Source organism: Paenibacillus sp. DCT19 (assembly GCF_003268635.1).
Lineage (GTDB): Bacteria > Bacillota > Bacilli > Paenibacillales > Paenibacillaceae > Paenibacillus.
Genome location: NZ_CP029639.1, coordinates 1105856 through 1163526 on the forward strand (window position 1 = coordinate 1105856; position 57671 = coordinate 1163526).

Consider the following 57671-nt stretch of genomic DNA (forward strand, 5'->3'; position numbering starts at 1 on the left):
ATTTGCCTATAACATTCGAGGTGTGATACAAGCAGATTCTTTGGATGCAGGGATCGTCTTAACCGATGAAGAGTTGTTCAGAGACTATGCTTATTTAATAGGTACATACGTTGAGATGAAAGTAGATCGCATTAGCGTTGAATTTCTAACGGAGCGGGAAGGAGGGTAGGTTCCAGGTGCTGTTATATTTTGGTTTTAATTAGGTTAATGTGGACTATAAAAATACTTCGGTAGTCGCTACCTATTCTTGGGGTGCCTCATTATAATGAAAGTTCATTATACAAGGTTTAACGTACTCTTATGCTAATGAAATTGCGATGAGATGTTCGTATAACAACGAAAACCTATTTGATATTGAAGTATGCTCGAGTATATATAAGTGACATGCCATTCAGAGAAAATTATTCAAGAACTCTTTGCTTTAGCGTTTATGATGAACCTTATGAATACCAAGTTGTTAGTTTTGAATGGGACGAAGTAGGTAACGAATATTTTAAAGCAATAGTGTCTGATGACTTTTATGATAATGAAGATCTATTATTACAATTATCCCGTGCTATGTTGAAAATATATCAAAATTCCAAAATATGGATTTAAGAAGAATGGTTTTATACTTCAGATAATATAGAGAATATTAGTGATATGTCTCGCAATGACTGGTGCTACAAAAATCCAGAAATGGAGAATTGAAATTAAATTTAAGATTATTAAATATTTTAATGTTAGTACTAAGGCTTTTTTAATCTAACAGGTCGATTATGGTCAGATTACACCGTGATTACCTGTTTTATTATTTTGTCTTCTTCATTTTGGTGTGTTTCCTTAATTTCACTTGATTCGAGAAAGAGAACAACTAAGATATGCCCCTATGATTGAAAGAAAAATAACAAAGGGGAGATTTACTATGGCTTCAATAGCTGAATTAGCAGAAGAGATTAAAACTGATAAGATAAAAAACGAAGATTTAATAGTATGTTTAGAAGCAAGAAATTTAAGGGTTGTTGCTATGGCAATGTTCAAGTTAATTGAAAGAAATTACTGTAATATTAGCATTGTAGATAGACTATCTGAACTTGGAGAACTTTTAACAGATAATAAATTTATTGGACCATGGCAATTCGGACATGTTGCTATAGCTACGCTATCTCTTCTAGAAAATGAGGATGCAAAAATTAAGTTTAACGAACTTTTTGAGAGACTGAGTGATAATGATAAATATTTAGTAGATAATTTTATCAAATCAGAATCTTATAAAATATAGAGCTAGGGCTTACCAGTAAATAAAAAAAATGAAGGAACACTACTTATATAAAATGCACCCCATAAAGTAGACATTGGCTAAACCTAGGGTTTTTCCAATGAAATTTTAGGAGGCATTTTGTTTTTTTTATTGCGATTAAAGGACAAAAGTTTAGGAACAATTTGGGAAATTAAAAAGAGGCTATGTGTCTGCCTATCCACAGACCCCATTGTTTCTTTGACAAGATCAAGGGTTTCGAATGAACCATAGAAAGGTGCTCCGCCCGATTCAAATACTCTGTACCCATTCTCGAATTTGTCCTAAAGGATCTGTTTAATAACAAAATAGCTTCCAGGTTGAGGTGAAGGTAATGTACTTGAGAGAAGCGGTATCTCGAAGCAATAATATTGATTGGAGTTTAGTAGGGACGGTAGTCTCACCAGAGAATGAGAGATTGGCATATGAGTTTTTTAGGAGAATGGCTTCATTTTTTCAAAAAGAAAATCTAGTACCTGTTTCACCTAAATTTGCTGATATTGCTCGTTTATTAGGTGGTGAAAAAGAGCTAGTAGATATTACAACGATTTATAGTCAAGAAACCATAGAATACATTAATAAGTTTTCTGGTATAGAATTGTTTTGTAATTTTTATCTGAAATTAGCAAGCTATATAGATGATCATCCGGAATACTCTGAGTATATTCATGTATATGAACCGTTGTTAAGAATACTAGAACGGAAAGGGGCATTTGTATTTAGAGTGAATGAACTAGAGATAGTTGGTGTTTGTCACTTCCCTCTAGGAGGATGGTATGAAAGATTTTTGAATAAGCCATCGTACGATATAGAAAACTTATAAATTTAAAAATAGTTTTCGCTGAATGGTGCGTGACTTACATAAACTCGAACGTATTTACGTGATTAAAAAGTATGGTTCATGGAGTGATTTATATGAATAATGAAAATGAACTCGATGATAAAGTTCGCCATATTAGGGAAAATGAATTATCCATACGAGAATTAATTGAATTTCTGGATTCAAAACAAATATATATCATCAGTAATACGATGATTAGAGTCGTAGAACTAAAAATAAAAAATATATTAGTGATTGAAAAGCTTCAATATTTAACTCAATATATGGGCGCACGCTATACATTTGCAGAGGGGATTGGAGTTGGACATTTTGCAATGGCAACATTATCAATCTTGAATACCTCTGATTCTTTTAAAGCATATCATGTAACCCTAGAGAATCTAAAAGAAGTAGATATACAAAGGATAGAAAAGGCAATTGTAATATTAAATGACTTGATAAGAGGTTAAAAATTTTAAAAGGAAAATGACCCATCCACATCCGTATGAGGAATTCATTATTTAATCGTACTGTAACTAACTAATAAAGCTGAACTAATACTTTGAACAGGTCGATTATTGTCAGAAAGAGCCGTAATTACCTGTTTTTTTATTGTTCTCAAATTCAATCGAAATTAGCAGACTTCTCAGAGAAAATATAAGAATGGTCTAGCGTGATGTGCTGGTTCTGAAATGAAGTAGCTTTTGATCTCAGTAAAAGAAAAAAACGAAAAACGCTACTGACATACTGTTGGCAATAGGGGGCTTATATAATCATGCATATAACACAACCACCCATATACTAAGGAGGACATAACATTATGTCAGTAATCGGACCCGACTTCATTTCACTTCAAGTAAGCAATCTGGAAAGCTCTGCAGAATTCTATCAAAACTATTTAGGATTGGTTCGCTCACAGGCAGGTCCACCTCATGCTGTGGTCTTTGATACGAAGCCTATTGCATTTGCTCTTCGTGACTTACTCCCGGGAGTAGAGCTCAGCTCGGCTAGTCAGCCTGGACTTGGTGTTGCTCTGTGGCTTCAAGCCCCTGATGCGCAAGAAATCCACGACAAACTTGTTGCTGCAGGCGTAACGATCACATCTTCACCAATCGATGGACCATTTGGGCGAACCTTTACATTTGCTGATCCAGACGGTTACTTAGTTACCCTTCACAGTAAAGCTTAAACCGTAATTAGATTCAGTTTAATGAAGGTTGTTTAATTCACTCTTTCTGAGCAGATTATGTGGTTGGACTACCAGAGCAATTGAAAACACTGGTATACTCCCCTATACTACACAGGTGAAATTATAAAGATCCTGTTACTATGAGGGGAGTTTTTAATACCAACATCAATCTGTGGTGATATTCTAGTTGATTTAAGGAGGCAACTATCGATGAAATTAGAACAGATGAAACAGATTTCCCTTAGAGGTAGAGTTGCATATGGGATCTGTTGTTTTGAGAATGTGCTGATTACCTTAGAATGTGATCTGAATGATTGGAGAAACGTTCTGAACTACTTATGGCAATTTACAAGTACTCAATATTTAGATGATTGGAATGAAATTATCGTTGAACTGATACCGGAAAATCTAATGGAGTTCGATACATATGAAGAGCAGGAGTTTGAAAGACTGAGCCGTGACGAATTTGTTTCTCTATCTCAACTATATCAATCAACGGAGGAATCTATTGGTATCTTACTTCGAGAAATTTATGAATTGGGCATCAGTCATGCGTATTCTGTCATTGAAGGATATGGAGAAAGTAGCTTAATACTGGTGCAAAGAATAGCTGATTACATGCTGGAACATAGCTTTCCACTGCCGAATGTGGATCCCTTCTTGAAATATGCAATAGAAGAAAATAGAGGTTGGGGCAACAGGTTTGATGGTACAGCCTTATCTAAAGTTATACATAAATAGCATTCAAGTTTACCTACAATAATACATAGTATTTCTAAAACTACGTTGTGAGCGGGCTGTTCGCTTCCCAATGAAAGGCTTATTCCCACTGATAAGCCTTTTTTTCTGTGTAATTATTGAAGAAAATAGCCATATTTATGTCAATCCAATATTTTCTTGCGAAAATCGACATATTCGTATACTATTTTCACATTACATAGTGCTTCAAGCATGTTGAAATTGGGTATGGGCTAGTCGAAAAGGCTTACACGGATGTGGGAGGAAGAGGAGCGAATGATCGGAGTGTTCAGAAAACGTTTAGTTGTCCGCATAGTTGCCATCGTTACATTTGTCATGCTGGTACTGTCTGCAGGAAGTATGTTGCTTCAGCTAGCTAATACAAAATTGGCTGCTCAGAAGGCAATCTCAAGTTATAACATTCAGATAGCTCAAAGTTATGTAAGTCAGTTAGATAAGGAGCCCTATGTAGAATTTGTGCAAGATCCACAAGAAAATAGTACATTTCTGAAGATACGAGATGAACTAGATGATTTTCGTGTAAGGATCGGCGCAATGTATGTGTACTATGCAAAAATAGATGACAAGGATACACCACTCATGATGGTGGACGGGATCAAGGACCCAGACAAAGCATCCGCAATCAATGAAGTAACGGACATTCCTCCAGATGCTGTGGCCGAATTGCGGCAGGGGAACACAGCGAGTTCATCGATTATTAACAACGAAGAATATGGCGAATACATATCCTCCTATGCTCCAATCATGGATAACAACGGTGGTCTAGTAGGTGTAATCGGCATTGATACGGCTGTATCGGTCATCGGAACGATCGAGTCGGATATTATGACATCAAGTATTCCGTTCTATGCAGTGCTGCTGTTCATTACACTCGCAGGAATTGCCATTGTACTATGGTTTATCGTAAGAGGTCTGAGACCGTTGCAACCACTAAAAGCAAGTGTAGAACGAATGGCGCAAGGTGAGCTGGCAGAAGCAAACCGGATTTTGACAGCATACCCACTTCGCAGCCAAGATGAGATTGGTAGTACGTTTACAGCAATGACCCAGATGTCTGGGAATCTGAATAAAATCGTGAGTGACATGGTCGCGGGTGTGTCTGTGACTACAGAACTTCTTGCCGAATCGACTGAGGAATTCAATCGGAACGCAGAAGAGATGCTGGTGATGAATAAAACAGTGGATCATGCAGTTCAGCAGATTAGACAGGGCGCGCACACGCAGAAGCAAGGCGCAAGTGATAGTGCTCACGCAATGGAAGAGATCGCGAAAGGCATCACGGACATATCCGAGTCTTCTACAGCGGTGTCGGACGCTTCGACTACGACGCTTGCTACAGCACAATTGGGTAAGCAGAGCATGACAGACATGAAGAAGCAGATGGAGAATATATCCGCCGTTGCGGGAGAAGTGGTAGCGCTCGTTCAAGTGCTGAGCAACTACTCACAGGAGATTGGTGGCGCTCTGCATACGCTGCGGGATTTTGCCTCCCAGACGAAGCTACTCGCACTCAATGCTTCAATTGAAGCTGCTCATGCTGGAGAGCATGGGAGAGGCTTTTCAGTCGTAGCAGATGAGGTGAGAAAGCTGGCAGAAGCTTCGAGTTCATCTGTACAGACCATATCGGATTTGCTAACGGGCATTCAGCAAGAGTCTGAACAGATTGGGACACAGATGAATGTAACGGCACAGGAGATAGGTCAGGGGGTAACTCTGACTGCAGATGCGGAGGTTGCCTTTACACAGGTGGTCGACGCATTGCGACTCGTTACTCAGCGAATCCAGGAAGTCTCTGCTGCAGCAGAAGAAATATCCGCAGGATCTGAGGAAGCCGCCGCATCTGTGAACACCATCTCCGAGATTTCATCCGGTGTTTCGGATCATTCGGACGATATCTATCGTTTGACCCGTGAACAATCTGCGATGTTCCAAAAGGTGCTCGAGGCATCCAATGTACTGCAGCAACAGACGCATGAAATGAGTGAAGCCGTGAAGAAAGTCAAAGTATAGAATGAAATAAACGCAATATATGTAATGTTATTGAAACACCCTACTCTTTAGTCGAGCTGTGCCCACAGACATCGACTGAAAAGTAGGGTGTTTTTTAGTTTTTATTATAAATGTCCCAGCTCAATAGCCTGTCTGAACTTTAACGTAAATCGCTCTGCTGCCAGAGCAATTTCCTTCGACTCTGCCTGCACGAATCCAATCTGCATCTTGGGTTGATCAATGCCTGTAATTTCAATAAGTTTGAGTACACCCTCTTTCCACAAGGGATGTTGGTAGAAGGAGAAGTCATGCCCGATAGTAGCTGCCATATTGCTCCCAAGAACCGTTGTAATAGCTTCGGAATTATTCGTGCGGAACAAAATGGAGAGTGAGCCGTGATCATAGGAGAAATCTTGGATGAAATCATCGATAAATCCATCGCGGTACAATGCCAGCTTATGAAGCTTGAGTTGTTCAGGCGTGACCCGGTTCAGCTTGGCCAGCTCAGAGTGGTGATGGGTGCAGACGACAAGCTTGCCTGAGTACATGGGGATGAAGTGTAGTCCGTCGAACTCACGAAGCTGTTTCGTATAGATTGCGATGAATCCCAGATGAGTCTTGTTGCTGCGAATATCCTTGATAATCTCCATGGAACCTTTCTCTTCAATCGAGATATCCAATTGGGGATGTTCAATTTTCATCTCGGCTGTAGCCTGAACCAAGTAGGGCATGACACTGGGAAAAGTAGCTACATGAAGCTCACCTGTCAAGGCGGAAGCTTCGATATTCATCGTTTTCAGATCATCCACACGTTGAAGAATATCCATTGCTTTGGCGATAAAACGTTTACCTTCTACCGTAGGGAATGTGCCGCTGCGTGAGCGTTCGAAAAGCGTCAGATCCAGCTCATTTTCAAGTCGATGAATCGATTGGCTAATCGCGGACTGGGTGATGTGCAGATTCGCAGAAGCAGCAGAGAATGATTTCGTTTTGGCAATTTCAACAACGTATTCAAGCTGTTCAAGGTTCATATATTCATCTCCGTATTTGTATTACTATAACTAATATTAACATTAGTATCTATAAATATGAATAATGTTTGAACAGGGCTATACTAAGAGTAGAAGTTTTACTCATCTCATAAACGATAAAAAGGGGATGCATTCAATGAAAGCAGCAGTATGGTATGGAAAAAAAGATGTCCGCGTAGAAGAGCGTGAGGTAAAGGCAGCGCAAGCGGGACAAGTGAAAATTAAAGTACAGTATGCAGGAATCTGTGGCAGTGACTTGCACGCGTATCATCATGGTGTTGGTATACAAGAAGGGGATAAACATCCGCTATCCGGTCAGAATGCGCCGCTCACACTTGGTCACGAGTTTGCCGGAGTGGTTAGTGAACTGGGGATAATGTAAGCGGAATCAATATTGGAGACCGTGTCGTTGTAGAGCCGTTGTATCATTGCGGAAAATGCGAGTATTGTATTCAAGGACGTTACAATCAATGTACACAATTCGGCTTTGTTGGCTTGAATGGAGACGGCGGTTTTGCAGAATATGTTGTTGTCGAATCCTACATGGTACATGCTCTGCCAGATAACGTATCCTTTGAAGAAGGAGCGCTTGTTGAGCCTACAGCCGTTGCCCTTCATGCTATTCGTCATAGCAAACTGAAAGTGGGACAGAAGGTTGCCGTTTACGGTGCTGGTCCAATTGGACTGTTGACGATCTTGTCAGCAAAAGCGGCTGGAGCATCCGAAATCTATGCGGTGGATGTATTTGATGAGCGTCTGAACCTGGCAGAGAAGCTGGGCGCTATTACGGTAAATAGTGCTCAAGTGAACGCAACGGAGACTATTCTACAGCAGTCTGGCGGGATTGACGTTGCTTATGAAGCTGCAGGTGTGCAGCCAACGATGGACAGCGCCATTGCCGTGATTAAGAAAGGCGGAGAGGTTGTCGTCATTGCGGCTATTCCAACGCCACTTCAAGTGAACTTCTTCGAGCTGTTGGTGAAGGAAGCGAACCTGACTTCTACGCTGGCGTATCGTCACATTTTCCCAGAAGTGGTTTCTTTGATCGCAGAAGGAGCATTGGATGTGAAGCAGGTTATTACGAAGAAAATCAAACTCGACAATATCGTGGAAGAAGGGCTTGAGCTGCTCATGTCTGATAAGAGCCACGCCAAAATCCTCATCGAAATTAACGGGTAATGAGTAGGTAAATGTAAGTAACAGACAAGTCCAGTTATCTTGAACACATTTCACAAAAGCTGACCTCTCAATATCATATGTCACACCAGAAGCCACCACCTATGAACGGTTCTCCCAAATGTTAGACTGCATTCTAGCCAGGGGGACAGCGAAATAGGAGGTGGTTTTTTGTCATGCGTACAAAGACCATATTCTCCATACTTGCCCTACTTGCGATTCAATTGCGTGAGGTAGAGATGGTTGCGATATTCCGAAGGGGTAAGCCCCTCATATTGCTTAAACATTCGTAGAAATAGTTTGTAGTCTGAGAATCCGCACGCGCCAGCGATTTCCTTCACACTTGCATTGGTATTTAGCAGCATCTGTTTGGCTCGATTGATGCGTTGAGTCAGAATATACGTCTTGAGACCTACACCTTTTTCGCGCTTTACCATTTTGGAGATATAGTCCTTGTTGAAGTTAAACGTCTCAGCTACCTTCGCTACCGTAACATCCGTATGGATATGAAGATCTATCCATTTGCAGATGTGATCCACAATGGCATTGTGTGCACGATAGTCGGAATTCGTATTACGCGCTAGCTCTTTCAATAACAGCAATAACGCCGCGTCGGATTCCTCCGATGAGAACGAAGAGACATGCAGTAACTGCTTGAATAACTGATTCGCCGTTGACGGTACCTGGATTGTAGAATAGGTGGGATACGTCAGAAACTCCTGCTGCTGCGTATCATAATGAACCCAGTAAAAGCTTACCGGTGCATCACTGGTCTGATACCCATAGTGGGTGAGCCCGGATCGAAGAAACAGCATATCGTTAGGGCGCATCACAAACTTCTGATCTTCCTGCGCAATATACATCTCTCCCTCTAACATCAAAATGATCTCTTGAAAGGGCATGCTACGCTTCATGTGTGTCCAGTTACCCTCCGAAATAAATTTCCCGCAGAGGTAATGTTCTAATAGCTTTGGCATAGGACGGATTTATCCACCTTTTCTTGGATTCTGAGTCTGATTCATTTGTATTTTATTTGATAACATGAGGAAGTACAAGGTTTACCAGAGATAACTGGCTAATCGATACGAGAGATAGAACGACGGATTTTATCCTTTTTACTCAGATTGAAAATATATAATCACAGTTCGCTATATAAATTGAACTAAACATATACACGAGAACGGAGAGGACAGAAATAACATGGAGAAGCGGAGCGTTCGCCTGAAAGCTTTCTACAAGAAAGCTACATCGGAAGCATAAGCTATCCCCGGATTTTACCTTTGGAAAAGGAAATAAAAAAATCTGGGGATAACAGCGATCGGAAGGTTATTCTGTCATCGAAGTGGCAAGTGTAACTATTCTTTATTTCAATTTATATGGATAGTTCATGAGGAGGAAATCAATTGATTACACAAACGAACAGAGGATTTTTGAGTCCTGCACAGGTTGATCTATCGGATGGTGTGTTCCATACGTCACAGCAGGTGGGAGAACAGTATCTCTTATCACTGGAAATGGATCGATTCCTTGCCCCATGTTATGAGGCGCATGGATTAAATGCACGCAAGGAACGTTACGCTGGTTGGGAGGCTCGTTCCATTAGTGGGCATTCCTTAGGACATTACATGTCAGCGCTTGCTGTGACCTATCAGGCGACGGGCAACGAGGAGTTGAAGCGTAGATTAGACTATGCAGTCAGTGAATTGGCTGGTATTCAGCAGGCGACAGGTAGTGGTTTTATTGGCGGCTTGCCTGAGGAAGCATTTATCATCGGATTCCAAGCTGAACACATTGGCGGTTTTAACATCGGGGAGTATTGGGTTCCTTGGTACAGTGTGCATAAAATCTATCGTGGACTTATCGATGCGTATAGGCTGACAGCGAATGAAGAGGCACTTCAGGTAGTCACTCGTTTTGCAGATTGGGCAGTGGCAGGACTAGAGGGCATGACGGATGAGCAGGTACAGAAGATGCTTCAGTGCGAGCATGGGGCATGAATGAGGTATTTGCACAGTTGTATGGCATGACGGGCAAAGCGGTCTATCTGGAGACAGCGAAACGCTTTACTCATGAGACCATTTTGGCACCTCTAGAGCAGCAGAAGGATGAGCTTCAGGGGATGCACGCCAATACTCAAATTCCGAAAGTGATTGGAGCAGCAGAGATTTATAATCAAGATCACTCCCACGAGAGCTACCGCACAGCGGCTGAATTTTTCTGGGATACGACCATACATCACCGTTCTTATGTCTTTGGTGCAACGAGCATTTCGGAGCATTACGAGGCCAAGGGCATGGAGAGCCTAGGGATTAAGACAGGAGAGAGCTGCTGTACCCACAACATGATGCAGTTAACGAAACAACTCTTCACTTGGAACCCAGATCATGCATACATTGATTATTATGAGAACGCTATCTACAATCACATTTTAGGCACACAAGATCCGGATACAGGGAACAAAACGTACTTTGCTTCCACGCTCCAAGGACATTACAAAATCTACGGAACTCATGATACCGCATGGTGGTGCTGCACAGGATCAGGCATGGAGAATCCGGGCAAGTATGCCGAAGCAATCTATTTCGAGGAAGACGATAACTTGTATGTGAACCTGTACATTGCCTCTACGCTAGACTGGACTTCACAAGGATTGTCATTGAAGCTGCACACCGATTTCCCTTATTCGGAAAAAGGAACCCTGACGATTACCGGAGGCAACGCCTCGGCGAATCTGAAGCTGCGCGTACCATCCTGGCTCCAAGAGCCGATGACGGTCATGGTGAATGGGGACACGCAGCAGATCGTGTCCCAGAGCGAGCCGGGATATATCACACTTTCCCGTCACTGGAACGAGGGCGATGTGGTTACCTTTACCCTTCCAATGGCGCTCAGTCGGTATACATCCCGAGATGATGAACACAAGGTAGCATTCCTGTACGGGCCTATTGTACTTGCCGGTGCACTTGGTAGCGAAGGGCTTCCTGTGGATACGATCGTAGACGAGACTGCGTTGAATCCTAAGACTGCACCTGTACCTGTTATCTGGACAGAGGAAGAGGATGTACGGAAATGGATTCAAGTTCTCGATCAGAGTAGGTTAACATTCGAGCTGAGCGGAGAGGTAACTTCCACGGGAGAGGCTGTGAAGCTCATTCCGTTCTATGATGTGCATCATCAGTTCTATACGGTGTATTGGCCGCTCAACGATGAAGGAGATGCGCTGGAGAAAGTATTGAACGATATCACCATTGATAGAGTTCAGCCGGACGGTCAGCAGGATGAGATCGGACACCAGCTGGACGGCAACTGCCGTGAGGCGCAGTATAACGGCTCTTCTACGGACGGCCGCAACAAGCTGCACATGTGGCGAGAAGCGTACGGTACTCGTGATGCTCACTTCAGTTATCGACTAGCTATAGAGCCGTCTGCTACTAATTATCTGTGCGTAGCCTATTGGGGCGGAGATCATTCTCCTTTTGAACGTGAGGGCATTCGGTATGATCGGCACTTCAATATTATCGTCGATGGAGCCGTTATTGGAGAGCAGCGGATTCATATGAACAAGATTGGCGAGACGTTCTATGTTGCCTATGATATTCCGCAGGAAATCACGTCAGGTAAAGACAGTGTTAAGGTGACGTTCCAGGCGCTGGGTGACAATGGCTGTGCCGGTAAAGTCACAGAGGTTCGCACCACACGAAGCAAACCGGAATTTCTGATTATTTGAGCATGGAAGCGGTGATGATTTTCATAGAGGCAATGTTATAATACAAGCATAGTACGGATGATAAAAGAGTAGGAACCATTCCTGTAATGAAACAGAAACAACGTATTACAACAATTACGGAAAGACGCTGGTCGTTGGGGCAGACATTTCCAAGAAATTCATGTGGCAAGAGCTGCCGATTTCCATGGGAGGAGCCAACAGGGCACCACTGGTTCCCTCTGGTAGCTTTTCTAAAAGCGAATGATATCCAAGTCGTCATCGTCAATCCACATCACGTCAACAAAAGCAAAGAGAGTAATGAAAGGAAGTGAACGTTGTGAGAGTCGGGAAATCATCGGATACTTCAACATTAACGTGGGTGGGAGCACTATCTGATGAACTTCTTCCTGTGTTTGAAAAAATGGAGCAGCAGTATGCTGTTTGTGAAATAGAATTGTTCTTTGTGTTTCGTTGTCTTCCGGATACATATGAACGGAACTCAAGAGTTCGGTACGCTAAAGCAGAGAATGTGCTCTATTTCGATATCGTAACAAGTGAAGATGAATATAAAACGTTGACTAAAAATCGTCAGCGGTATGAATTAAGTCATGCTTTCTATGCTTTCTTTAGGGAAAAACTGAAAAAATACAAAGTCCAGGGGCTTGATTATAATCAGTTCATGAGTGATATAAAACATTGGTTGCAGGAGATTGGTTGGTTGCAAACAGAGCTTGAGTCATACATGACCGATACATAAAGCAAGTAGACGGAATTGAAGATGAAGTGTGGAATATTTTCATTATTAACTAAAACGTCTCTACAAAGATAGAAATCGTAGAGGCGTTTTTGTAGTGGTGCAAATTCGCTATTATCGCCAGCTTTAGTAAACAAGGTTCCTTCACATGCGGAGATCGTTGGAATGACTCGGATCAAAGCCGCTACCAAACGGTGTAGAGCAAGTTACAAAGAGCTAGTTGAATACGCATTTATATAAAAAATGACACGCGTACCAATTTTCCGCGTATTACCGATTAACATCTAATCATCCACAATCTGCTATTTGCAGGCAACATACCGCTACAGTTAGACCACAAGTTACCCAATTCGTTTCAATGTTGTCCCTTAAAGATGAAATGGGATAAGCCCAAGCCACGTATAGTTATAGTATCGGAATATCCAATCATATCCACCTGAGAGCGTTAACATCATGTACAATGATAATGAGATAAACAGGAAAAAAACGACATCAAGACCTGGGTCGTGTCTGAAAACTCGCTGAAGTGCATCTTTTACCGCCTTTTCGCCCCCTACTGCGTCACTTTCCCTTGACGTGCCCCGGCACGCCTGCGGAAAACTTCCTGGCTTGAAACAAAAATTCGGCAAAATCTGCGTCCTTCGGAGTTTTCAGGCACTCCCTAATATCTAACATGAAAGGAGGTCGAATGATTGAACATGACCAAATACATAAAGTTTCTCGGACTGATCCTCGGCATTGTGGCGGTGAATGTTCTCGCATTCTCACCGGGCTTTATTGGACTGGAATTTGGGGAGAGTGCATTCACGACAGCACTTTCGGTGACGCTGCTGTTTGGTAGCGCACTCGCTCTGTTCTATGGCAGCTATACCTTGTTGTTCAAGCAACCGGTTGTTCTGCCTGTGAGGCATATCGAAACACATGAGGATTATGTGGAGGCTTTATCTTTTTATAGACGCATCAAAGTGCTCGAAGAAGATATTACGCTGGGCTTATCCCAACTTAGTCGGATGAAAAAAAAGAAAGAGACGCTCCTGAACGTATTGCATCAACGATTTGATCCCGGAGAACTGAGCTTCAAGAAATTTGCTTCTGTCACGCTAGAAGTAGAGAAGCTGTTGTACCTGAACATTCGCAGCGTGTTAAATCGATTGAATGTATTTGATGAAGCGGATTATGCCAATATGATGAAATCCAAATCCGCGAGCCTGCCGCAGAAGCTTTTTCAGGAAAAAACGAAAGTGTACAACGACTATCTAACCTACGTAAAAGATTCACTCCACACCAATGAGGAAATTCTGCTCAAGCTGGATCAGTTACTACTAGAAATTTCACGCCTAGACAGTTACGAAGCCGGAGATATTGAACAGATGCCTTGTATGCAGGAGATTGATCAATTAATTAAGCACACCAAATTATATAGACAGTGAGGGGTTGCTCGTATGGCGAAGAAGGGGAAGTTTTTTTTCATATCTATTGTAATGCTGGTGCTTGTGTTCGGCCTAGTCTATGCAGGAATTACGCTAACGTCAAACTTTGGTAAGTCATCTTCACAGGTCAGCACGGAGAACGCAGGTAAGGAACTAGGTAAGTTGTATGCAGACATTGCGCCTGCAACAGCAGAACCGGTCAAGGGTCAGATTGATCTGGATCCGGTTGATGTCGCAGAATCACTGCCGGACATTTCCAAATTCCCGATTGCGGTAGAGAATACAACGAATGATTATGTTGAAATCTTCTCTTCTACAGAGAAGTCGGGCAGTGGGGTAGACGGCTGGTTAACGGAAGTAGCGCAAGAATTCAACCAAGCGAATATCAGCGTTGGTGGTAAACAAGTGTCGGTGAAGATTCGTAACATTGCTTCTGGAACAGCTACCGACTATATCAAGTCAGGCAAGTATGTACCCGATGCCTTCACACCCTCTAATGAACTGTGGGGCGAAATGGTAGAAGCAAGCGGAGTGAAGACAGAGAAAGTATCCGAACGACTCGTCGGTAACGTGCCTGGGATCGTCATCTCCAAAGCGAAATATGATGCACTGGTTGATACGTATGGTTCTGTCAATGTGAAGACAGTCACTGAAGCGATTGCGAAAAACGAACTTGCGATGGGGTATACCGATCCATTTGCTAGCTCCACAGGACTGAACTTTCTCGTGACAGCACTGAACACGTATGACAGCTCGAATCCGCTTGGCGAGAAGGCGATCCAAGGCTTTGAGAAATTCCAGGCGAACGTACCGTTTACCGCGTCCACGACAATACAGATGCGGGAAGCTGCCAAGTCAGGCCGTTTGGATGCATTTGTACTTGAATACCAGACATTTGTGAATACCGCCGATCTGAAGAGTGGATATGTGTTCACACCATTTGGAGTAAGGCATGACAGCCCGCTATACGCTCTCGGTCAATTGCCGCAGAACAAGCAGGAGATCATCCAGAAGTTTGCGGAATTCGTCACGCAAGATAAATACCAGAAATCAGCCGAGGAGTTCGGTTTTAACGGCCTCCCGGATTATAAATCAGAGGTAGCAGCGGTAGATGGCGGTACGCTGTTGTCCGCGCAGAAAGTATGGAAAGAGAAGAAAAATGGCAGCAAACCTATTGCCGCTGTGTTCGTTACCGATGTATCTGGAAGCATGGATGGCGAACCGCTTAACCGGCTTAAAGAGTCCCTGCACAAAGGTCAGAAGTATCTGGGTACGGACAACAGTATCGGATTGGTATCCTACTCCAGCGGAGTTACCGTGAACTTACCTATTGCCAAGTATGATACGAACCAGCAATCGATGTTTGTAGGCACGGTGGATAGCTTGCAAGCAGGTGGAGGAACAGCGACCTTTGACGGGATCGTTGTGGCAATGAAGATGCTGGAAGATTACAGGGCTGCTAATCCCAACGTGAAGCCGCTGATTTTTGTCCTAAGTGATGGTGAGACCAATGAGGGGCATACGTTGCAGGATATCCGTGAGTTGGTAGAGACGTATCAGGTGCCGATTTATACCATTGGTTATAACGCAGACATCAAAGCACTAGAGAGCATCTCCAGCATTAACGAAGCCGCAAGTATTAATGCCGATACCGACGATGTCGTGTACAAGATTGGGAACCTGTTCAACGTACAGATGTAATATTTTAAGGGGGAACGTCAATGTCATTTTCCATGGAGATACCTAGTCAGAAGGAAATTCAGAAGGTGATTGAGGAAGAAGTGAAACCAGTGCCTGCGGAGGTCGCCGAACTGCAACAAGTCGCGAGTGCCAACGTAGAGATGATCATGACACTGGACCTTGAATCGTTGGAGAAGCGTAAGGAGATTCTGCAATCCATTGAGGGCTTTGGTATGAACACGATGAGATCCTCTTCTGAGAAAAACGCGTTGCTTCAAGTCTCCGTTGGACATCTGTCCAAGACGGGAGACGAGGGCGGTCAGGTAGCCAAAGGCTTAACTGAGCTGCATATGCAACTGAAGGATCTCGACCCGAGCGTGGTCGACTTTGCCAAGACCGGCTTTCTGGGCAAGTTATTCAATCCGCTGCGCGCGTATTTCTTGAAATACCAGAAAGCAGATGCGGTTATTGCAGACATCGTGACCTCTCTGGACAAAGGGCGAGCGACTTTACGCAATGACAATACCACCTTAGAGATTGAACAGCAGAATTTGCGCGATTTAACGAAGCGATTACAGAAAGAGATCCAGTTAGGTGTGCTGATGGACGAATCCATTGATGGACAGATTGAGGCGGCAAAAGTACGTAATGAAGATCCGGAGAAGGTTCGCTTTATTACAGAGGAAGTGTTGTTCCCGCTTCGCCAACGGGTGATGGATCTGCAGCAGATGCTGGTGGTTAACCAGCAAGGGATCATGGCGATTGAAGTGGTCATCCGTAACAATAAGGAACTAATTCGCGGGGTAGATCGGGCGAAGAATGTAACCATATCGGCACTGAAAATTGCCGTAACCGTAGCAAGTGCGCTCTATAATCAGAAGATTGTTTTGCAGAAAATTGAACTACTGAACCAGACGACGAATGACCTCATCGCAGGCACATCCAAAATGCTCAAGGATCAGGGCATCGCCATTCAAAAGCAGGCGTATGATGCAAGCATTTCGGTCGATACGATGAAGCAAGCGTTCACGGATGTCCTGTCTGCACTGGATTCAATCAGTGTGTATAAACAGGAAGCGTTACCGCGGATGCGGGAGACGATTTCACAGTTCCGTGAACTCGCGGATACGGGAGAGCAGCAGATTCAGCGATTAGAGAAAGGGCAGAAGCTGGGTCTGTAATTTCTATAAGTGCGTGTTCAAAAAGGGCGGTTTTCAGTACCAAGAAGATGGGATGAAGATAGAAATGGAGTAGCGGAGCGTAGATTAAGCTACGTGAGCAACGGACATTTCGGCTGAATCCCATATTCGAAGCTGAGATGCCGCTCGCGCATCCTTCGTAATCAAAAGCGGACTTTTTGAACAACCTCTATAACGTGTGCTTCTTAGCTGCATAGAACGGTACAGAATATGATGGCATGAACGGTTGACCAGGAGTTATCCCGGATCGACCGTTCTTTGTCGTTGCATGTAGATCGCATATGGAATCAGCAGCACAAGGGCTGACAGAGCCACGATTAAGGAGATGAGCAGGCTGGCTTGAGTGAACAGGAGCGCTCCCAGGGCGGCACCGATGACAAACGTAATCCAGGATAGCGCCAGAACAGCCCATTCGGATGCTGGAGCTTTGCCACGTACTGCCTTAGCGATGGCTTGTCCAATCCCGAACAAGGTTCCTGACACGAAGCCTTTCCCCACATCAGCGTGGGCAACCATCTGGTGCATCGTATTCTGCATGCCCATCGCCACTGCGAGTGGAAAGAGAATACTATTGGTGTGGAGCAATAAGACCCAGGTGATCGCGATAACGAATAAGATAGATTCCGCACTTAAAATTAACGTCAAATGATATTGCCTGAATAGATCCGTTATCAACGTACCGATAAATGCCCCCACAATGAATAACAGCACGACGACCCCTGTCGTTGCCCACACGGAATAGTCCCCTTTAAAGAGTGCAATGCCTAGCTTGGTGCTATTACCGCTCATAAAAGACAAATAAACCTTGCCTAATCCTAGATAGCCAATGGCATCAATGAATCCGGCAATCAACACTAGCGCTAATGACAATAAAAGCCGGGATAATCCCGGCTCTAAGCGTTCTACAGTATGTCCAATACGTTGAGTTGTATCTTGATGGTTATTGGTCGAATCAGGCGTTAAGGACATAGACGCAACCTCTCTTCTGGTTCGTGAAAGCAGTGATGGCAGATTAGTCTAGCCGGTGCGATAGTTAGTTCAACTACATATGTTACATGATTCAGGAGTGATTCTGATCTTTATGCTGGTCTGGTGCAAGAAAGAGCGTATCATTTGGAAGCTGAGCCGCTTCTTCTTTGGACATACCCAAATTCGTAGATAACAGGTCGTCCGGGTTACCGGCAATCCATTCACTCAGATCAATGGCTTCGTAGTGTCCGCTGTTGAAGCCGATTAACACACGACAGACGTCGTCTCCGGTATTTTTGATATAATGACCAGCCCCCATAGGTGCATAGCCGACATCGCCTGCTTCGAAATGCTCTGTTACAGCATGACCTTCTGCCAGGAATACCGTCATTTCAGCCTGCCCGCTGATGTAGTACTGCCATTCGTCCGCGTTAGGATGCCAATGCATCTCCCGTAGCGCACCCGGCTGTAATTCAATGAGTGACCCAGCCATTGTGGTGGAGATGGGGAAGTCTTCGACGGTCACTGTACGTTGCGTACCGCCTCCTGGTGCTCGTCGAGGCTGTTTGGCAAGGAGTGGATACCGATGAATCGTTGTTAGCTCTGAGTTGCGGCGATATGTACCAGAAGAGGAGCTATCGTTGGGCACAGGCCCTTTGGCAAAGTAAGCTTCGCCCTGATTCAGCTTGGCTGCCTGCTCTTCGGTGATACCAAGATTCTGAGCGACAATGTTGTTCGGTGTCTGTGTAAGGAAATCTGTGATGCTAAAAGTATGATCCTCCGAGAAATCACCATTATCAAAAATCAAAATAAAATGACATTCGTCTGGGCCAAGTCCCTGAATGGAATGTCCATATCCGCGCGGGAAATACCAGACATCACCGGGCTCGAACGTATCCGTGTAGGCATGTCCATCCGGATGAATGACTGTTGTACGACAGGAACCGCTGATGACGTAAGCCCATTCTGCTGCGTTTGCATGCCAATGCAGTTCACGCATGCCTCCCGGCTCGAGTCGCATGGATACGCCAGCAATGCCGATTGAAGCAGGGAAATCTTTAACCGAAGCGCCGCGGGTAATTCCGCCAGAGCCTGTCCGAGGTTCCTTTTGTTCAAGACGATATTTAAAAGATGTCATCATGATTCCTCCTCACATCAAATTAGGTTTACATGTAAATAGTTGAATATACCGTCTATGTTCTTTTAACCATATCCTACGAATCTATTCAGTTATACCTTAGTTAATATGAGGCAAATGGGAATTATTCATTCGAGGGTCATTCCATTTTTTTGTACATATTGTGCCGCAGGTTCTCGTTGAGTCGAATGATAGACCACAGTAGCAGGTTTATAATTAATAATTTTGAACAATTCCTCGGCCATATAGCCTGTGCTGTGCCTGAATTCCTGATGAATCCACTCGATAATCATGCCAAAGATGGCATGCGCCTGATAACTCGCAAACAGCTCGCGGTTGATATGCGTCGGGAATATTTCGTTCAGATCCTGTAAGGCGAGGTCGCGAAGAACATTACAGATCATCTGCTGGAAACTGGACGATGCCTCGGATGTGACGGCAAGCGTATAGAATGCAGCATGCTGATAGACGTGCTCGAAGATGCGGATGGCTGATGATGGCATATGACTCACTTCAAATATTTCTTTGCCTTGATACGGTTCACGGTAAGAGGTGACCAGGTCTTGAATGACATCGTCGATGATCTCATTAAACAGGTCTTCTTTGTACTGATAGTGCTTATAGAAGGTTCCCCGATTCAGATCCGCCAACTTCACAATATCGGTAATGGATATTTCTCTAAAAGGTTGCTTTTGCATAAGCTTAATGAGTGCATGTTTCAGCGCAGCTTTGGATTTCTTAATTCTTCGATCCGTGGATTCAGTAGGGGCTGACATCGAATTTCCTCCCTTATATAGGTTGTTCAAAAAGTACGCTTTTGATTACGAAGGATGCCTGATGGCATCATCAGCGTCGAATCTGGGATTCAGCCGAAATGTCCGTTTCTCACGTAGTTTTGCCTACGCTCCGCTACTCCATTTCTATCTTCAACCCATCTTCTCGGTACTGAAAAGCGAACTTTTTGAACTCGTATTTTAGCAGTTGTTCAAAAAGTACGGTTTAATAAACGTACAATAAGCGTTTGAAGTGTTGGTTAACGTACAATAGGACATGCTTTTACTGATTGATCCCAAAAGCTATGACTTATTATACTAAGGATAAGAGTTAATGAACATTTGTTTGTTAACTTATTGTAAACGAATACAAAAAGGAGGAACTAAGATATGAAACTTCAAGATAAAGTTGCTGTTGTGACAGGTGCAGGTTCAGGCATGGGGAAAGCGATTGCCACACTATATGCTAGTGAAGGTGCCAAAGTTGTTGTGTCAGACATTAACGAGCAATCCGCTCAGACGGTTGCTAGTGAGATTAAGGAAGCAGGCGGAGAAGCGATCGTGGTTTTGGCTAATGTGGCCAAAGAGGACGATGTGCAAAATCTGATTGATGTGACGGTAAGCACATACGGTACTGTGGACATTCTGGTGAACAATGCAGGTATTATGGATGGCATGGAGCCAGCAGCAGATATCACGGATGAGAAATGGGAGAGATTGTTCGCCGTAAATACAACCAGCGTAATGCGGACTACGCGTAAAGTATTGCCAATCTTCCAAGAGAAGCAAAAAGGAGTCATCGTGAACATAGCTTCGGCAGGCGGATTGCATGGCGGACGTGCGGGAGCCGCTTATACAGCTTCCAAACACGCGGTAATTGGTTTCACCAAAAATACGGGGTACATGTATGCCGAGCAAGGCATTCGTTGTAATGCCATCGCCCCGGGCGCTGTGGCTACCAATATTGGTTCCACGATGGCTGGGATAAGTCAATTCGGGGCTGGACGTCAACAACTGGGTATGGCAATCAACCCACGTGTAGGTACGAGCGAAGAGATTGCGAAAGTGGCGCTGTTCCTTGGTTCGGATGAATCCAGTTTCGTTAACGGAACCGTCATTACGGCGGATGCCGGCTGGAGCTCCTACTAATTTGAGTGTGTAATGGTAGAATCGCTAATGAAAGAATGATCGGACGGAGCATGTAAAAATCAATGCAATTACAGCCCTTTAAGTGGTAGAAGAGAACATACACAACCGTGCGTATAATTCTGTAAAATCAATCGAGGAGCCGCATCTCATGATGCGGCTTCTTTATGGTGACTCTACTAACGAGTCAATCTCGTATATTGTGATCGAATCCCACTAGGTTTTAGGACAAACGTTTGCACTGACACACAAGAACCTTCATACGTCAGCTAATGTCAGCTCAATGATGACTTGCTTTTGGAGTAGAGTGAGGATTCTCGCACAATTAATCGATGTGGAATAATGACGGGATTATGCGTTTGCGGCTCCCCGCTTATAATTTTAAGTAACACCTGAACTGCCGTATAGCCAAGCTGATAGGTTCCGATATCGATGGAACTGAGTGGCGGTGAAGCCAGTTCGGATAAGGCTATATTGTTAAAGCTGACCACGCTAATATCCTCAGGTACCTGATATCCCAGCTCGGCAAGAGCTCTCAATACTCCAAAAGCCACATTATCATCAATAACAACAATGGCCGTGGGTCTATCAGGCAAAGACATGAATAGAGACATCGCTCGGAATCCGCTCTCTTGTAGGAATTCACCCTCCACAATCCAGTCCCGATTGGCATGTAGCTCTGCTTCGGCAAGAGCTTTCTGGTATCCACGCATACGATCATGGGATAACGTAATTTCTGGCGGGCCACTCACGAATCCAATCCGCGTATGCCCTTGTGCAATGAGATGCTGCGTTGCATCATAAGCAGTTTGCACATTGTCATTATCCACCATGGGTGCGTTTGGGTGAGCTTCACTACGACCGATCAGGACAAAAGGAAACTCTTCCTCTTCAAGAAATGAAATGATCGGATCATCTCGCTTCGAACCTAGCAGCAGAATGCCATCTACTCTTCGGCCGTGCACAAGCCGGGATATGGCATGAAGTTCGTCATCGGATGATGTTTCAGTTGTTAGCAGCAATTCATAATTGTTGCGTGTGGCGAGTGAAATAATACCTCGTAGCAATTCCCCAAAAAAGTAGTTCTGGAACAACTCCTCTGCAGGGCGCGGAAGCATAATCCCAAGGGTTTGCGTCGTTTTGGACACAAGGCTTTTCGCCATAATGTTGGGATGATAGTTGAGTTCTTTCATAATTTGCTTTACTTTGAGAGACGTCTCGGCGCTAATTCTGGGATGGTTGGAAATCACCCGTGACACTGTAGAAGGGGAGACACCCGCCAATTTGGCTATATCCTTGATCGTAATCATGTAATAAATCCCCTCTGAACAATCATTTCAACTTTCCCCTATGGTAATGCAAAGGATACGAGAAATCAATTATTACCTACCTGATACAGAATACGAAGGAAGTAAAATAAAGGAAGAATGAGTTAGAAGAAGGGAATAGAGAATTACTTCCGCAAAATGAGAGAAAATGGTTAAAATTGAAGCGATATGGCTTGTGCAAACGTTTGTACAAAGAAAGTATCGTATTGTATGATGTGAGTGTTATTGTAGCGCTTACATCTCTGGTTTTACATACTTCCGAGCACATTTATCCCTACTTATCGAACCAAAATGTGATTCTGTCTTTTATTTGAGCAAACGTTTGTACAAAAAAGAACAAGGATCACAGTACCTGACATCTTACGTTGATCAAAGGGTGAAGAGCGCAATTTCGTTGAACCAAACAGAGGGAAGGGGACATTTTACATGAGAAAATGGCAAGGGGCAACAATGTCTGTCGTAATGGCTTTCACACTGGCCGCATGCTCGGCAGGAGGGGGAACTACATCTCCAACAATAGCAGGCGAGAATCCGGAAGAAGCTGTACAACTGACAGCCGAGAATCTTCAACCAGAGGAAGGAGCAACCTTGGTCATCTGGGAGGACAAAAATCAAAGCAGCTTCATTGAGCAGAGAGTGCAAAAGTTCGAAGAGAAGTACGGTGTAACCGTCAAAATGGAGGAATTGCCTCCAACGGATCAGGTGACGAAATTAACGACAGATGGACCGGCAGGGCTGGCAGCAGACGTGGTCGTGTTTCCACATGACAAAATTGGTAGCGCTTCAGAAGCGGGACTGATCTTGCCAAATGACATTTTTGAAGCAGAAACCGTAGCGAATACAAGTGAGAATGCCCTCAAGGCGGTGACGTTCAAGGATATCTTGTACGGATATCCGTACAGCGTTGAGACATATGCCCTCTTTTATAACAAAGCATTATACCCGGAAGCTCCACAAAACTTCGATGAGATTATCAGCTTCGCCCAAACCTTCAATGATACCAAGTCCAATCAATACGCATTGATGTGGGAACTGCAGCAGTTCTATTACAATTATGCGTTTCTGGCATCGCAGGGCGGATATATCTTCGGTGATAACGGGATGGATAGCGGAGATCTTGGTTTGAATAATGAAGGCGCTCAGAAGGGTGGGCAGTTCCTGCAGACACTGAAGTCTGAAGTGTTGCCACTCAAGATGGGTGATGTGAACTACGATATCAAAAAAGGATTGTTCTCCAGCGGCAAGCTGGCGATGGATATTAACGGGCCGTGGACCATTGCGGATTACCGCAATGCGGGAATCGACTTCGGTGTTGCTCCACTTCCAGCGATCGATGGCAAACCGATGACATCTTTCTCAGGGGTCAAAGCTTATTACGTAAATGCATTCACGCAATATCCGAATGCCTCCAAGTTGCTGGCTGCGTTCCTCTCGAATGAAGAGGCTCAGATGGAGAACTTTGAACTGAATGGTACACTTCCTGCGAACAAGAATGTCGCAGCGAACCCGAAGGTTCAGGAAGATCCGATCAACAATGCGTTCCTGGAGCAATTCAACAACTCCACCCCAATGCCTTCGCTTCCTGCTATGGACAGCGTCTGGGGCCGATCACATCAGCCATTACGGATATCTGGGATACGGGCAAGGATGTCAAAGCATCGCTGGACAATGCCGTGAAGCAGATCCAGGAGAGCCTTGCAACCGTGCAGTAGGAACGAACGACGACACGAAGATATGCTTAAGAACAAGCTGAAGAAGTGAAACTAAAAGCTTTCTGAAAGAAAACTTGCTTCGGAAGCGCCTACATGACTTTTCCCCATATGTTCCCATTTAGAAAAGGAATTGAAAAAATCTGGGATAACAAGGTCGGAGAGGAGAGAGCGAATGCAACAGCAGCATGTCCCGGTGCCTGTAGGCCCCGGAAGGGAGAAGCAGCACCGGATGACAGCGGCCATATGTTCCATCATATTGCAAGGTCTGGGGCAGTTATATAATCGGCAATGGATCAAAGGAATTGTACTACTGTTGCTGGAGGGAGTAGGGCTTGCGTACCTGCTTCCTCGCCTGTCCCATGCGGTATGGGGAATATGGACACTGGGAGAAAATACACAGCGTTTTGTCAAAGTGAATGGTTCCACCGTGCTTCAAAAAGGAGACCATTCCATCTTTTTATTGCTGGATGGAATTATCGTATTGCTGGTATTTTTTGTGTTTATTCTGATCTACATTTTGAATATCCGGGATGCATACATGACCGGGCTTGCTAGAGAAGAAGGCAAGCAAATACGAAGTGCAGGAGCCACCATCCGCAACATGATGGATCGAAACTTCCCATATCTGTTCCTGTCCATTCCGGCACTGGGGATACTCTTTTTCACGATTATGCCAATCTTGTTCACGGTCACCATCGCGTTTACGAACTATTCGGCACCGGATCATATTCCGCCGGCTAAATTGGTAGACTGGGTTGGTTTCAAGACATTTACGGATCTCATCCAGCTTAAGTCATGGAGTCAGACGTTCTATGGTGTCCTCACCTGGACGGTGATCTGGGCCATTCTAGCTACGGTCACTACCTATTTCGGTGGTGTGCTCGTGGCGCTATTAATTGAACAGCGGGGCATACGCTTTAAGAAGCTGTGGCGTACGATTTTCATCCTGCCTTACGCCATCCCGCAGATTATTTCCCTGTTATTGATGCGCAATCTGTTTAACGGTCAGTTTGGGCCGATTAATACGTATATGAGAGCTTTTGGGCTAGAGGGATTACCTTGGCTGACCGATCCGTTCTGGGCAAAGGTTACAGTCATTGTCGTCAATATGTGGATCGGTATCCCGGTTAGCATGGTGCTGATTCTAGGCGTATTGACAGCCATTCCACGTGATCTGTATGAGGCTGCTGAAGTGGACGGTGCTTCTGCATTCCAGAAATTCCGAATCATTACGATGCCGTTCATTTTATTTGCGACTACACCGGTGCTCATTATGCAGTTCGCTGGTAACTTCAACAATTTTAATGTCATCTTCCTGCTGACTAACGGCAATCCGCTACGTGGGGATTATCAGTATGCTGGCGCAACGGATCTGCTCGTAACCTGGCTCTACAAGCTCACGCTGGATAACAATAAGTTCAACATGGCTTCTGCGGTAGGTATTATTATCTTCCTGATTATCGCTTCATTCTCCATCTGGAATTTCCGCCGCTCCAAGTCATTCAAGGAGGAGGACATGATTCAATGAAGACACGCAATAATCCGGTGCGCCTGGCTGTGAGTTACCTGCTATTACTGATCATTGCCGTCGTCTCCATCTATCCGGTGCTCTGGATCTTTCTCTCTTCCCTAAGACCGGGTGCGGCATTGTTTAGTGAGCGTCTGTGGCCAGAAGCCTTCACGCTATCCCATTATGGTGAACTGTTTAACAATCCATCCTTTATGTATGGCCGCTGGTATATGAATACGCTGAAAATTGCCTTTTTCACGATGATCTTCTCGACACTCATGGTGACATTGGGGATGTATGCCTTGTCGCGTTTCCGTTTCCGTGGGCGCAAAGCAATACTTTCCACCATGCTGATTCTTGGCATGTTTCCAAGTTTCATGAGCATGATTGCGATTTATATCATTTTGCTGCAAATCAAATTGCTCGATACCCATACTGCGCTTATTCTGGTCTATTCTTCAGGAGCAGTACTTGGGGGATTCATCGTCAAAGGATTCTTCGACACCGTTCCGCGCAGCCTGGATGAAGCGGCTCGTATCGATGGTGCAAGCCACTTGCGGGTATTCACCAGCATCATTTTGCCATTATCCAAACCGATGTTGACCTATGTGGCTTTAACCAGCTTCACAGGGGCGTGGATGGACTTTATTTTTGCCCGTCTGGTACTGCGTACGAAGGAGAATTGGACACTTGCGGTAGGAATGTGGGATCTGGTCAACCGTTATCAGGACAGTAACTTTACAATGTTCGCCGCAGGAGCGGTACTAATCGCCATTCCGATTACGCTGTTGTTCGTTTTCCTACAGCGCTTCCTTGTTCAAGGTCTCACATCGGGGGCTTCCAAAGGGTAACTGTGCTCTGTGCATTATTTCGTCCGCGATCTTGTCGTAGATTAAATATATGAAGTGATAAAACACGTGGCAGTTCAAGCGGTGGTTAAGTATTAAGTGGCGGTTAAGTAGCCATCGCATATCGATCAAGTAGCACATGAAGTAAAACATAAATAATACACGCCAAGCAGGCACTTCCCGTGATTTTATGTCTAAAGTTGACTGACATCATTACGGAAGTGCCTTCTGCTTCAATATGAGTTTACGAGTCTCTACCCCCAAACTAATCAACCCGTACCATGTATAAACCCGGAGTCTACGCTGCCTCAGCGTACTCCGGGTTTCGTGATGGGTTTATTTTCAATCAATTATCGTGTTATTGCCAGTTCACTGTAACCGTAGCTGTTCCGCTTGTCGGGGTAGTAAAGGTATGGTTGGAACCGCTTTCCCACGTAACCGTGGAGCCGTTCTTTTTGAAGAACTTGAACTCTAGCGGTGTACCGGCTGGAACACTAACGTCATAGTACCAGGTTGGATATGCATGAATGACCTGATTGAACGCTGGGCCAATTGCGGTGGAGCCTGTGGACCAACTTCCTAACTCAGCCACGTTTCCAGTCAGATAGATGTTCTCGCCGAGTGAAGTGGTGGCGTTATTGATGACAAACCGGACAGAAACCTGATCTCCGCTAAGAACCGTAAAATCGTTATACGCATTGCTACTGACTCCGCCTGCTGTTACTTTCACTGCGTAAGTTCCCGCTGCGACGGCTGGAATCTTGACTTTGATCTGTGTATCTTCCCAAGAGGTGATGGCTGCACCTGTTACTGCTGTAGTTCCAAAGTGTACTGTGCCTTTGGAAGCACCGAATCCTCGACCATCAATCGTGACTTCATTTCCCGCTTTGCCCATGGTTGGACCTACATTACCAATGGTTGGAGTGGTCTCATTTGCTGTATACTGCCAAACGGCTGTAGCGCCTGCTGCAAGATTGAAGGACGTGATGTTTCCTCCATTAGAGGAAATCTGACTGCCATTAAGTGCGCCACCAAGCACGTCCGTATATGTACCCGTAGGAAGCGAGGTGGTTAGACCTGAGATGGATGCAGACGCAGAGGTACTACGATTGATTGCAACGACAGCCACACTTTTGCCGAATTTGCGCTCATAGATGTAGACGTCGTTGTTGATCCAGCGTTGCTGCGTTGAACCATAGGCAATTGCCGGATTGGACTTACGTAATGGAGCCAGTTTGCTGATGACATTGAACGCCGTAGATGTTTTGGAGAAGGAAGGCATCTTACCACGGTTATCTGGATCACCATTCCCGGTCATATATTGCTCTGTTCCATAGTAGATGGCAGGTACACCGCGCGAGGTTAATGTAAATGCCAAAGCTTGCTCCAGACGGCGATTGTTTACTGCATTGGTTTTGAAACGATCCATGTCGTGATTATCGATAAAAGTAACCTGATCATGGATGTGATCGTAATCCGCTCCAGTGCTGCTAATCATGGAATCTAGTGCGTACATCGTGGCCGTATTGTCACGGAAGACATTCCGAACCTCTTGATTGAAGCGGAAGTCCAGCAGACTCATACCGGATTTATTCGCAAAATCATTATTATCTGCATCTGAAGCAGATGATCCCAGGAACCACTCGCCAAAGGTAAACACAGGCTGATGTGTATAGATCGAAGACATCCAATTCTTTTGCCAGCCCATTGGCATATGCTTCACGGCATCTACACGAATTCCGTCAATGCCCATATCCAGCCACTGCTTGATTGCATCCTTGAAATACGTATCAATTGTACCGTTATTGTGGTTCAGGTCAGCCAGGTCGTAGAGGTTTTTATAAATGCCGTTCTCCAGTGTGGAGAAGTCAGAGCCGCCATTGTGATGGAAATACTGGTTGGTATCATTGGTGTACCCGCCTACAAGGTTGCCATTATCATACAACCTGCCATTCTCAGCAAATGAAGTATCGGTTTCCATGGCGGGAGAGGTATGGTTAGGAGCGAAGTCGATGATGATCTTAATGTCTTTGGCATGAGCCGTGTCGACCAGGTTTTTGAAATCAGTCATCGTGCCAAAGGCTGGGTTCGTTTTCTTGAAGTCGCGCGCCCAATAGCCATGGTAGGCTGTGTTGTTGACACCCGAATAGTTGATGAGGGAGTAGATATTTTCAACAGGTTGAGAGATCCAGAGCGCGGTTATGCCTAGATCGGTAAAGTAGTTATCATTAATTTTGTCAATTAGACCCTGCCAGTCACCACCACAGTACAATTTAAGATTGCTACAACTTGCGTCATAAGCTCCTCCTGTTGGATTGTTGGCGGGGTTGCCGTCAGAGAAGCGGTCTGTGAACACCTGATAGATGACATCTGTACTGAAATTCTGCTTATTGGTTACGGCAGTATCAGGATCTGCGAAAACAGACGCTGTGGTTAGAAAAGGGAAGGCGCTTCCCGCCATCAAGCCGAGTGCCAGTGTGGCACTGAGCATGACTCGCTTGGTTAATTTGAACATGGTAATCCACCCTTCATCATGTAGTTTGGATATCGTTCTAACTTACCGTAATAGCGCTTACAAATAATGAATCTCTCAATTTTATGGAGCACATCGCCTCCCTTATGGCATGCCAACAACCCCGGCATCTCCTGCTGGAGTTACCGGGGTTGTTCTAAACCATATTGGTTCAAAAGCATAGCCCTCGAGTTATCTTCACAACGTTATAATAATTAAATATTGGTTTAGTTGTCAATATATAATTTAAAAGCATTTATTTTCTAGTAATCTATTGTTTCATATTCTTCAACTGTAATAGTCGGAATCCGAAAGCTTCAATCTGGAGCTTATTCGTCTGATCCGTTTGAAATGAATCTTTGTTGAATACATCATGCCAGGTTCCCGCTACAGAAAGCGTGAGATCGAGCGAGCGGGATTGATCACCAGCGTTGAGTATAAGCACGAAATATTCCCCTGTGTGCGGATCATGTCGTTCGATAACTAGGCAAGGATCGCCAGCACTGGCATGGAGCATGTTGAGATTAGCGCTGCGAAGTGCAGGATGTTGTTTGCGTAAATGAATGATTGTTGTGAAGAAACTAAGAAGATCCTTGTTTTGTTTGTCTTCGTCCCATTCCATGCATTTACGGCAGCCAGGATCGTAGCCACCTTCGAGCCCAACCTCATCTCCATAATAGATGCAAGGTACGCCAGGATAGGTGAAGAGCAGGAGCAGGGCGAGCTTCATTTTGCGTACATCCCCCTTACATTCGGTCAGTAGTCGCGGCGTATCATGGCTATCTAACAGGTTAAATGAAACCTCAGTAACCGATTGAGGATAAGCAATAAGCAGTTTACCGATCTCGTCAGCGAACCCTAGGCCATCCAGCTTACCGTGTACAGCATAATCGAGCACAGAGTTAGTAAACGGGTAGTTCATCACCGCGTCAAACTGGTCACCCTGAAGCCACATGATGGAATCATGCCAGATTTCACCCAATAGGTAGGCATCGGGGTTAATGCTTTTGACGGTTTGTCGGAATTCACGCCAAAATTGATGATCCACCTCATTAGCCACATCAAGTCGCCAGCCATCTATGCCGATGTCCTGAATCCAGTAACGTGCCACTTCCAGCAGATAGGATTTCACCTCAGGATGCTCTGTATTTAACTTAGGCATCAAGGGTTCGAAGGCAAAGGTATCATACGTTGGTATGCCATCCTCGATCCGTGCCGGCCAATCCCGAACGTGGAACCAATCAGCATAGGGGGATAATGCACCATTTTCAAGGATATCGGCAAAAGGGAAAAACTCTCGGCCTGAGTGGTTAAATACCGCATCTAGAATCACTCGTATCCCACGCTTATGACAGGCATCCACCAGTTCTTTCAGTTTCTCATTCGTGCCGAAATGAGGATCTACCTTGAGATAGTTGCCAGTGTTGTATTTATGGTTCGTCGTTGCCTGGAACAATGGACAGAAATAGATTGCGTTAATGCCGAGGTTAACCAGATGGTCGAGGTGGTTGATAATGCCCTGCAAGTCACCTCCGAAAAAATTAACTGGCGTAGGCTCACCGCCCCACGGCTCCGCATTGGCTGGACTGATGGAGGGATCGCCATTAGCGTAACGTTCAGGGAATATTTGATAAAAAACAGCTTCTTTTACCCAAGCAGGAGCTTCAAAAATATCTGCCGGATTCATAAATGGGAAATCGAAGAACTCCAACGAATTTTCCGGCAGTGCTGTCTCGAATCTGCGTTCGGTCATCCACACACATTGATCATCCTTCTCTAACCGGAAACCGTAACGTAACCGGCGATAAGGTGGCTGTACCTCAACTTCCCAATAATCGAACAAGGCATCGCTGGTGAACAGATGCATGGGGAGAGTTTCCATCGTTCGATCCCACGCATACTTATCCCCGATAATGGCATAGGCGGCGTCTACATCTCCGCGCTTGGATCTCAGCCGAAGATGCATTGTAGAGCGGTCATAAGCGTACGACCAATTTAATTTGGGACGATGGTAAATAGCTTCGAGTAGCATTGAAGTCACTCCTTATGGATAAAAGTTATAGAACCCGGCTATAAACGCAAAAAAGGCACAACCCCCAATGTTCACGAGGTTGTACCTTACGGCAGCATAGCCTTTTGATTATAGCGTTATTATACGAACTAAATCTGCAAAAGAAAACACTTTTTTTTACTTTTATCTCACTTTTTTGATTTTTCCGTAATGAGCACTACAGCTTATAGATCATAACCAAGCTTAGCTGCATATTTAACCAGCTCATTGTTGGACTGCTCAATCAGTTTAGCACCTTGAGCGAGTTTAGCGTTACCTTGTTTCAGCAACGTGCTGTTCACTTTAGTTTTGGATACCGACTTCTTGAACAACTGGTACGCTTCAAGCTGTGTGTAGCTTCCTTTGACCAGTTTGGCATGAATTTTTTGTAATTCAGCATTTTGTGGTTTTACTAGTTTTAGCTTAGATACATATTTGGTGTAGTTAGGGATTGCGGTATTGGTCAATTTCAGAAACACAGATTTGCGATTAGCAGAAGTGATAATAGTACCGCCACTTACCGCGTTGAACGCTTTTTCTTCATATACTGCCGCTTCTGTCAATTTATCAATGTAGTCCAGAAAATCGATCTCTTCGTCCGTTGGTAACGGCTCGTCTTGGGATGTATCGTAACCATATTCACTGTCTTCTGAGTAGGCAGGTGTTGTATCCTCAGCTGCAGCAGCATAAGAACCAGCAGGTAGGAATACGCCTCCAAGCAAAGCAAAACTCATAATCAATGATAATATCCAAGATTTCTTCATGTTTCATAACCCCCATCTAATTTATGTATATTATTCCAATGGGTAATCTAACATAGTGCGACAGTAAATTACAGGAATAGATTTACATAAAATCGTTCTGAACGATAATCACGAAATAATACCTAATCAACAGTTCGTATGGGATGCAAGAGGTAGGTATAAAGAGGTATGAGCATGTTCATATGTGAAAACAAGAGGGAGCTCCTCTTAGATAATCATAAATTACGCATTGTTTAATAAGTGAAATAATACATAAATGTATGTTTGATAAAAATAAAATTAATGAGGAATATAGATGGAACGCTCACAGTCCCTATATTAATAAGTAATAGGAGCCCGAATTATATCCGAATACCTCGGATTTTTTTTCCAAATAAATGCTTGAACAAAGCACATAACTACATTACAATACAAATGAGAATGAGATTCAATATCATTTAGAAGACAAAGGGGAGTCGGGTTACGATGTTTAGATTCAAGAAAAAGCTATTGATGTACGCTACACTTCTATTGATGATCTCACTGCTGGCAGGGTGTGCATCGGGTGGAAGTGCAGAGACAACAAATACGGCAAGCCAAGCTACGAGCGGAAATACGAGCAGTAGTGAAAGCGATACAACGAGCAATACCACAGAAGATCAGACTAGAGTGATCAAGCATGCTATGGGTGAAACCACCATTACAGGTACACCGAAGAAAATCGTAACCTTGTTCCAAGGTGCAAATGACGTTGTCGTTGCTCTGGGTGTTAAGCCCACAGGTGTAGTTGAATCATGGGTACAGCAACCTGTATACGAATATCTGAGAGCTGATCTGGATGGGGTACCACAAGTGGGTCAAGAGCCTCAGCCGAATATGGAAGAGATCAACAAATTGAAGCCAGATCTCATTATTGCGACGAAAATCAGACACGAGGACATCTATGATCAACTGTCACAGATTGCTCCAACGGTTGTAACGGAGACGCTGTTTGATTGGAAAGAAACCGTGAAAATGGCTGGTGAAGCGATGAACATGGTGGAGCAATCGGACAAGCTGCTGGCAGATTGGGATACGCGTGTAGCTGATTTCAAAGAAAAAATGGGTGATCGTCTTCCGATCGAAGCAACCATTACCAACTTCAGAGCTGATCAAGTTCGGATCTTCTACATGGGTTATGCAGGTAAAATTCTGAAAGAACTTGGCTTCACCAGACCAGCAGGTCATGATGAAGACACTTGGGGTATTGAATTGACATCCAAAGAGAGTATTCCAGATATGAATGCTGATCTGATCTTCAACTTCAATTCAGGTACAGAGACAGAAGCGATTCAGAAGAACTATGAGGATTGGACAAGCAGTCCATTGTGGAAGAACCTTGACGCTGTCAAAAACAACCAGCTGGTTCAAGTCGACGAAGTGGCTTGGAACATGGCAGGAGGATATACATCTGCTAATATGATGCTGGATGATCTGTATGAATATTTCAAATTGAATTAACGGGAGCGAGACCTGCCATGCACCAACATTTGAAGCAAAGTGTATGGTCTGGCAGGTCTTTTTGCATTTCATGGATGAAAGAGTGAGAATATGTTTCCCCTTTTTACAAAGACAAGCGGAAAGATTTATGGAATTGTGGGTTTATTTATTTTGCTGATGTTGGCCTGTGTGTCCAGTATGATCTTTGGACGTACAGCGATTACGTTGCAGGATGGGATGGATGCATTCCGGCACTATGATGAACAATCCATCGAACATATCGTTCTGTTAACAGAACGTCTGCCACGTACGGTCATTGCTGCAGTTGTAGGGGCGAGTCTGGCTGTAGCGGGGGCACTTATGCAAGCGTTGACCCGTAACCCGCTAGCTTCACCGAGTGTGTTCGGCATCAATGCAGGAGCCATTTTCTTTATTGTAATTGCGATTGTTGTTCTGTCGGTATCATCTTTAAATACCATGATGTGGTTCGGTTTTGCAGGTGCAGCGATTGCTGCTGCTATCGTATACGGGCTGGGGTCGCTTGGGCGAGACGGGCTAACGCCAATCAAAATTGTACTGGCAGGTACTGCAATTACAGCACTGTTCTCCTCCTTCACTCAAGCTGTACTTATATTAGATGGAACGGGTCTTCAGGATGTATTGTTCTGGCTGGCTGGTTCGGTAAGTGGACGAACGCTGGACATGTTATACCCTGTGCTTCCTTATATGACGATTGCGGCAATTATTGCGCTCTTCATGGGAAGGGCGGTCAATCTACTGTTGACGGGTGATGATATTGCCAAAGGCATGGGACAGAATGTGCTGTTAGTGAAGCTGCTCATGGGTGTTGTTACCGTACTGCTCGCTGGTGGCTCAGTTGCCGTTGCCGGCTCGGTTGGCCTGGTCGGTCTCGTTGTTCCACATATCATGCGTGCGCTGGTGGGAAATGATTATCGCTGGCTAGTACCCTATTCTATTCTAGGGGGAGCCATCTTACTGTTATCGGCTGATGTTGTCGCAAGACTGGTCATTATGCCGCAGGAAATACCGCTTGGTGTCATGACAGCAATCATCGGCGGCCCCTTCTTTGTATACATAGCTCGTAAGGGGGGACGAAAATATGAGAAAGATGTTAACCTTTCGCACAAAAAAAGATGCCATCTCACTGCAAATGGAACGGAAATCATTATTGGTCATCATTGTGTTGTTTATATTATCTCTCATTGCTGCGATTGTAGGCACAAGTATAGGCAGTGATTATATTTCTCCGTTACATGTGCTGCAAACCATCTTAAAAGTTGGTGCAGGTGATTACGATTTTGTGGTGCTCACCTTAAGGTTGCCTCGTGTGCTGTTATCTCTGCTCGTAGGGGCAGCATTGGGGATGTCGGGTGCCATCCTACAGGGCATCATTCGTAATCCGCTCGCTTCACCGGATGTCATCGGGATCACAGGTGGCGCAGCCGTTGCCGCTGTTGGTTTCGTATCCATTCTGGGTGGAACGATCAGCATTAAGTTACTTCCGCTGTTTGCCATTATTGGTGCGCTGGTTACGGCGCTAGTGATATATGTGCTGGCATGGAAAAAGGGAGTAACCCCCATCCGCCTCGTTCTGATCGGGATTGGAATCTCGGCAATTATGGGAGCAGGGACGACCTTTATGCTGATTCTGAGCCCATTCTATACGGCTGGACAAGCTTATATCTGGCTGACAGGCAGCATCTATGGGGCATCGTGGCTTGATATCCGAACCATTCTACCAGTCATTATCATTGTTGTACCGCTCGCGATGTGGTTTGCCAGAAGTCTGAATGCACAAGAGTTCGGTGATGATGTGGCAACTGGACTCGGTGTAACCGTGCAATGGCACCGTTCATTATTGCTTTTATGTAGTGTGCTGCTTGCAGGTATCGCCGTCGCTGTTGCTGGAACCATCGGATTTGTGGGTCTAATTGCACCACATATCGCTCGAAAGTTAGTAGGGAGAATGTTCGGAAGCTTGCTTCTAGTATCAGGTTTCGTTGGTGCCTTGCTTGTACTAAGTGCCGATCTGATTGCGCGTACAGCTTTCCTTCCACTTGATGTGCCAGCAGGTGTATTTACAGCGGGGATCGGTGCACCATTTTTCCTATATTTATTGTTTAAGAATCGAAATCAGTTTTAAGGAGGAGAGAATCGTGAGTATTTTGGAAGCAAAGAACCTTACTATCTCTTATGGAGCAGATCCAATCATAGATAATCTGAATCTGACGATTCCAAAAGGACAGATTACGGTTCTGATTGGTAGTAATGGGTGTGGCAAATCGACGTTGCTCCGCACGATGGCCCGATTGTTAAAATCCAGCTCAGGCTCCGTACTGTTAGATGGTGACGAGATTGCCAAACTCCCTACCAAAGAGATTTCAAGATGTATGTCGATCCTGCCACAAGGCCCCTCCGCACCGGAAGGTCTCACAGTTAGTCAGTTGGTTAGACAAGGGAGATATCCGCATCAGAGCTGGCTGAAGCAATGGTCTCGGGAAGATGAACGCATGGTTAAGCTAGCACTTGAATCGACACATCTAACGGAGCTAGCGGATCGACCAGTCGATGCATTGTCTGGTGGTCAGCGCCAGCGTGCCTGGATCGCGATGACACTGGCTCAAGGCACGGAAACGTTGCTGCTGGATGAGCCGACAACTTATTTGGATATGACTCATCAGATTGAGATACTGGACTTATTATTTGAATTAAATGAGCAAGAAGGGCGTACCATTGTGATGGTGCTTCATGATATCAATTTGGCTTGTCGATATGCACATCACATCGTGGCCGTGCATAACAAATCCATTTACGCAGAAGGGAAACCGGAGCAGATCGTTACACAGGACATGATTCGTACTGTGTTTCAGATGGAATGCGAGATTGCTGTTGATCCGTTGTTTGGGACGCCGACCTGTATCCCACATGGAAAGGGAAGAAAGGTAAACGCAGAGAAGCGCCACACCCAGCTGGCTTAAGGATGAAGAACTACAAGTGTCGATATCCTCGTATCGTCCGATCTAGGAACCATTGAACCAATCAGGCAACCTCAATGCTATTGACCGATACATGTCCCAAGTTGAAGCATAAGGCAGCTGCTTGATTTGTTTCCCTTTCAAACTGACAAACGTCTCTAAGTTTCATAGTGGGGCGTTTGTCTCTTTTCTCCTACTGACTCTATTAGAGGTTGTTCAAAAAGTCCGCTTTTGATTACGAAGGATGCGCGAGCGGCATCTCAGCATCGAATATGGGATTCAGCCGAAATGTCCGTTGCTCACGTAGGTTTGCCTACGCTCCGCTACTCCATTTCTATCTTCATCCCATCTTCTTGGTACTGAAAACCGCCCTTTTTGAACACGCACTATGACATGTACCCTCCATATCTAGCCTCAACCGTATCTTAGCCTAGCCTAAGTAAATCAACTTTACCTAGGCACACCACAATCCTTATCTTAACCTACCCTACGATCGTATCTCAGCAATATCACAACTCAATCACCGAATCAATCAACATAAAGATTTATGACCATCTGCGCATCAAACACCCGCTCTGAATATACTTAAAATTCCTTTAAAGTTTTCAATTGACATAAATACTATATTTACCATAAAATAGATCTAGGTGATATTGATAATCATTATCAAAATAAATCTAATTAAAAACCGGATGAAGCAGAAGCGAGAGCACGTTTCATTGGATCGGGGAGGATTTCCAGTGTTTCCGAAAGGGATTCAGAATCTGCAAAACCGACTCATTCTTAGCAAAGCCCTGGAGATGGGAATCGACTGCAAGCCACTCCTTGCAGGCTGTGAGGATTTTCTGGAACTCTCGTCCCAGGATAGAAGAATCATCATTAACAAGACGAGGTCTCATCATCTACCGCTAATTGCCGGACTACTGGTAAAGAATAAGCAGGTGTGTAACATGCTGTTAGAGCAGCAGGGGATGCCTGTGCCTTCCTACGTTGTCCTGAGTGGAATGGGAGAAGAGGCTGTTCGTTTTCTAGAAGTGAATCAGTCGATTGTTGTCAAACCTCTTGATGCAAGTAGCAGTGCTGGCGTAACGCTTGATGTACAAACTGTTCAGGAGATGGAAACCGCGATTGAAGGAGCGTTAGCTCATAGCGCGAGCATTATGCTCCAGCGCTTTGTGCGAGGGATAGATTATAGGGTTCTAGTCATCAACGGGGCTATTGCCGCTGTAAATAAATATCGTCCTGTCTTCGTGGAGGGAGATGGGATCTCAACGATTAAGGAGTTAATCCAGAGATTGAATCAGGAACGACTTCAATTGACCCATATCGGAGAATATGAAGCATTCCCGGAGCTTGAAGAGGATTCCGCACAACTGCATCAAGCCTTGCGTGCACAGGGAGCTACTTCTGAGGATGTGCCTTCCTTAGGCAGACAGATTGAGCTATACCTTCTACGTAATTCAGCCGCTGGGAACATCAGCGAGTTCTATATGGATTGTACGGAAGATATGCATGAGGCTAACGCCCTTATGGCGATCCAAGCTGCGAACGCACTACAGATTGATGTAGCCGGGATCGATATCCGCTGCTCGGATATTCGGGTTCCGATTACGAAAGAGAACGGAGGCATTTTGGAAGTGAATGCACTTCCGGATATGACACATCACGTCTTTCCGCATCGAGGCACTACGCGTGATGTTGTGCGCATGTATATAGAATATCTTGTTCAACATGAACCCGTCCTGACACCGTAGCAATAAGTACAGATGGATTCTAGATAAATTGAACTAAATATTTACACGAGAACGGAGAGGACAGAAATAACATGGAGAAGCAGAGCGTTCGCCTTTATCTCCGGATTTTCCCTTTGAAAAAGGGAATCAAAAAAATCTGGGGATAACAGCGATCGGAAGGTTATTCTGTCATCGGAGTGGCAAGTGTAACTATTCTTTATTTCAATTTATATAGTTCATCTCAAATTGATCATAAGGAGCGTAATATGCAATGTCAGTAGAAGTTCAGTCCGACTATCTGAAGCTTCAAAATGAAAAGGAATCGAATGCGCGCTCGTACCCTAGACACTTTCCACTTGTGATCAGTAAGGCTAAAGGGATTACGGTTACCGATACTGAAGGTCGTAACTACTATGATTGTCTTGCAGGTGCAGGAACGCTTGCTCTGGGACATAACCATGAGACTGTTACGGATGCGATTCGTGGTGTGCTTGATCAACAGATTCCGTTACATACCTTGGATTTAGCAACACCGTTGAAGCTTGCATTTATGCAAGAACTACTCTCCATTCTTCCGAATGAACTGAAGGATACGGCCAAAATTCAGTTCTGTGGGCCAACTGGAGCCGATGCGGTAGAAGCGGCAATTAAACTAGTCAAAAATGCTACTGGTGGCAAGTCCATCCTTGCCTTTCAAGGAAGCTATCATGGTTCAACTCAGGCGACTATGGCGATGAGCGGTAACCTAAGCAAAAAGCAACATCTGCAGAGCCTTTTGCCCGATGTGCATTTTCTACCGTTCCCCTATGAATATCGTTGCCCCTTTGGGATGGGGGAGGGCATGACCGCCAAACTTAGCGCCCAATACATTGAGAATCTGCTGGATGATTGCGAGAGCGGTATTGCGCTGCCGTGTGGCATTATTCTGGAAACCGTGCAGGGTGAAGGCGGAGTAATTCCTTCAGATCTCGAATGGCTGCGGCAATTGCGCCGTATTACGTCTGAGCGTGGCATTCCACTGATTATCGATGAGGTTCAGACAGGCATTGGTCGCACAGGGCGGATGTTCTCATTTGAACATGCTGGGATTGTACCCGATGTGATCATCTGCTCCAAAGCAGTGGGTGGTAGCTTACCTATGGCTGTTGTGATCTATAAAGAAGAACTGGATCAATGGCAGCCCGGCGCGCATACGGGAACCTTCCGAGGTAATCAGCTAGGGATGGCCGCAGGACTTGCTACCCTTCGCCACATGAAAGAGCAGAACATTCTTCAGAACGTGCAATTGCGCAGTGATCAGTTCATGCATCGATTGGAGCAATTAAAAGGACAGTATGCAGAGATTGGAGATGTTCGGGGCAGAGGACTGATGATTGGGGTAGAGATCGTTAATCCTGCTGGCTCGAAGGATCGCTTAGGACATTATTTACAAAATGGAGCGTTAGCCGCGTCCATCCAGCGTGAATGCTTCAACAATGGCTTAATTGTGGAAGTTGGTGGTCGTCATTCGGCTGTGATTCGGTTCCTGCCACCACTCAATATTACAGAGCAGGAGACAGCGGCAGTATTGGGGATTTTTGAGAAATCCGTGCAGGCAGCTATTGCTTTAACGACAGCTACAGCATGAATTTATCACTAATCAAGGGTCATGCCGTTCTGTGGGCTATTCTTACGGGAGCCTTTGCTCTTGTACTGACGAATAGTGCATTTAATCTGCTGTTACCCTACTTTGTCCAACACTATGATATCTCGACGACAGCAGGCGGATGGATCATTGTTTTGTACATGCTTGCGATGACGCTGACGATGCCGATGGCCTCTCTGGTCGTGGATCGTTTGGGCAGAAAACAGACCTATATGTTAGGCATATGTCTATATGGCATATTCTCCATCATTGGTGCACTGTTCCATGCCTACTTCGAGGTATTGTTGATCGTACGATTCATGCATGGCGTGGCGGCAGGTTTGATGATTCCGTTATCCCTTGTTTTGTTGTTTGACTATTACGGCACCGAGGTGCGAGGAAGGATTACAGGAGCTTGGGGAATGCTCTTGATGCTTGCTCCGACGGCGGGTCCGACCTTAGGTGGATTCATCATCGAGTATGGCAGGCTGGAATATCTATTCTGGTTAAACGTTCCGTTCGCTGTATTCTCCTTCATCTTATGCGGCAGATACATCCAGATATATCTGCCAGCCCGCCGCAAGCGGTGGCATCTATCCAGCATGATCTTGTTGATCGGAGGGATAGGCGCACTTAGCCTGGGACTTCAGCTATATGCTAGTCCTATTGTGGGTGACGGCGTACCTTGGAGCCTTATGGCCGTAGGGATTGCGCTGCTCATCCGTTTTATCCAAACGGAGAACAGACGAAAGGAACCGTTAATTCGGTATCAGCTATTACGTCGGAATAAGGTGTTTCCGTTAACCGTGCTCATCTCCACCATTCAGGATTGCGTGATGTTTGGGGTGATATTCGCTTTACCGCTTTTATTTCAAGATGTCTTTCACATGTCGCCAGCCTTATCCGGTGCGTTGTTCATTCCGCTATCGATCTGCACAAGTCTGTTCATGTGGATTGGCGGCAGTCTGATGGATCGTGGTCGGTCATTACAATTTATCGCGTGGGGCACCGCGCTTGTGGCATTCTCGATTGTATCCTTTGCCTTCCTGCCGCTGAATACCCCGCTTATTATTCTGGTCTTGCTTATGGCCTGCCGAGGAATTGGGGTTGGTTTGTCAGGTATGAGCATCTCGGCATTAGGCTTACAAGCGTTATCAGAAGAAGATATGCATGAGGGATCGGCATTGTCGACGACGATTGAACGTTTAGCTTCATCGTTTGCGATCATGGGATTGACGTTGTTCTACGATATGCGATGGCAATGGCTTGCTCAGACAGGGGCATCAGTAGAGATGGCCAAGTGGGGTGCGCTACGCGAAATTTGTATCGTACTAGGAGGAGCGATCCTGCTGACACTGCCCCTTGTTTTACTTATAGAGGTTGTTCAAAAAGTCCGCTTTTGATTACGAAGGATGCACGAGCGGCATCTCAGCGTCGAAGATGGAATTCAGCCGAAATAAGTGGATGCTTACGAAGCTTGTTTCCTTCAGAAACAATGTAGTTGCTCACGTAGGTTTGCCTATGCTCCGCTACTCCATTTCTATCTTCATCCCATCTTCTTGGTACTGAAAACCGCCCTTTTTGAACATGAACTTATAACACGAAAGAAGGTTGGCCTCATTGTTCGAGATGGAAAACAAGCTCCAGTCTGAGGCGAAGCAGCAGGCGAATATGCACTCGTGCAAGCTGCTTCTCAACACGTACATTCGTGAGCTTGCATACAAGAAGCAAGATGATATACAGATCATTGCGATGACCAAGACGTTCCGAGTGTCGTTTCGGGCGAGTGATGTTATCGTTACTGGACGTTTATCGTATTACTCCGCCATGGGTGAGCATGAGTACGACACCATACAAGATCTCAGTGGACAGATGGTGTATGTGCAGGATCTGGTTCGCTGGATTACCCGTGAGCTGAGTGCCGAGGGAAGTGAAGGGGCAATCTCGCAGGAACTGAAACAGGAAGTGGAAGAGGCGCCTCATGACGATCTCGTCCGTGATTTTGCCGAAAGGGTAGACAATAGCCTCGCGAATTTGACGCTGTTCATTGAAAAGGCTGGCGCCTTCGAAATGCATGATTACTGTACATCGGAACAGTCTCTATTATATGGACATCCGTTCCACCCGTTTCCCAAAAACTCACGTGGGTTCACTGAACAGGATGTGCTCAGGTATAGCCCGGAGCTACGTAATGCCTTTCCGCTTTGTTACATTGCCGTGAGGAAGGATGTGTATCGAGAAGAATGGGTGGACGACCATCATCAGATTGAATGGCATGACAGTGTTGGGCAACAGTTGGCACAAGTCGTGGAGAGTTCATCTGAGCAATATGGCGTATTACCAGTTCACCCTTGGCAATATAAACACATCTTGGGCATTGCCGAGGTACAATCTTACATGCGGGAACGGAAAATCGTACTGCTTGGCAGCTTCGGCCCACTTGCCTATCCAACATCTTCAGTACGCACCGTATATGTGCCTGATATGAATTGTAATATCAAGCTGTCGCTACATATGCAGATTACGAATATGATTCGTACGAACAGTGCGGAGCAGATGCGGAGAACACTTGATGCTTCACGTTATTTGGACCAACATGATTGTTTTGAACAGGACGAGCATACGCACATCGCATATGAAACGGGGGTAACGACATGTCACTTCACAGATGAAGGGTTAACCAGTTTGTTTACGGTAGCTTATCGCCCGATTGAATTCGACCCTTCGTGTACGTTCGTTGTGTCCAGCCTAGTAGAAGCACCATTGCCAGGTATGCCATCGCGGTTGATGCGTATGCTCGGCGGCGAACGGGCAGAAGCGGAGCAATGGTTATCCCGTTACTTGCAATTATCTCTATTGCCACTGGTGCGTGCAGGTGGGGAGCGAGGTATTCATTTTGAAGCCCATTTACAAAATACGCTGGTGACCTTACAAGAAGGTTGGCCTGTTGCCTTTATTGTGCGTGATCTCGAAGGGGTTAGCGTAGATATCGAGCATGTGAATTCAGCTGAACGTGATCGTTCTGAGCTGCTTTTTTATCCACGGGATAAGGCGTGGGCAAGGACATCTTACTATTTTATCGTCAATCATCTGGGTTCACTTATACATGCAATTGCCAGGGATGTGGGTGTACAGGAAGAGCATTTCTGGGAGATGGTGCGTGAAGTGCTTGAGGAAGAATTGAAGCGTACAGGGAATGCCTATGTTCAGCATTTGATCGAAGCGGATGCATTTATGGCGAAGCAGAATCTGGTGAGCTGTCTTCGAGGAATCAGTCAAACACCGGATTATGTGCCTGTCCAGAATGTCATGAACCGTGTATTGAACCGAATAGGAGTGAAGAAGTAGGTGGGAGCCATACAATTCGAGACTGAAATTAAAGATAAGACGGGAGTTCACAAGGATGTGCAGGAACGCATTATGCGTCAGGCAATGGAGGCGTTATGGTTCGAGGACATTATTGATTGTAGGAAGCAGGGCAAGAAGTGGGGAACTACTGGAATTGATGGACAAGGACAGCCTGTTCAATATACCTGTGAAGCACAGCAGAAGTACTCATTCGGCCGAGTGAAGGTAGTTAAGGGATCGATCCAAAGAGAAGGCGTGCCTAATACCGACCTGAATCGATTTCTGGAAGAAATGATATTGAACAAACTTACAGGAGCTCATGTGGATTCCTTCATTCAAGAGTTGCTGGAGACGCTATCGAAGGATAGTCAGTGCCAAGCTGCATTGTCAGAGTCGATTCCGATCGCGGATCATCATTATGATGCACTCGAAAGTCATATGACTGACGGTCATCTCTATCATCCAAGCTATAAGTCGAGGTTAGGATTCACGCTAAAAGACAACCTGGCCTATGGCCCCGAATTCAACATGTATGTACCGCTCTATTGGCTCGCGGTGAAGCAGACGTTGGTGCAGACGGCTCTCTCCAGAGGCTGCACGTCAGATGACCTTGTGGGACAACATTTGACGGAGGCGGATGTACGTCGATTCAACCGTATTTTGCAGGGAGAAGCTGCCCTAGAGCTTGGTGATGTTAACGGTGCTGAGGGTAGCATCGTTGCCAGTACCAGCACTAGTGGTAATACCGATAGTAGAAGTGGTGACAGTGACAATAGCAGTAGCAGTAGCAGTAGTGGCGGTGACAGTGGCGATGGTAATGGCAGTAGCAGTGATGGAGATGGCGTTACCCACGTTGACGCTCATGGTAACCCTTATGTGTTCATCCCAGTTCATCCTTGGCAATGGGAGCACCAACTGCAGTCGGTATTCGCTGTTCAATTAATGGAGAAGGATATTATTTTCCTCGGAGCATCTTCATCGGCATATCGCGCCCAGCAGTCGATCCGTTCTCTCTCCAATCGGGTTAATTTTAGTGCTCCTTATATCAAACTAGCACTTAGTATTACGAATACATCAAGCACACGTATTTTGGCTCAGCATACCACCCAGAATGCGCCGCTGATCAGCGATTGGTTGGAACAACTTATTCAGGAGGATGAGCTGTTGCAGCACGAGCAGTTTGCCATACTGAAAGAGATCATGGGATTGTCCTTCAGATACGAGCAATTATCTGTCATCCAATATCGCCGTGCGTACGGAACATTCGGTGCAATCTGGCGGGAGAACGTATCCACCCATCTGCAGCCAGATGAGACAGCTTGGCCACTAAATGCATTGATGCTGGTGCAACCGAACGGTGTACCCTTTATTCAGGCTGCAGTTGAACGACATGGTATTGCGAAGTGGAGCGAGGCGCTTGTTCGCACGATCACACTGCCGATCATTCATTTGTTGTATGCCCATGGCATCGCACTGGAGTCACATGCCCAGAATATTATTTTGGTGCTGGAGAATGATCTACCGAAACGAATTATCGTTAAGGATCTGCATGATGGGGTTCGTTATGTACCAGATAAACTGCTTCACCCCGAGCGTGCACCAGAGCTTCATCCTGTACCAGAGACTCATCGGAAGTTCAATCGGTACTCGTTCATTTATGCCGAGGATGTATCCGAGGTTCGTGATTATACTTATGATGCATTTTTCTTCATCTGTATGACTGACATTGCGCTGGCGCTGGAGCGCTTCGGATTGTCTGAAGAAGCATTTTGGCAATTGAGTGCGCGTATCATCGTGGATTATCAGCAGCAGCATCCGGAATATAGCGAGCGCTTCATGTGGTTTGACCTGTTTGGCGAGGATGCGTTAATTGAAGAGATGACGAAACGACGTCTCTATGGTGATGGGGAGCTCTATTTCCGCAAAGTCAGCAATCCGTTGAAGCGGGCGAAGGATACATTGGCATGAGAACAAATACGTTGAAGGAAAAAATATCCCGAGGACGCCCTGTATTCGGCTTGTTTGTATCCATTCCACATCCTGTAATTATTGAGATGATCGGACATGCGGAATATGATTTCGTCATCATCGATCTAGAGCATGCAACCACGAATATGGAATCATTGGAAGAGATGATTCGGGCTGCTGAGCTATGTGGTATGACACCCCTCGTACGCATCTCGAAGGTGGAGCGTGCAGAGATTTTGAAAGTGCTGGACTGCGGGGCACAAGGCATTGTGATCCCTCACGTGGAAGGACGGGAGCAGGTGGAAGAAGCGGTTCGCCATACCTACTATCATCCACTGGGGATGCGCAGTCTGAATAGTGGACGTGCTGGTGTATTCGGTAAATATCCACTTACCGAGTACATTGGACAGGCGAATGAGCAGATCATGGTGATTCCTATGATTGAGAGTGTGCAGGGCATACAGCAGAGTGATAACATTTTGTCTCATCCACAGGTCAGTTTTGTGCTGGAGGGAGCCGCAGATCTATCTCAATCTCTCGGTGTACCTTGGCAGACGGATCATGCAGATGTCCGGTCTGCACTGACTGCTTTACATGAACAAGCGCAGCAGTATCATGTCCCGTATGCAACCGTGACGAGAGGCATCAAGGATATGACGCTATGGACAGAGCGGGGAGTACATATTTTTGTGTTAGGGGATGACCGGAATACGGCTTTTCGTGCATATGTACAGAAACGGAATGACTATGGGAGTGTAGGTGGCCAGATATGATATCCAAGGTAGAAACTGTGATCCGCCAGATCCAAGAGGGCAGTGAAGAGCCTGTATGTGCGTATCTCTATGACCTCGCCGGAATCCAAGAACAGGTGCGCCAGATGTTACAGCGCATGCCGCAACATACCTCCCTGTTCTACGCGATCAAAGCAAACCCTGATCCAAGAATCATTGAAGCACTTCTGCCATGGGTTAAGGGATTTGAGGTTGCGTCGATTGGCGAGCTGCTCAAGGTAAGGCGTATAAGTACCCAGGTTCCCATTCTCTTTGGCGGACCAGGCAAAAAAGAAGCCGAGTTAGAACAAGCGCTGGAACATCAGGTCACTTTGTTGCATGTGGAGAGTTTGCTGGAGCTGCGAAGACTGATTACCATCGCCAAAAGAAAGAAGCAGGTCGCCAGCATTCTACTGCGGATCAATCTGAGAAGCAGCACACTGCCACGAACCAAAATTGTGATGGGCGGTGGCCCAAGCCCATTTGGATTAGATGAGGAGTGGGTCGAGCAAGCGATACAGATCATACGTGAGGAAGGTGCAGAAGCCGTGCACCTGCGTGGGTTTCATTTTCATTCGTTATCCAACAATACCGATGCGCGATTACATGCCGAGATGATCGATCTGTATTTAAACAAAGTACAGACGTGGCAGGACGCTTACGGTATACAGGTTGAGGTCGTTAATGCAGGTGGCGGATTCGGTGTGACGTATGACGGGAGCCCGGAGTTTGACTGGCCGTTATTCACGTCTCTGTTGAAACAGAGTGAGGCGAGAAAACGGCTTGACAGCGTCCAGTTATACTTCGAGCCAGGACGAATTCTCGTAGCAGATCATGGTTATTATGTAACGGAGGTTACGGACATCAAGGTTTCCCATGGCGAACAGTTTGCGGTGATCAGAGGGGGAACACACCATAACCGATTGCCTGCCTCATGGGGGCATAATCATCCTTTTCACGTTATGGCTAATGAACGCTGGACGCATTCATACGCAAGACCAGAAGTGAAGCAGAGTGAGGTGCATATTGTAGGCGAGCTGTGCACACCGAAAGACCGGATGCATTCGAATGCAGAGGTTGAGCTGCTCCGCGTCGGGGATATCGTTGTTTTTGAGAAATCTGGAGCATACTGCTGGACGATCTCTCACCATGATTTTCTGGGGCATCCGCACCCGGCATTCCATTATTTAACGGAGGGAAACGACCATGTCAACAGTGATGAAGCTTTCCAGTCTGCAAGCCGCTGAGCACCAGATCATGGAGGATCTGATCAATGCATTTCTGGCAGAGGGACTACTGCCCGTTCCCGGAAATACCTTGATTGAATTGTCTGCTGCCCCAGAGAAAATTCGCCGAATGATGGAACCGTATCAATATGGGCAGCGAGCAGGTTGGCAGAAGGATCAAACGGCGGGTAGACAAGAACGCACATTGGGATTGGGAAACCAGCGTACGTTTGCTGAAGAAGGGGCATTGGAAGGACAGCGGACGTTGGAAGAGAGACGGCTGTTGAACGATGAACAGTCACTTCAAGAAGAGGGAAATGAGTCGTCTCGTACTGGATTACTAGGGGAGGATGCTAGAAGCAAAGAGGCTCATCAAGCTCCGAAGTTTCTAGTTCATCTGGAAGGAATCGTGTTCATGGTTCAGTCTAGCATTAGACAGGGAAAACAATGGGTGCAAGGTTCCCCTGTATATACCCAAAATACTGAAGGTGAATGGATTATGCTCTCTACACCGGTAGCCGTTGGACATGCTGTGCTGCGGCTCACGCTTTCGGACGAGGCTTATGCTCATCCGGGCGTAGCCGAATTTGTGGATAGCATCGAGACGGCGACCGAGCAGTTGGCCTTGGGGCTAGAACAAGTGGATCAGCTGCATAACGTGAAGCCATCCAATGCCTACGAGTGGTTCATTAAAGGAGAACGAATTGCCGCATTACGAGATCGGCCTTTCCATCCAACATCCAAAGCCAAGGTTGGCTTCACGGAAAAGGATGTGCGTCGTTATGCAGCAGAATTCGGAGAGAAGATACCTCTGCGCTGGGTTGCCGTGCGTAAGGATGTCTTGCAACAAGGATGTGAAGATAACAATGGGATATCAACACTTGATATACTGGATGAACCCCAGCGAAAGATGGTGGAGGAAGCATTCCAGCGTCATGGAATTGATCTGACAACATATATGCCTATGCCGGTTCATCCGTGGCAATTGGAGAATATCATTCTCCCGCGTTATACAGCGGAATTCAAGGATCGTACGATCCTTGTGCTTGATGTTGAAGCGGGTGAGGTTCAGGCGACATCTTCCCTTCGCTCGATGTCTTCTGTGACAGCGTCAACGTATATGTTGAAGCTTCCTGTCAGCGTGTTGTCTCTTGGCGCGGCACGTTATCTTCCAGTCGTTAAGCTATTGAATGGTTTGGCTGGAGAACGGATGCTACGGCATGCAGTCGCTTGTGATGATTCCCTTTCGGGGAAAGTGTTCTTATGCCAAGAACAGAATTGGTGGGGCTACATGCCCGAAACGATGGGGTTATTCGATGATCATCCTCGCCATCTTGCGGCTCAGATCCGAATCTATCCGCCAGAGCTTCTGCAGGAAGGGGTGAAAGTCATCCCCATGGCTGCCCTGGGAGTGCCACTGGATGGTCAACATCTGCTGTCTGAGCTGTTAGGGGAGGAGCTATCCAAGGAAGATGTGGTTGCATTTTACACCAAGCTGGCTGCGTTATTTTACGATGTGGTCATGCGGCTCTTCAAGGTGGGCGTTGTCCCTGAAATTCATGGACAGAACTGCTGTGTGGTCTTGCGTAATCAGCAGGTGAAGGGGCTGTTGTTCCGCGACCACGATTCCGTGCGATTACATCAGCCTTACCTGGACAAACATGGGATCGCTGATCCGGCGTATTGGATTAGACCGGGATACTCCAATAGTCTATATAACGAGACGATTGAGAAGCTCATCTTTTATGTGCAATCTTTAGGCACACAGGTCAATCTGGCTGCCATTATTGAGGCACTCGTTGCAGTCTATGATCTGCCTGAAGCGAAGTTATGGGACATTACGGAGCAGATGTGGAAGGAAGCGTTGCACCGTGTGCAGCTTCCGGAGGCTGACCGGGCTGAGCTATTCCGCCTGATATTCCAAAGGCAGGAATGGCCCGCGAAGTTAGTTGTCCGTCCGCTGTTAGAAGCGGATGGGGTGCCTGGGGCAATGCCATCGGGCAAAGGCGCGGGGCATAATCCTTTTTACATTGGATGAGGTAAGGGTGTTGGGGTGATCTGGTTATGCCAGGTTACCTTTTTTTGCGGTTATGCAGGTGTTGTACAAATTGTTGGGTTTATATGCAATCCTGTGCAGTCACTAGATGGATCAGATGGTATAATCGGGTAGAGTAGAGGGGCATATGTAACGATGATCGAAAAGGTTATCGGTGTAGCACAATTCTTTTAATGTAAACGCAATCATATTGAGACAGGATGTGAGAGAGCGATGAATTCGAGAAAACTCTTTAATGATGGATGGGCATTTGCCAAAAGTGGGCTGGATGTTACGGAGCCTGGGGGATTAACGTTCGAACCTGTGGAGCTGCCGCATGATTGGTTGATTTATAACACGTTGGATCTGTATGAGGATAGTATTGGCTGGTATCGCAAGTCGTTCCAGGTTACGAAGGAAGATAAGCACAGACTGTTGTGTTTTGACGGGGTGTATATGGATTCATCCGTGTATGTGAATGGGCAGTTGGTCGGGGAATGGAAGTATGGATATTCTGCGTTTGAACACGAGATCACAGCGGCCTTGGTCGAGGGGGATAATGAAATCATCGTCAAGGTGGTGCATCAAAGTCCTAACAGTAGATGGTACTCCGGTGCGGGGATCTATCGTAATGTATGGCTGAAAACGAGGGATCACAATCATATCGTCACCAATGGCATCTATGTATCCATGCAGAAGCAGTCCGATGGCTGGCAGGTTGAGGTGGATACAGATGTTGTTATCGATCGGGACGCACAGCTTGTGCACACACTGCTCTATGATGGCAAAGTTGTAGCAACCACAACGAAGGTTGTTACGCCGGATGCTCAGCAAGCTGAGGTTGGTTATATTGCCAACGCTAGCAACGATAGTCATTCTAGTCATGCCAGTAATATCACGAACAGTCAGCAATTTATAGTCGAGAACCCGAATCTGTGGGGCACCGAAGAACCGCATCTCTATCAATTGGTGACTGATTTACAGGTGGCGTCAGTGGAGCACGACCAGACTCACGCTCGGGCTCAAGCTCAAGCTGAGGCTGAGGCGGAGACTGAGAATCCAGCTGAAAACCAGAATGCTCAGACGCAGGCACAGCATCAGGGTAGCGAAGGTTATGAGACGATAGAGAGTTTCACCCAGAACGTTGGTTTCCGAGAAGTTAGGTTTGATCCGCAGGAAGGCTTCTCCCTGAATGGGGTCAAGATGAAAATGAACGGTGTCTGTGAACACCATGATCTGGGCGCTTTGGGTGCAGCATTCAATCTTGTCGCTCTGCGTAGAAGGTTCGAGTTGTTGCAGGACATGGGCGTTAATGCCATTCGAACCGCTCATAATATGCCTGCCAAAGAATTCATGGAGCTTGCCGATGAGATGGGGATGCTGGTTGTTTCTGAAGCTTTTGACATGTGGGAGCGTTCCAAGACACCTTACGATTATGCGAGATTCTTCCCGGAGTGGGCGCATACGGATGTGAAGAGCTGGGTTATGCGTGACCGCAACCATCCAAGCTTGATGATGTGGAGTATTGGTAATGAGATCTATGATACGCATGCAGATGAGCGGGGACAGGAAGTCACCCGGATGCTGATGGATTATGTGCTGGAATTCGATCCGAAGCACAATGCACGTGTTACGATTGGTTCGAACTACATGCCTTGGGAAAATGCACAGAAATGTGCGGATATCGTGAAGCTTGCGGGATATAATTACGCGGAAAAATATTATGATAAGCACCATGAGGAACACCCGGACTGGATTATCTATGGCAGTGAGACGGCATCTGTGGTGCAGAGTCGGGGAATCTATCATTTCCCATTCGAGCAATCCATTCTGGCTGATGATGATGAGCAGTGCTCCGCGCTGGGAAACAGTACGACAAGCTGGGGAGCGAAGTCGGCAGAGGCGTGTATTTTGGCGGAACGGGATACCCCTTATTCGCTGGGACAGTTCCTGTGGACAGGATTCGATTATATCGGTGAGCCGACACCGTATCATACGAAGAACTCTTATTTTGGACAGATTGATACGGCAACATTCCCGAAAGATTCCTATTATATCTACCAATCCGCTTGGACGGATTACAAGAAGGCTCCAATGGTGCATCTGTTTCCTTACTGGGATTTCAGCCCTGGTCAGGTTATTGATGTACGCGTGTGCAGTAACGCGCCTAAAATTGAACTGCAACTGAATGGTGATACGATCGGCACGTATAACATTGACCATGCCCATGGAAAACAGCTTGTTGGCTGGTGGAAAGTACCTTATGTCGCTGGTGAGCTCAAGGCGATTGCGTACGATGAAGTGGGCAATGTGATTGCAACCGATGTTCAGCGATCATATAAGGATGCACAGGCTGTTCATCTTCATGCAGACCGTGAGCATTTAACTGCGAATGGGAAGGATCTTATTTTTGTCGAGATCAATGTGGAAGATGAGGATGGCAACCTGGTGCAAAATGCCAACAATCGTGTGCAGGTGAGTGTGACGGGGGCAGGACGTCTGTTAGGGCTGGATAACGGGGATAGTACGGATTATGATCCGTACAAGGGAACTAGCCGTAGGTTGTTCAGTGGCAAGTTAATGGCGATTATCGGCGCAACCCATGAATCCGGAACTGTGAAGATCGAGGTGTCGTCGGAAGGGCTAGTAGGGGCATCTGCTGAGTTCCAAGCTGTTCATGTGGCTGAAAGTGTCGCTGCTTCAGAAACCAATGTTTCAGAGACTGCTGTTTCGGAGATCAATGTACAAGAAATAAATGCTCAGGATACGAAAGTACACGCTGTTTTCCAGCGCAATGAGGATCAGGCTATCCATACCGGAATAGCAGACGAGATTCCTTTGCGCAAAATTGAGATGATTAGCCCAGCAGGACAGTTATTAGACCCTTCAACGCCAGCAATGGTGGTGCAAGCGAAGTTGTACCCGGAGAATACATCGTACCGAGATATCGAATGGTCTGTGGTGAATGATGCTGGCATTGAATCGAACATTTCAAAAGTAGAGTTGCTCGATTCGGACTCGGTTGAGAATTCGGATGAAGCAGGTCAAGTGAAGGTCACTGCGCTGGGAGATGGTGCATTCCGCCTTCGGGCTACAAGTAAGAACGGCACGGACAAAATTAAACTGATCTCCCAGCTTGAATTCACCGCCACGGGGCTAGGAACGGCATATCACGATCCATACGCTTTTATCTCCGGTGGGCTCTATAATTATTCGAAGGGCGACGTGGGCAATGGAAACGAACGTGGTGTAGCGACGAGCCGAGATGGGGAAACGCATGTGGGCTTCCGCAATATCGACTTCGGTGCATATGGCTCGGATACCATTACAATTCCGATCTTTGCTCTATCTAACGAGGAATACCCGTTGCAGATCTGGGAAGGTATGCCTGGTGAAGAGGGAAGCACATTGATTGCCGACGTGGTATATCAGAAGGAATCCAGATGGAATGTGTACCAGGAAGATACGTATACGTTATCCAAGCGGCTTCGTGGAATTACATCGATCTGTTTTGTACTGAACCAGAAAATTCACATCAAGGGCTTTACCTTTGAGCGCCAAAGCCGAGCCTTTGAGCAGAATGCCGCTGCATCGTGTGATCATCTATATGGAGATACGTTTACCATTCAGGGTGAATCGGTTGAGGGGATCGGAAACAATGTCTCGCTGGAATTCGATCATATGGACTTTACGGCTGAAGGTACGTCCAAACTTGTAATCTGCGGTCATTCACCTATCGACAAAAACACGATTCATATTCGTTTCTCAGGGCCGGATGGGCAGAGCAATCAGCTTGTCGAGTTCACACAGTCAGAGGGGTATGAGGAACGAGTGTTTGAGCTTGAACAGGTGACAGGTGTGCAAAAGGTGACCTTTATCTTCCTGCCAGGAAGTCAGTTTGACTTTGGCTGGTTCCGTTTTGAGTGATGAAGAAGACTTTATTTTCACTGTTGCTTGTAATATTTATCGCGGGTTGCGGTAAAAACAACGTGGAACGGGCTACCGAGCATCTGCTACGTACACAACAAAGCGAGAATGAAATATCTGTCGTTATGTTTGGAGAACGTGACTGGGAAGAAGATTACGTTAGAGAGTTACAGGCAGGTCTGGATGAACTGAATAACAGCGTTAGACAAGAGAACCCGATAACAAATGTGACTTTGGTTAACGTTAATGATGACCGAAATTACAATTACGAGAAGATTTTCAAGCTTAAGAGTTACCCTCGAATTCTAGTTTTTCAGCACAACAAGGTCATCATGGAATCAAGTGAACCGCAAGACATTATTGATTTCCTAGAAGAAAAGGAGGATTAACGTCCTTCCAAAGTAGAGTACAGAGTTATCCCCTTCAAACGGCTTCCTTTAAGAGGTTGTTCAAAAAGTCCGCTTTTGATTACGAAGGATGCCCTGAGGCATCTCAGCATCGAATATAGGATTCAGCCGAAATGTCCGTTGCTCACGTAGGTTTGCCTACGCTCCGCTACTCCATTTCTAGCTTCATCCTATCTTCTCGGTACTGAAAATCACCCTTTTTGAACATGTATTTTAAGTAAAGGACGCTCGCTTGAAGGGGATTCTTTGTGTTTTTTTGAACTCATGATAAAGTAAGGAAAACGTAGCATATGATGATGAAGAGGGGTAGTCCTGATGACCGACAGCAGACTTAATCCGAAGGTTGATGAGTATTTAAGTAAAGCCAAGACGTGGAAGGAAGAATCGGTGAGACTCCGGGAGATTATTTTGGACTGTGGGTTGACCGAGGATTATAAGTGGATGCATCCATGCTACACGGCCCAGAACAAAAACGTGGTGATCATCCATGGCTTCAAAGAATACTGTGCGCTTTTGTTTCATAAGGGAGCGCTATTGAAGGATACGGATGGGATTCTGATTCAACAGACAAATAATGTACAGGCAGCACGCCAAATTCGATTTACGAATGTTAAGCAAATAGATGAGATGGAACACCTCATAAAAGCATATATCCATGAGGCGGTTGAGATTGAAAAATCCGGACAGAAGGTTGAAATGAAGCAAACGGCAGAGTATGCCATTCCAGAGGAGCTTTCACAGAAGTTCGATGAAATGCCTGAACTGAAAACGGCATTTGAAGCTCTGACACCTGGGAGACAAAGAGCATACCTCTTTTACTTCTCGGACGCTAAACAATCGAAGACGAGAGCCTCCAGGGTTGAAAAGTATGTGAAGCCAATCCTTGAAGGTAAAGGATTAAATGATTAGAGAATATGATCAACAGTTGACCCAGTATCGATCATGATGCTGGGTCGATCTGTTGCTGGGCTGTATCATTGGAGAACTAGTATTAATTTGATGATGTATCGTTTGAAAACTTCACCATATAGATGCTGAATTCTATCGTATTAAATGTACTTTTCGCAGTCGCGGTAGTGTTGTTATCTTTTGTTGTTGATAGATTATTGTTCGTTAGTATTTGTGTTCTCTGTATCTTCAATGGTCATCATGCCTCTAGTTGCTTCCCATGATACCTGCAAGCCTAAAGCCTCAAATGCTTCATAAGGTACCGTCGTTGCACCAGTATAATTATTTATCGGTTCTGGTAGTGAAATTTCTTTTTGTTTCACTGCCGTAACTTCGTCATACGTTAACTTTGCTAGCGTCATATTAGGGTAAAGTGTGATCGTTCGACCTTTATAGTCCAATATATAGGAATCAATCGTTCCTTGTGTTTTGCGTACATCAAACCTCGCTCCAATCACCGTAGTTATTTCTTTGGCGGGAAGCTGTACAGTCTGGGAAGTAACAACAGCACCATAAATGGATTCGAAGCGTTCTCCGTTAAGGTATATATCTGTTCCTAATGGAGCTTGTACAGGTTTGTATACCATTCCACCTGATGAAGTGGCAGGTGCACCGGCCTCCTGATATTTATCGGCACCCCATCCCCATACGCTTCCCTCAGTGGAAAGCGCCAGACTGTGAGAGTATCCTGCTGCAACATCTGTAATATTGGATAGTTGATTCACCTTGCCCTCTTTTCCCGTTACAGTTCGTCCATAGGTGTATACAGCTTCGTCTATGGTCAGTAACAGTATATATCCTGAATTAGCATCAATCTTCTTAACATCCAGTTCATGATGATAACTCGTTTTTTTACCTGTATCATCTAGACGCCAGACCTTGCCGTTCTTATCGAGAGCAAGAAGAGAGGTTTCTGTAGGTGTAACAGAGGTGATCTGGGATAGTTGTTTCACTTTCGTGGGTACAGACGGTGATGTACCTGGTTGGTTGGACTCAGTCCACTTCCACACCGAACCATCTTTTTTCACGGCATATAGATCTTGACCCGAAGCTGCAATTTGAATGATGTTGGTTAAACTGCTGATAACTTGAGGTTTCCGTGTAAGTTCTACATCTGAACTATAAACCGGACTTTTCCAAGACCATACAGTTCCATTACGGAGCAGAGAGGCCGATGAATAAGCATCTGTAATAACTTCCTTCGCGTTGGTGATACCTTTCACTTGAGTAGGCATTCTGCCACGACCCCACTCCCAAACGGTTCCATCCGCTTGCACAGCCGCGTTATTACCACTGCCAGAAGCTGAAATAGCGATTACATTGTCCAGCTTCGGTATGCGAATGGGGCTGTACGTATGGCGATAGCGAATGTTCTCACTAACACCCAACTCTCCAAAAAGATTGCGGCCCCATGTCCATACTGATCCATCACTTCGTAAGGCAACTGTATAATGGTTAGCTCCTTCGATGGCTGTATAGTGAAGTGGGCTGGTGCTCTGATTAAAAGTCGAGCCTGTTTTGGCGTCATATGTAGCTGTTGGTGTTGTATGGGGCAAGTCAGCCGCTAGAACCTGTGATCCATCTGTTAATGCGGCGAGTACAATAGATGTAATTAATGTAGCCGTTGCCAACGTTCTTAGGCTAAGGTTTGCGCGCATGATAACGCCTCAATTCTTTTAAATTTTTTCAGTAATAAAGTTATAACGTTAGTTAGAGGTATTAAGTTATACGTGCAGCTCTGAAAAGATAATATGTTAAACTAATAGGAATATATTGGTGTTACATGTTTGAAAGGAGATAAACTAAGGTGAAAATAATATATTGCAGTTCTCCGCTGGATGAGCGGAAAGTGGATGAGAGTTATGAGGAAGAGTATACATATGCGAAGCAGCTAGGTCTGGATGTGGGTCTAATTCACTTGGAGTCACTGCTCGTGGATGGCAAGCCGAAGCGGGCAATTAAGAATCTAGCTGCCGCGATAGAGCCAACCCTGACGATATACCGTGGATGGATGATGAAGCCAAGTGAATATGAGACGCTGTACAATGCGCTTATTTCAATCAATCTCTATCTCATTAATACACCTGAGCAATATCAGCATGGTCATTATCTGCCTGATTCCTATGATCTGATTAAGCAATACACCCCACGTTCCGTGTGGATTCATCAGTCTGAGATGCACAAGTCGGCAGATTGGCTTAGGGACACAGTCCAGACGTTTGGCACAGCACCTATTATGGTCAAGGATTATGTGAAATCGAGAAAGCATGAATGGCATGAAGCGTGTTATATCCCAGATGCATCCGATCAGGCACACGTGCAAAAAGTGGTTCAGACCTTCCTTGAACGACAAGGCTCTGACTTAAATGAAGGGCTGGTATTCAGAGAATACGCCCAGCTGGCATTCCTATCGAATCATCCGCAGAGTGGCATGCCTTTGTCCCAAGAGATGCGAGTCTTTGTCCTAGATGGCAAGTCGCTGTACGTGTCGAACTATTGGGATGAAGGAGAGGATCAGGACTTTGTCGCTCAATTAGATTCGTTCATGGGCATAGCGAGCACGATTCAAAGTCGTTTCTTTACGATGGATTTCGCCAAACTTACGGATGGTTCATGGATCATTCTTGAGCTTGGGGATGGGCAAGTGGCTGGGTTACCAGATTATGCAGATGCCCAGCAATTTTATAAGAATTTGAAGTCAGCAATGATTGAGCTTTAGAGAGTCGCATTCACCAGAGTATTCATTGGTATGGAGGCTAGGAGGAGGGATATGCGGTGGAAAGAATATTTGAAGAAGGTTGGATTCAACGTATTGGAACTCAGCTCGTATGGGTGATTCTAGCGGTGTTGGTATTGCAAATACTGCTCTCCATTCGAAATCGAATGTCCAAGGGCAGTTATACCGATGAAGAGATTGAACAGGCTGAGCCACTTTTTCTTGTTTATGTGTTCAACAAAGGTAAAATGCGCCTACGAGACACCCTTGCTTCATTATTTGCTCTTACCCGTTCAGGGATATTATCTCTCCGCGTTATACCAACCAAAGGACGATATCAAGATGATCAATATGCGCCTAATGTGACGTTGGAATTTCAGAAGACGAAGCAGATCGGTCAGATTATGCCAGACGAAGGTGAATTAATCCAATGGTTTATTGGAGAACATGGTTTTGGAGCACAGAAGTTCCGTCTAGATACGTTAGCTGGTCCCAGCTCAGAGGAAAGTAAAAGTGCCGAGAACTTGTATTATTACCGTGAAAGAGAGAAGCTGGACAACAAAAGGCTAGGGCGATGGGTGGCACAGATTCGTGAATCAAGAGGATGGGAAGGCATCGTTCGAACGCCAGTATTACTCCGATTATTGGTAGGAATTCTTTACCCGGTTCTCTTTATACTCGTTGTAGCTTTAGGTCAGATAGATGGATTAGGTATAGCTGATATTATTGGATTAAGCCTAGCATTGCTGTTATGGC

45 protein-coding genes and 2 pseudogenes (2 of these 47 running past the window's edge) are annotated in these 57671 nt (G+C 45.5%); 37 read left to right on the top strand and 10 right to left on the bottom strand.

Translation table 11 applies throughout. The features are described from left to right. The 7 genes from DMB88_RS04855 to DMB88_RS04885 form a co-directional block, all read left to right on the top strand. Positions 1-169, top strand: partial view of a hypothetical protein gene (locus tag DMB88_RS04855; protein WP_128100428.1) — the 3' end only. Its footprint begins 221 nt before the window's first position; the window shows 169 of its 390 coding nt (coding positions 222-390); the start codon falls outside the window, past its left edge; its stop codon occupies positions 167-169. 735 nt (positions 170-904) lie between these two features. After that, complete coding sequence (locus DMB88_RS04860) at positions 905-1261, top strand: hypothetical protein (RefSeq protein ID WP_128100429.1); 357 nt, start codon at positions 905-907, stop codon at positions 1259-1261. Between the two features lie 355 nt (positions 1262-1616). Continuing rightward, complete coding sequence (locus DMB88_RS04865; RefSeq protein ID WP_128100430.1) at positions 1617-2099, top strand: hypothetical protein; 483 nt, start codon at positions 1617-1619, stop codon at positions 2097-2099. Between the two features lie 92 nt (positions 2100-2191). After that, positions 2192-2566, top strand: coding sequence for a hypothetical protein (locus tag DMB88_RS04870; RefSeq protein ID WP_128100431.1), 375 nt, complete (start codon positions 2192-2194; stop codon positions 2564-2566). 350 nt (positions 2567-2916) lie between these two features. Next, complete coding sequence (locus tag DMB88_RS04875; RefSeq protein WP_128100432.1) at positions 2917-3285, top strand: VOC family protein; 369 nt, start codon at positions 2917-2919, stop codon at positions 3283-3285. A gap of 210 nt (positions 3286-3495) precedes the next feature. Further along, on the top strand, positions 3496-4026 hold the full coding sequence (locus DMB88_RS04880; RefSeq protein ID WP_128100433.1) for a hypothetical protein: 531 nt from the start codon (positions 3496-3498) through the stop codon (positions 4024-4026). A gap of 273 nt (positions 4027-4299) precedes the next feature. Beyond that, complete coding sequence (locus DMB88_RS04885) at positions 4300-6054, top strand: methyl-accepting chemotaxis protein (RefSeq protein ID WP_128100434.1); 1755 nt, start codon at positions 4300-4302, stop codon at positions 6052-6054. A gap of 104 nt (positions 6055-6158) precedes the next feature. On the opposite strand, the gene DMB88_RS04890 is transcribed toward DMB88_RS04885, so the two are convergent. Then, on the bottom strand, positions 6159-7064 hold the full coding sequence (locus tag DMB88_RS04890; protein ID WP_128100435.1) for a LysR family transcriptional regulator: 906 nt from the start codon (positions 7062-7064) through the stop codon (positions 6159-6161). A gap of 136 nt (positions 7065-7200) precedes the next feature. Here DMB88_RS04890 and DMB88_RS30820 point away from each other — a divergent pair. Beyond that, a pseudogene (locus tag DMB88_RS30820) lies at positions 7201-7559 on the top strand (alcohol dehydrogenase catalytic domain-containing protein); the annotation flags it as partial. Beyond that, positions 7560-8243, top strand: a complete 684-nt coding sequence (locus DMB88_RS04895; RefSeq protein WP_254438612.1) for a zinc-binding dehydrogenase — start codon at positions 7560-7562, stop codon at positions 8241-8243. It abuts the pseudogene before it with no gap. Positions 8244-8449: 206 nt separating this feature from the next. On the opposite strand, the gene DMB88_RS04900 is transcribed toward DMB88_RS04895, so the two are convergent. Further along, complete coding sequence (locus DMB88_RS04900) at positions 8450-9217, bottom strand: AraC family transcriptional regulator (protein WP_128100436.1); 768 nt, start codon at positions 9215-9217, stop codon at positions 8450-8452. A gap of 507 nt (positions 9218-9724) precedes the next feature. Here DMB88_RS04900 and DMB88_RS30825 point away from each other — a divergent pair. From DMB88_RS30825 to DMB88_RS04930, 7 genes and pseudogenes are all read left to right on the top strand, one after another. Then, positions 9725-11064: pseudogene (locus DMB88_RS30825) on the top strand (beta-L-arabinofuranosidase domain-containing protein); the annotation flags it as partial. 57 nt (positions 11065-11121) lie between these two features. Beyond that, the gene (locus DMB88_RS30830; RefSeq protein ID WP_254438613.1) at positions 11122-11967 is read left to right on the top strand and encodes a DUF6805 domain-containing protein; all 846 of its coding nucleotides are present in this window, start codon (positions 11122-11124) and stop codon (positions 11965-11967) included. A gap of 86 nt (positions 11968-12053) precedes the next feature. Beyond that, a complete protein-coding gene (locus DMB88_RS30835) occupies positions 12054-12278 on the top strand; it encodes a hypothetical protein (RefSeq protein ID WP_174715259.1) in 225 nt (74 codons plus the stop codon). A 5-nt stretch (positions 12279-12283) separates the two neighbouring features. Continuing rightward, complete coding sequence (locus tag DMB88_RS04915; RefSeq protein ID WP_128100437.1) at positions 12284-12703, top strand: hypothetical protein; 420 nt, start codon at positions 12284-12286, stop codon at positions 12701-12703. A gap of 695 nt (positions 12704-13398) precedes the next feature. Then, a complete protein-coding gene (locus tag DMB88_RS04920; protein ID WP_353056325.1) occupies positions 13399-14130 on the top strand; it encodes a hypothetical protein in 732 nt (243 codons plus the stop codon). A gap of 12 nt (positions 14131-14142) precedes the next feature. After that, the gene (locus tag DMB88_RS04925) at positions 14143-15831 is read left to right on the top strand and encodes a vWA domain-containing protein (RefSeq protein ID WP_128100439.1); all 1689 of its coding nucleotides are present in this window, start codon (positions 14143-14145) and stop codon (positions 15829-15831) included. A 20-nt stretch (positions 15832-15851) separates the two neighbouring features. Continuing rightward, positions 15852-16991: a toxic anion resistance protein gene (locus tag DMB88_RS04930; protein WP_128100440.1), complete on the top strand. Its 1140-nt coding sequence runs from the start codon at positions 15852-15854 to the stop codon at positions 16989-16991. 255 nt (positions 16992-17246) lie between these two features. On the opposite strand, the gene DMB88_RS04935 is transcribed toward DMB88_RS04930, so the two are convergent. The 3 genes from DMB88_RS04935 to DMB88_RS04945 form a co-directional block, all read right to left on the bottom strand. Further along, the gene (locus tag DMB88_RS04935) at positions 17247-17978 is read right to left on the bottom strand and encodes a YoaK family protein (protein WP_128100441.1); all 732 of its coding nucleotides are present in this window, start codon (positions 17976-17978) and stop codon (positions 17247-17249) included. 91 nt (positions 17979-18069) lie between these two features. Beyond that, the gene (locus tag DMB88_RS04940; RefSeq protein ID WP_254438460.1) at positions 18070-19119 is read right to left on the bottom strand and encodes a cupin domain-containing protein; all 1050 of its coding nucleotides are present in this window, start codon (positions 19117-19119) and stop codon (positions 18070-18072) included. Positions 19120-19244: 125 nt separating this feature from the next. Beyond that, on the bottom strand, positions 19245-19892 hold the full coding sequence (locus DMB88_RS04945; protein WP_128100442.1) for a TetR/AcrR family transcriptional regulator: 648 nt from the start codon (positions 19890-19892) through the stop codon (positions 19245-19247). Between the two features lie 387 nt (positions 19893-20279). Here DMB88_RS04945 and DMB88_RS04950 point away from each other — a divergent pair, with 387 nt between their 5' ends. Next, complete coding sequence (locus DMB88_RS04950; protein ID WP_128100443.1) at positions 20280-21038, top strand: SDR family oxidoreductase; 759 nt, start codon at positions 20280-20282, stop codon at positions 21036-21038. A gap of 272 nt (positions 21039-21310) precedes the next feature. Here the strand turns inward: DMB88_RS04950 and DMB88_RS04955 are convergent, their stop codons facing one another. Then, positions 21311-22345 (bottom strand): LacI family DNA-binding transcriptional regulator, encoded by a 1035-nt coding sequence (locus DMB88_RS04955; protein WP_128100444.1) that lies wholly within the window; start codon positions 22343-22345, stop codon positions 21311-21313. A gap of 444 nt (positions 22346-22789) precedes the next feature. On the opposite strand from DMB88_RS04955, the gene DMB88_RS04960 reads away from it, so the two are divergent. The 3 genes from DMB88_RS04960 (at position 22790) to DMB88_RS04970 (ending at position 26436) form a co-directional block, all read left to right on the top strand. Beyond that, positions 22790-24040, top strand: a complete 1251-nt coding sequence (locus DMB88_RS04960; RefSeq protein WP_368028319.1) for a sugar ABC transporter substrate-binding protein — start codon at positions 22790-22792, stop codon at positions 24038-24040. Between the two features lie 207 nt (positions 24041-24247). After that, a complete protein-coding gene (locus DMB88_RS04965; protein WP_128100445.1) occupies positions 24248-25603 on the top strand; it encodes a sugar ABC transporter permease in 1356 nt (451 codons plus the stop codon). Beyond that, on the top strand, positions 25600-26436 hold the full coding sequence (locus DMB88_RS04970) for a sugar ABC transporter permease (protein ID WP_128100446.1): 837 nt from the start codon (positions 25600-25602) through the stop codon (positions 26434-26436). The genes DMB88_RS04965 and DMB88_RS04970 overlap by 4 nt, the downstream gene beginning before the upstream one ends. A gap of 355 nt (positions 26437-26791) precedes the next feature. Here the strand turns inward: DMB88_RS04970 and DMB88_RS04975 are convergent, their stop codons facing one another. From DMB88_RS04975 to DMB88_RS04985, 3 genes are all read right to left on the bottom strand, one after another. Beyond that, positions 26792-28948: an alpha-amylase family glycosyl hydrolase gene (locus DMB88_RS04975; RefSeq protein WP_128100447.1), complete on the bottom strand. Its 2157-nt coding sequence runs from the start codon at positions 28946-28948 to the stop codon at positions 26792-26794. Positions 28949-29216: 268 nt separating this feature from the next. Next, a complete protein-coding gene (locus DMB88_RS04980) occupies positions 29217-30977 on the bottom strand; it encodes a glycoside hydrolase family 13 protein (RefSeq protein WP_128100448.1) in 1761 nt (586 codons plus the stop codon). A gap of 203 nt (positions 30978-31180) precedes the next feature. After that, positions 31181-31759, bottom strand: a complete 579-nt coding sequence (locus DMB88_RS04985; protein WP_128100449.1) for a hypothetical protein — start codon at positions 31757-31759, stop codon at positions 31181-31183. A 465-nt stretch (positions 31760-32224) separates the two neighbouring features. Between DMB88_RS04985 and DMB88_RS04990 the strand changes: the two genes are divergently transcribed. The 15 genes from DMB88_RS04990 (at position 32225) to DMB88_RS05060 (ending at position 54160) form a co-directional block, all read left to right on the top strand. Continuing rightward, positions 32225-33238 (top strand): ABC transporter substrate-binding protein, encoded by a 1014-nt coding sequence (locus DMB88_RS04990; RefSeq protein WP_128100450.1) that lies wholly within the window; start codon positions 32225-32227, stop codon positions 33236-33238. Between the two features lie 90 nt (positions 33239-33328). Next, complete coding sequence (locus DMB88_RS04995; protein WP_128100451.1) at positions 33329-34474, top strand: FecCD family ABC transporter permease; 1146 nt, start codon at positions 33329-33331, stop codon at positions 34472-34474. Continuing rightward, positions 34389-35381 (top strand): FecCD family ABC transporter permease, encoded by a 993-nt coding sequence (locus tag DMB88_RS05000; RefSeq protein WP_128104318.1) that lies wholly within the window; start codon positions 34389-34391, stop codon positions 35379-35381. Before DMB88_RS04995 ends, DMB88_RS05000 begins: the two co-directional genes overlap by 86 nt. A gap of 13 nt (positions 35382-35394) precedes the next feature. Next, the gene (locus DMB88_RS05005; protein ID WP_128100452.1) at positions 35395-36216 is read left to right on the top strand and encodes an ABC transporter ATP-binding protein; all 822 of its coding nucleotides are present in this window, start codon (positions 35395-35397) and stop codon (positions 36214-36216) included. A gap of 737 nt (positions 36217-36953) precedes the next feature. After that, positions 36954-37967 carry an ATP-grasp domain-containing protein gene (locus tag DMB88_RS05010; protein WP_128100453.1) on the top strand — a complete coding sequence of 338 codons (1014 nt, stop codon included), beginning with the start codon at positions 36954-36956 and terminating at the stop codon, positions 37965-37967. A 250-nt stretch (positions 37968-38217) separates the two neighbouring features. Then, the gene (locus DMB88_RS05015) at positions 38218-39573 is read left to right on the top strand and encodes a diaminobutyrate--2-oxoglutarate transaminase (protein WP_128100454.1); all 1356 of its coding nucleotides are present in this window, start codon (positions 38218-38220) and stop codon (positions 39571-39573) included. After that, on the top strand, positions 39570-40973 hold the full coding sequence (locus DMB88_RS05020; RefSeq protein WP_254438461.1) for an MFS transporter: 1404 nt from the start codon (positions 39570-39572) through the stop codon (positions 40971-40973). Before DMB88_RS05015 ends, DMB88_RS05020 begins: the two co-directional genes overlap by 4 nt. Before the next feature lie 226 nt (positions 40974-41199). After that, positions 41200-42918: an IucA/IucC family protein gene (locus DMB88_RS05025; RefSeq protein ID WP_254438614.1), complete on the top strand. Its 1719-nt coding sequence runs from the start codon at positions 41200-41202 to the stop codon at positions 42916-42918. Further along, positions 42919-44886, top strand: a complete 1968-nt coding sequence (locus DMB88_RS05030) for an IucA/IucC family protein (RefSeq protein ID WP_254438462.1) — start codon at positions 42919-42921, stop codon at positions 44884-44886. It begins immediately after the preceding gene. Further along, positions 44883-45659: an HpcH/HpaI aldolase family protein gene (locus tag DMB88_RS05035; RefSeq protein WP_128100456.1), complete on the top strand. Its 777-nt coding sequence runs from the start codon at positions 44883-44885 to the stop codon at positions 45657-45659. The genes DMB88_RS05030 and DMB88_RS05035 overlap by 4 nt, the downstream gene beginning before the upstream one ends. Next, positions 45656-46903, top strand: coding sequence for a type III PLP-dependent enzyme (locus tag DMB88_RS05040; protein ID WP_128100457.1), 1248 nt, complete (start codon positions 45656-45658; stop codon positions 46901-46903). The genes DMB88_RS05035 and DMB88_RS05040 overlap by 4 nt, the downstream gene beginning before the upstream one ends. Further along, positions 46863-48920 carry an IucA/IucC family protein gene (locus DMB88_RS05045; RefSeq protein ID WP_254438463.1) on the top strand — a complete coding sequence of 686 codons (2058 nt, stop codon included), beginning with the start codon at positions 46863-46865 and terminating at the stop codon, positions 48918-48920. Before DMB88_RS05040 ends, DMB88_RS05045 begins: the two co-directional genes overlap by 41 nt. Before the next feature lie 231 nt (positions 48921-49151). After that, positions 49152-52844: a glycoside hydrolase family 2 TIM barrel-domain containing protein gene (locus DMB88_RS05050; RefSeq protein WP_128100458.1), complete on the top strand. Its 3693-nt coding sequence runs from the start codon at positions 49152-49154 to the stop codon at positions 52842-52844. Then, on the top strand, positions 52841-53233 hold the full coding sequence (locus DMB88_RS05055) for a hypothetical protein (RefSeq protein ID WP_128100459.1): 393 nt from the start codon (positions 52841-52843) through the stop codon (positions 53231-53233). The genes DMB88_RS05050 and DMB88_RS05055 overlap by 4 nt, the downstream gene beginning before the upstream one ends. A gap of 333 nt (positions 53234-53566) precedes the next feature. Next, on the top strand, positions 53567-54160 hold the full coding sequence (locus tag DMB88_RS05060) for a YdeI/OmpD-associated family protein (protein ID WP_128100460.1): 594 nt from the start codon (positions 53567-53569) through the stop codon (positions 54158-54160). 194 nt (positions 54161-54354) lie between these two features. Here DMB88_RS05060 and DMB88_RS05065 read toward each other — a convergent pair whose 3' ends face one another. Then, a complete protein-coding gene (locus tag DMB88_RS05065; RefSeq protein WP_128100461.1) occupies positions 54355-55857 on the bottom strand; it encodes a stalk domain-containing protein in 1503 nt (500 codons plus the stop codon). Positions 55858-56006: 149 nt separating this feature from the next. On the opposite strand from DMB88_RS05065, the gene DMB88_RS05070 reads away from it, so the two are divergent. Then, positions 56007-56918, top strand: a complete 912-nt coding sequence (locus DMB88_RS05070; protein WP_128100462.1) for an ATP-grasp domain-containing protein — start codon at positions 56007-56009, stop codon at positions 56916-56918. Positions 56919-56974: 56 nt separating this feature from the next. Further along, a protein-coding gene (locus DMB88_RS05075) for a hypothetical protein (RefSeq protein WP_128100463.1) crosses the window boundary here: on the top strand, positions 56975-57671 show its 5' portion. 695 nt of this gene lie beyond the right edge of the window; the window shows 697 of its 1392 coding nt (coding positions 1-697); its start codon is at positions 56975-56977; the stop codon falls past the right edge of the window.

What these genes read in the sequence shown, in the direction of transcription:
- DMB88_RS04860 (WP_128100429.1), top strand. Translation starts at nt 905, where the DNA reads ATGGCTTCAATAGCTGAATTAGCAGAAGAGATTAAAACTGATAAGATA.
- DMB88_RS04870 (WP_128100431.1), top strand. Translation starts at nt 2,192, where the DNA reads ATGAATAATGAAAATGAACTCGATGATAAAGTTCGCCATATTAGGGAA.
- DMB88_RS04875 (WP_128100432.1), top strand. Translation starts at nt 2,917, where the DNA reads ATGTCAGTAATCGGACCCGACTTCATTTCACTTCAAGTAAGCAATCTG.
- DMB88_RS04880 (WP_128100433.1), top strand. Translation starts at nt 3,496, where the DNA reads ATGAAATTAGAACAGATGAAACAGATTTCCCTTAGAGGTAGAGTTGCA.
- DMB88_RS04885 (WP_128100434.1), top strand. Translation starts at nt 4,300, where the DNA reads ATGATCGGAGTGTTCAGAAAACGTTTAGTTGTCCGCATAGTTGCCATC.
- DMB88_RS04890 (WP_128100435.1), bottom strand. Translation starts at nt 7,064, where the DNA reads ATGAACCTTGAACAGCTTGAATACGTTGTTGAAATTGCCAAAACGAAA.
- DMB88_RS04900 (WP_128100436.1), bottom strand. Translation starts at nt 9,217, where the DNA reads ATGCCAAAGCTATTAGAACATTACCTCTGCGGGAAATTTATTTCGGAG.
- DMB88_RS30830 (WP_254438613.1), top strand. Translation starts at nt 11,122, where the DNA reads ATGGCGCTCAGTCGGTATACATCCCGAGATGATGAACACAAGGTAGCA.
- DMB88_RS30835 (WP_174715259.1), top strand. Translation starts at nt 12,054, where the DNA reads ATGAAACAGAAACAACGTATTACAACAATTACGGAAAGACGCTGGTCG.
- DMB88_RS04920 (WP_353056325.1), top strand. Translation starts at nt 13,399, where the DNA reads ATGACCAAATACATAAAGTTTCTCGGACTGATCCTCGGCATTGTGGCG.
- DMB88_RS04925 (WP_128100439.1), top strand. Translation starts at nt 14,143, where the DNA reads ATGGCGAAGAAGGGGAAGTTTTTTTTCATATCTATTGTAATGCTGGTG.
- DMB88_RS04930 (WP_128100440.1), top strand. Translation starts at nt 15,852, where the DNA reads ATGTCATTTTCCATGGAGATACCTAGTCAGAAGGAAATTCAGAAGGTG.
- DMB88_RS04935 (WP_128100441.1), bottom strand. Translation starts at nt 17,978, where the DNA reads ATGTCCTTAACGCCTGATTCGACCAATAACCATCAAGATACAACTCAA.
- DMB88_RS04940 (WP_254438460.1), bottom strand. Translation starts at nt 19,119, where the DNA reads ATGATGACATCTTTTAAATATCGTCTTGAACAAAAGGAACCTCGGACA.
- DMB88_RS04945 (WP_128100442.1), bottom strand. Translation starts at nt 19,892, where the DNA reads ATGTCAGCCCCTACTGAATCCACGGATCGAAGAATTAAGAAATCCAAA.
- DMB88_RS04950 (WP_128100443.1), top strand. Translation starts at nt 20,280, where the DNA reads ATGAAACTTCAAGATAAAGTTGCTGTTGTGACAGGTGCAGGTTCAGGC.
- DMB88_RS04955 (WP_128100444.1), bottom strand. Translation starts at nt 22,345, where the DNA reads ATGATTACGATCAAGGATATAGCCAAATTGGCGGGTGTCTCCCCTTCT.
- DMB88_RS04960 (WP_368028319.1), top strand. Translation starts at nt 22,790, where the DNA reads ATGAGAAAATGGCAAGGGGCAACAATGTCTGTCGTAATGGCTTTCACA.
- DMB88_RS04965 (WP_128100445.1), top strand. Translation starts at nt 24,248, where the DNA reads ATGCAACAGCAGCATGTCCCGGTGCCTGTAGGCCCCGGAAGGGAGAAG.
- DMB88_RS04970 (WP_128100446.1), top strand. Translation starts at nt 25,600, where the DNA reads ATGAAGACACGCAATAATCCGGTGCGCCTGGCTGTGAGTTACCTGCTA.
- DMB88_RS04975 (WP_128100447.1), bottom strand. Translation starts at nt 28,948, where the DNA reads ATGTTCAAATTAACCAAGCGAGTCATGCTCAGTGCCACACTGGCACTC.
- DMB88_RS04980 (WP_128100448.1), bottom strand. Translation starts at nt 30,977, where the DNA reads ATGCTACTCGAAGCTATTTACCATCGTCCCAAATTAAATTGGTCGTAC.
- DMB88_RS04985 (WP_128100449.1), bottom strand. Translation starts at nt 31,759, where the DNA reads ATGAAGAAATCTTGGATATTATCATTGATTATGAGTTTTGCTTTGCTT.
- DMB88_RS04990 (WP_128100450.1), top strand. Translation starts at nt 32,225, where the DNA reads ATGTTTAGATTCAAGAAAAAGCTATTGATGTACGCTACACTTCTATTG.
- DMB88_RS04995 (WP_128100451.1), top strand. Translation starts at nt 33,329, where the DNA reads ATGTTTCCCCTTTTTACAAAGACAAGCGGAAAGATTTATGGAATTGTG.
- DMB88_RS05000 (WP_128104318.1), top strand. Translation starts at nt 34,389, where the DNA reads ATGGAACGGAAATCATTATTGGTCATCATTGTGTTGTTTATATTATCT.
- DMB88_RS05015 (WP_128100454.1), top strand. Translation starts at nt 38,218, where the DNA reads ATGTCAGTAGAAGTTCAGTCCGACTATCTGAAGCTTCAAAATGAAAAG.
- DMB88_RS05020 (WP_254438461.1), top strand. Translation starts at nt 39,570, where the DNA reads ATGAATTTATCACTAATCAAGGGTCATGCCGTTCTGTGGGCTATTCTT.
- DMB88_RS05025 (WP_254438614.1), top strand. Translation starts at nt 41,200, where the DNA reads ATGGAAAACAAGCTCCAGTCTGAGGCGAAGCAGCAGGCGAATATGCAC.
- DMB88_RS05035 (WP_128100456.1), top strand. Translation starts at nt 44,883, where the DNA reads ATGAGAACAAATACGTTGAAGGAAAAAATATCCCGAGGACGCCCTGTA.
- DMB88_RS05040 (WP_128100457.1), top strand. Translation starts at nt 45,656, where the DNA reads ATGATATCCAAGGTAGAAACTGTGATCCGCCAGATCCAAGAGGGCAGT.
- DMB88_RS05045 (WP_254438463.1), top strand. Translation starts at nt 46,863, where the DNA reads ATGTCAACAGTGATGAAGCTTTCCAGTCTGCAAGCCGCTGAGCACCAG.
- DMB88_RS05050 (WP_128100458.1), top strand. Translation starts at nt 49,152, where the DNA reads ATGAATTCGAGAAAACTCTTTAATGATGGATGGGCATTTGCCAAAAGT.
- DMB88_RS05060 (WP_128100460.1), top strand. Translation starts at nt 53,567, where the DNA reads ATGACCGACAGCAGACTTAATCCGAAGGTTGATGAGTATTTAAGTAAA.
- DMB88_RS05065 (WP_128100461.1), bottom strand. Translation starts at nt 55,857, where the DNA reads ATGCGCGCAAACCTTAGCCTAAGAACGTTGGCAACGGCTACATTAATT.